The sequence below is a fragment of the Marinibacterium profundimaris genome, from assembly GCF_002210095.1.
Taxonomy (GTDB): domain Bacteria; phylum Pseudomonadota; class Alphaproteobacteria; order Rhodobacterales; family Rhodobacteraceae; genus Marinibacterium; species Marinibacterium profundimaris.
The window spans coordinates 286426-344096 of record NZ_AQQR01000003.1 but is presented as its reverse complement, the minus strand read 5'-3'; the positions used below and the strand labels follow the sequence as shown (position 1 = coordinate 344096).

The following is a 57671-nucleotide window of genomic DNA, read 5'->3' as shown; positions in this document are numbered from 1 at the left end:
TCGGTGCCGTCGCAACAGATGACCATGCCCGAATGCTGGGAGAAGCCCATGCCGACGCCGCCGCCATGATGCAGCGACACCCAGGTTGCGCCGGATGCGGTGTTCAGAAGAGCGTTCAGCAGCGGCCAGTCGGACACGGCGTCCGAACCGTCCTTCATCGCCTCCGTCTCGCGGTTGGGCGAAGCGACGGAACCGCTGTCCAGGTGGTCGCGGCCGATCACCACCGGCGCCTTCAGCTCGCCGTTGCGAACCATCTCGTTGAAGGCCAGGCCCAGCTTGTGGCGCACGCCAAGGCCAACCCAGCAGATCCGAGCGGGTAGACCCTGGAAGCTGATGCGGTCCCGCGCCATGTCGAGCCAGTTGTGCAGGTGCGGGTCATCCACCAGCTCCTTCACCTTGGCATCGGTGCGATAGATATCCTCGGGATCGCCCGACAGGGCCGCCCAGCGGAACGGGCCGATGCCCCGGCAGAACAGCGGCCGGATATAGGCGGGCACGAAGCCGGGAAAGGCAAAGGCGGTCTCCAGCCCCTCTTCCAGCGCCACCTGGCGGATGTTGTTGCCGTAATCGAGCGTCGGCAGACCCGCGTTCCAGAAGGCAACCATGGCCGCGACATGGGTTTTCATCGAGGCGCGCGCGGCCTTTTCCACGGCGTCGGGGTCGCTTTCCTGTTTCTCGCGCCATTCGGCAACGCTCCAGCCCTGAGGCAGGTAGCCGTGGATCGGGTCGTGGGCCGAGGTCTGGTCGGTCACGATGTCGGGGCGAACGCCGCGCTTGACCAGCTCGGGGAAGACATCCGCCGCATTGCCGATCAGCGCCACGGATTTCGCCTCGCCCGCCTTGGTCCAGCGGTCGATCATCTCCAGCGCCGTGTCGATCGAATCTGTCTTTTCGTCCACGTAGCGCGTGCGCAGCCGGAAATCGGCGCGGGTTTCGTCGCATTCCACAGCCAGGCAGCAGGCCCCGGCCATCACGGCGGCCAGCGGCTGCGCGCCGCCCATGCCACCGAGGCCGCCAGTGAGGATCCAGCGTCCCGTCAGGTCACCGCCATAGTGCTGGCGTCCGGCCTCGACGAATGTCTCGTAGGTGCCCTGAACGATGCCCTGGCTGCCGATGTAGATCCAGGACCCCGCGGTCATCTGGCCGTACATCGCCAGGCCCTTCTTGTCCAACTCGTTGAAATGCTTCCAGTTCGCCCAGTTCGGCACCAGGTTCGAATTCGCGATCAGAACGCGCGGCGCGTCCTTGTGGGTGCGGAACACGCCGACGGGCTTGCCTGACTGGACCAGCAGGGTCTGATCGTCTTCCAGCTCCTTGAGGCTTGCGACGATGGTGTCGAAATCGGCCCATGTGCGCGCGGCACGGCCGATGCCGCCGTAGACCACAAGCTCATGCGGGTTTTCGGCCACGTCAGGGTGCAGGTTGTTCATCAGCATCCGCATCGGCGCTTCGGTCAGCCAGCTCTTTGCTGTGATGTCCGTGCCGGTGGCGGGAAAGACGTCGCGGATGTTGTGACGGGGATTGGTCATCATTTGCCTCCAAGGGTCGGGGCCAGATCGGCCAGTTTGGACAGGATGTCGGAAAGGTGGACGCGAAGCCTGTCTGCTTTGGCCCGGTCCATATCCCAGGGCGCGGCTTCCGAGGTCAGGTAGGCCGGTTGCGCCAGTTCCATCTGAATGGCGTGATAGCCCTCGGCGGGTCGCCCGTAGTGGCGGGTGGTCCAGCCACCCTTGAAACGCCCGTTGAGGACGCTGGTGTATCCCTGGGCCTGTTCGCAGATTTCCCTGACCGCGGCCTCGATCGCCGGATCGCAGGTCGTGCCGCCATTGGTGCCGATGTTGAAGTCCGGCAGCGGGCCCTCGAAGAGAAAGGGGATGCGGCTGCGGATCGAATGGCAATCGTAGAGGATCGCCACGCCGTGTTCCGCATGCACGCGGTCCAGCTCGACCTGCAAGGCGGCATGATATGCCGCGTGATAGGTGAGGCGTCGCGCCTCGATTTCATCGGGCGTGGGCTCGCTGTCCCAGAGACCGTGACCGTCGAAATCGGTCAGCGGCACGAGGCCGGTGGTGTTCTGGCCGGGATAGAGGCTTTTCCCCGTCGGATCGCGGTTCGCATCGATGACGTAGCGGTGGAAGGTGGCGCGCACTGTCGTGGCGCCCGGAAGCAGCCCGTCGTACAGCGCATGGATGTGCCAGTCGGTATCGTCGAGCCCGCGCCCGCGATCGTTCAGCCGGGCCATGACCGCGTCGGGAACCCAGGTGCCGGTATGTGGCAGGCCAAGAACGACAGGGCCTTCACCGCGCGTGATTTCGACAGGGGTCATGCATTCAGCTCCGGCATGTCAATTCCCGTGACCCCCTGGAGGACGCCGCGTCTCACAAGCTCGGCGGCGCGCTGGAGGTCGGGGGCCATGTAACGGTCTTCGACCACCGACGGCACCGTCTCGCGCAACCGCGCCAGGGCGGCGGCGAGGGGCGCGCTGGTCCTGAGCGGGGCGCGAAACTCGATCCCCTGGGCGGCACAGAGCAGCTCGACCCCCAGGATGCGTTCGAGGTTTGCGACCATCCGGCCCAGCCGCACCGCTCCATGCGCGGCCATGCTGACGTGGTCCTCCTGGTTGGCCGAGGTGGGGGTCGAGTCCGTCACGCAGGGGTTGGCGAGGTGCTTGTTCTCGCTCATCAGCGCGGCGGTCGTCACCTCGGCGATCATCAGACCGGAATTCAGCCCCGGATTCGGGGTCAGGAATGGTGGCAGGTCGAAGCTCAGCGTCGGGTCGACGATCAGCGCGACGCGGCGCTGCGCGATGGCGCCGATCTCGGCCACGGCGAGCGCGATCATGTCGGCCGCAAAGCCCACGGGCTCGGCATGGAAGTTCCCGCCCGAAACGATCAGCCCGGCCTCGGTCAGGACAAGCGGATTGTCGGTGGCGGCGTTGGCCTCGATCTCCAGTGTGCGACCGGCCATGCGCAACATGTCCATCGCCGCTCCGGTCACCTGCGGCTGGCAGCGGATGCAATAGGGATCCTGCACGCGCGTGTCGCCCTCGCGGTGGCTTTCGCGGATGTCCGAGTCTTCCAGAAGCGCCCGCATGGTGGCCGCTGCCTCGATCTGGCCGGCATGGCCGCGCAGGGTATGGATTTCAGGCTGAAGCGGAGCGGTGGAGCCCATGATGGCATCGGTCGACATGGCCGAGGTCACAAGCGCCGCCTGCATCGCGGCCCAGGCATCGAACAGCCCCGCCAGCGCGAAGGCGGTCGAGAACTGCGTGCCGTTGATCAGGGCCAGGCCTTCCTTGGCGCCCAGCTCAACCGGCTCCAGGCCGGCCCGCGCCAACGCTTCCGCGCCGGGCAGGGTCTGCCCGTCGTAGACGGCTTCGGCATGGCCCATCATGACGGCGGCCATATGGGCGAGCGGCGCGAGGTCGCCCGATGCGCCGACGGACCCCTGGACCGGGATCACCGGGGTCACGCCGCGTGCCAGCATCTCTTCGATCAGCGTGATCAGCTTCAGCCGCACGCCCGAGGCGCCGCGTCCGAGAGACAACAGCTTGAGCGCCATCATCAGCCGGGCATGGCGGCGCGAGATCGGTTCACCCACACCGCAGCAATGCGACAGGATCAGGTTGCGTTGCAGGGTCGCCGTGTCGGCGGCGGCGATCTTGACGGAGGCAAGTTTGCCGAAGCCCGTGTTGACCCCGTAGACCGCCAATTCCCCATTGGCTGCCGCCTCGATCCTAGCTGCCGCGCGCGCGATGTCCTCGTGGCACGCCGGGTCGAGCCGTACGGCGGCCTCTTCGCCGTAGATCCGGGCCAGGTCGGACAGGGTTGTTGCGCCGGGTGTCAGGGTCAGGGACGTCATGCCGGATCTCCGAAAATGCGGGAATGCAGAGGGTTGAAGCCAATTCGGTAGGCCAGTTCCGCCGGGTGCTCGATATCCCAGACCGCGAGGTCTGCGCGCTGGCCCGGCGCGATGGTGCCGACCTCGGCCAGCCCTAGGGCACGGGCGGCATTGACGGTGACGCCGCGCAGGGCCTCTTCCGGCGTCAGTCGGAACAGGGTGCAGCCCATGTTCATGGTCAGAAGCAGCGAGGTGAGCGGCGAGGAGCCGGGATTGGCATCGGTGGCCAGTGCGATGGGCACGCCATGATCGCGCAGGGCCTGCACCGGCGGAGCCTGCGTTTCATGCAGCGTGTAGAAGGCCCCCGGCAGAAGTACCGCGACGGTGCCGGCCCTGGCCATCGCGGCCACACCGGGTACATCGAGATATTCGATATGATCGGCAGAGAGCGCGCCGTAGCCCGCCGCCATCGCTGCCCCCCCGAGATTCGACAGCTGTTCGGCATGCAGCTTGACCGGCAAGCCCAGCTCCTGCGCCACGTCGAAGACGCGGGCGATCTGGGCCGGAGAAAAGGCGATGCCTTCGCAGAAGCCGTCGACCGCATCCACCAGTCCCTCGGCCTGGGCCGCGCGCAGGGCCGGGATGCAGATCTCTTCGAGATAGGCGTCTTCGCGGCCCTTGTACTCCGCCGGCACAGCATGCGCGCCCAGGAACGAGGTCTTCACCCGCACCGGACGCCGGGCCGCCACCGCACGCGCGACGCGCAGCATCCGCAGCTCGGTTTCGAAATCCAGCCCGTAGCCGGACTTGATCTCAAGCGTGGTCACGCCTTCGGCGATCAGAGCATCAGCCCGGCGAAGGGCATCCAGCAGCAGGGCTTCCTCGTTTGCCGCCCGCGTCGCCGTGACGGTCGAAACGATACCTCCGCCAGCGCGCGCCACCTCCTCGTAGCTCGCCCCGTTCAGCCGCATCTCGAACTCGACCGCGCGGTTGCCGCCATGAACCAGATGCGTATGGCAATCGATCAGCCCTGGCGTAACAAGACGGCCGCCCATGTCGACCGGGTCGCTTTTTGCGATGTCCTGCGGAAGCTCTTCGCGGCGGCCGACCCAGATGATCCTGCCGCCCGCGACGCCGATCGCCGCATCCCGGATCAGCCCGTAGGGCGCCTCGTCCGTCAGTGTGACGGCGGTCAGGTTGGTCATTAGCTGGATCACGTCAGGCATGCAGGCTCCCTTCATATTCTGCTTTTCTCCTACCGTTCGCTGCTATATATGTCTAGACATAAAATCTATAAGAGTGGAGATATGGCCGTGATACATGCGAGGCAGGCCCGTCTGGCCGACGGCTGGGCCGTCAACGTCCGTCTGACCGTCAATGCCGGGACCATTTCGGGGCTCGAGACGGATGTCCCTCCCCAGGCGGGTGACACGCGCGTCGACACCCTGCTGCCCTCTCTGGGCAACTTGCACAGCCACGCCTTCCAGCGTGCCATGGCGGGCATGACAGAATTCCGGCAGGCTGGCCGGGACAGTTTCTGGACCTGGCGCGACCTGATGTACCGCTTCATGGATCGGATGACCCCAGATCAGATCGAGGCCATCGCCGCGCAGGTCTATGTCGAGATGCTGGAGGCGGGCTATGCCAGCGTCGGAGAGTTTCACTATGTCCACCATCAGCCGGGCGGCGCGCCCTACGACAATATCGCCGAACTCTCGGAACGGATCTTCGCCGCCGCCGCCCAGACGGGCATCGGGCTGACCCATTTGCCCGTCCTGTATACCTACGGCGGAGCCGGGCAGGCCGAGCTGACCGCCGGACAACGGCGGTTCGGAAATGACATCGACAGCTTCGCGCGCCTGACGGACAGTGCCGCCTCCGCCCTGCGCGACCTGCCGCCGGATGCGCGCATCGGCTTTGCGCCCCACTCCCTGCGCGCTACATGCCCCGAAGACCTGTCGCGCATGATGACGACGCACGGTCAGGGGCCGATCCATATCCATATCGCCGAACAACCGCAGGAAGTGCGCGACATAGAGGCCTGGCTTGGCGCGACGCCGGTCGCATGGCTTCTTGACAACCAACCGGTCGACGGACGCTGGTGCCTGATCCATGCCACGCACATGACGCAGGCGGAAACGCGGGCGATGGCCGGGGCGGGCGCCGTCGCCGGCCTGTGCCCGATCACCGAAGCCAACCTTGGCGATGGCCCTTTCAACGGCCCGGACTATGCGGCTGCCGGGGGGCGGTTCGGGATCGGCTCGGATTCCAACGTCAATGTTTCGCTGACCGAGGAGCTGCGGACCCTGGAATATTCTCAGCGCCTGCGCGACACGAGCCGCAACGTCATGACGTCCGGAGCGGGGTCCGTGGGAGATTTTCTCTACACGGCGGCCGCGCGCGGCGGCGCGCAGGCGCTCGACCGTGATGCCGGTGAGATCAGGACAGGCAAATTGGCCGACCTCGTGGCGATCGACAGCCAGATGCCGGCGCTATGCGCCTTGTCGCAAGACAATCTTCTCGACGGCCTGGCCTTCGCAGCCAAGGACAACGTGGTGACCGATGTCTGGTCGGCCGGCCGGCACGTGGTTTCGGGCGGCAGGCATGTGAACCGGAGCACGACGTTCTCCAACTACCGTTCTGCGATCCGGCACTTGCTCGACATCTGAGGGCCTCCACCTTGGCGGCCCTGCGCGGGTCGCGTGCTGCGGCACGGACGGGGCAGGCCGCGAAGGAACCTGTCCCGGAGCCATGCTGCTCCTTTGATCACGTGTCGTGTCGCAAGGCGGCATACAGATGGGCAGTGTCAAAGGACCTTGGCTAGCGGCAGGTCCCGGGGGGATAGCGTTCCCGGACTACGAAACGCGACCCGTTCAAATAGTGCCGGCCATTCCGGGACCGGTTCTCATCTGTCCCGTTCCCTCCGCCATACACCTGTATCTCTGCCCGGCGTCCCTTATTGCTCCGGATTTATGCCGCTTTCATCTAGGGCTGCGATGGTTGGGCGGGCAAGTCGCTGTGCCGCTCGTTGCCCGGGACATGTCGGAAAACCTGTCGCGGATCCGAAAATCGGCGTTAAATGTCGTTTAGCGACCGCTTCGACGACATGGCAGCCCGGTTCATTCGGGAACAGAGAAAGTATCGGACAGGTGAAGAAGCTCGGCCTTGATGCCACGGATATCCGGATCCTGAGTGCCGTTCAAAGTCACGGCCAGCTCAGCAAGACCAGGCTGTCCGAGATCGTCAATATCTCGGCCACGCCGTGCTGGGCGAGGCTGGATCGTCTGAAGGCGGCAGGTTTCATCAAGGGGTATCATGCCGACATCGCGCTGCACCGGGTCTGCGATTTCACGCAGGTCATGGTCACGGTCTCGCTGACCCATCACCGCAAGGCCGATTTCGACCGGTTCGAGGCCTGGGTCAACCGACGGGACGAGATCACGGAATGCATCGCCACCGGTGGCGGCATGGACTACGTGATGAAGACGGTCTGCCCGACCCTGTCGGCCTTCCAGGCGCTGATGCAGGACATGCTGGAGGCTGATCTCCCGGTCGACCGGTACATGACCTACATCGCGACTCGCCAGGTCAAGGCAACCCGGCCGAACATAGCCAGGCTGGCAGGATCGGTGCCCCGCGACCGAACAGTCTGAGCGCTGGCCGATTTTCAGCCCGAACAGACCATGATCCGCCTGATTTGCGGACCACGGATGGGGCCTGTCGTCGCGTAAACATGCGCCATCATCCACCGTCTCCCGGGCCGCGCGCCCGGTGATCTTCAAGGGCGAAAATCATGCACGCAGACGAGTTCGGTTTTGGCACGCAGATCCGGAAATCCCCCTATTTCGACGCCACTGTGCGTTGGGGCGCGAAGGGATTTTCCGTTTACAATCATATGTATATACCGCGCGATTTCGGCGATCCGGAACAGAACTTCTGGAGCCTCGTGAACGACGCGATCCTGTGTGACGTGGCCGTCGAGCGCCAGGTGGAGATCACCGGCCCCGATGCGGCGAAGTTCGTCCAGATGCTGACGCCGCGCGACCTGTCGGGGATGGCCGTTGGTCAGTGCAAATACGTGCTGATCACCAATGCCGAGGGCGGGATCCTCAATGACCCGATCCTTCTGCGGCTTGCCGAAAACCAATTCTGGATCTCGCTCGCCGACAGCGACATCCTGCTCTGGGCGCAGGGCGTGGCGGTGCATTCCGGCCTCGACGTCCGGATCGGCGAACCCGACGTATCGCCGCTGCAGCTGCAGGGGCCGAAGTCGGGCCTGATCATGCAGTCCCTGTTCGGCGACGATATCCTGAGCCTGAAATACTACTGGCTGCGCGAACTCGAGCTTGACGGCATCCCGCTCGTCGTGTCCCGCACCGGCTGGTCGAGCGAGCTGGGCTACGAGATCTACCTTCGCGACGGCACCAAGGGCGACGCGCTGTGGGAGCGGATCATGGCCGCTGGAATGGAGTTCGGTATCAAGCCGGGCCATACCTCGTCGATCCGGCGGATCGAGGGCGGGATGCTGTCCTACCACGCCGATGCCGACATCAACACCAACCCTTACGAACTGGGGCTCGACCGGTTGGTGGACCTCGACATGGAGGCCGAGTTCATCGGCAAGGCGGCGCTGCGCCGGATCCGGGACGCGGGCGTGACGCGCAGGCAGGTCGGGCTGATCATCGATGCCGATCCGCTGAAGGGGCCCAACACCACCTTCTGGCAGATCAACCGTGACGGGGCAGAGGTGGGCAAGGTGACCTCGGCGGTCTACTCGCCCCGGCTGGAACGCAATATCGCGCTGGCCATGGTTGCGGCAGAACATGCCCATGTCGGCCACCAGGTCGAGGTGGTGCTGCCCTCTGGCCCGACCACCGCGACGGTCGTCGAGCGCCCCTTCTTCGACCCGAAGAAGTCTCTGGCGGCGGCCTGATCCGACAGCCTTTGCCATCGATCTGCCGTGGCAGCCGGGCGGGTCCGGGCGGATGCCGGGCCGGTATTCCGCGGCGGCATCGCGTGATCTGAGGCATCCGGTATGACATCGACGTGGACGCCGCCCCCGACCGGGGCGGTGTTCCGGACCACACGCCCCGAACAGGCGGTGGTCTGCGGGTCTGTGTCCCGCCTGAATGCACCGCTGAAATTGCTGCTGCGCATCATGGCTTCCTTGCCTCGGAACCACCGAAAACGCCGTGCACGACAGGCGGGGCCATTCAGCTTCAGTCCGAATTGCTCTGGCGGCTGACCTCTGCCTAGTGTTCGCGCGCCTCTTCGGGCCAGGTGGATTTGATGAACGCAAGGATGCCGCGGATCTGGCTGTCGCTCAGGACATCGCCAAATCCCGGCATGTCGCTCTCGTATCCTCCGCCGACCACGGCCGCTGTCCCGTCCCGCGTGATGCGGAACAGGGTGTCGTCGTCGTGATGCCATGTGTGTCCGGTGGCATCATGCGGCGGCGCGGGCAGACGCCCGTTCTCTCCGGGGCTGCGCCAGTCGGGTTGCCCTTCGAGCTCGGCACCGTGGCAGACGGCACAATGCTCCTGGTACAGCACCGCGCCGCTTTCCTGCGCGGCGGCGGTCGAGGCCATGAGGAGCGCGGTTGCCCATGCAAATTGCCTCATGTCACCTCGATCCAGCTTGTCATGCCGGATGCCGCATGGCCCAGCATGTGACAGTGAAGCAGCCATTTGCCGGGGTTGTCCGCAACGAAGGCGATCTCGACCGTGTCACCGGGCATCACCAGCACCGTATCCCGCAATGGGCCGAACCCGCCATCGGGCGCAACGGTCCGGAAATGCATGCCGTGCAGGTGCATCGCATGAGGGAAGACGGTGTCGTTGGCCATGCGGATCCGCGCGGTTTCCCCCAGCGACAGGCTGGCAAAGGGAGCGTCGCCACGTCCGGCCTGACCGGCAAGCGTCCAGAACTGGCCGTTCTCGATCAGGCCCTGCCAGTCCATCTCTTGCCCCCGGAACCGCCCGCGCTCGATGCCGCGCATGGCACCGCCCTGAAGCGGCATGTCCAGGACCCGGACACCGGCTACGTCCGGCACCTCCGTCCCCGGGTTGCGGGGCAGCGGCGCGGGCGTGCCGCGGCTTGCCCGTGAGGCCTGCCCGGTGACGTTGATTTCCGCCAGCACCTGCCAGCTGTCGTCGCCCGGGGCGAAAAGAAGACCGGCGTTTTCGCCCTGCGCGGCGGTCACGTCGACGAACAGGTCGATCCGCTGGGCCGGGGCCAGCACCAGCGTCTCTGTTATCGGCTCCGCCGCTTCCAGCGGCATCCCGTCCAGGGCCAAGGTCCAGCCGGTCAGCCCCTCAAGCCGAAGCGCGAAGATCCGGGCGTTGGCCCCGTTGATGAGGCGCAGCCGAAGCCGTTCGTTCTGACGCGCCTCCAGCGTGACGTCATAGCGTCCGTTCACGCCCTGAAGATTGCCGATCCTGCCGGCGTGGCTGAGCGTCATGGCGTTTTGGAAACTGTCGACGAACTGCCCGGTTTCGGGGTCAAGCAGCCAGTCGTGGATCATCAGGACCTCGTCCCGGTCCACGGCCGGCGGTGTCTTTTCTTCGACGACAAGCGCGCCGGAAAGGCCGCGCGCCACCTGCTCCATCGAGTTGGTATGCGCATGATACCAGTAGGTGCCCGCATCCGGCAGGTCGAATGCATAGTCGAACGTTCCCTCGGGCGGCACCGGGTCCTGGGTCAGGCCGGGCACGCCGTCCATCGCATTGTCGATGCGGATCCCATGCCAGTGGATCGAGGTCGGCACCGGCAGCCTGTTCACCAGCCGCCGTTCAAGCCGGCCGCCCTGCGGCGCGCGCAGCACCGGACCGGGGATGGTGCCCTCGTAGCTCCAGACCCGCGTGGCGGGATAGCCGTCGGGCGCCAGTTGAACCGTGGCCTCTTGCGCGGTGAGCGTGGGGAAGCCCTGTGCGATGGCCGGCCGCGACAGGGGCAGGGCGGCCAGGCCAGCACAGAAACTGCGTCGTGTCATCTGCATGTCAGTCGATCCCATTCGCACGCTGCACTTCGCGAACATACGCGATGATGGAGGCCATGTCGGCGCGTGTCACCTGCGGCTGCGCAGGCATGTCGCCAAAGCTCCAGTGGTGCGCAAGCACGCCGTTGGCCGCCGCGCGCTGGAACGCCTCATCCGCGTGGTGCGACGGTTCGTAGATCTTGTGGATCAGCGGCGGTGCCACGCCCATCCTGCCGGCGGCGTTTTCTCCGTGGCAGTCGGCGCAGACCGCCTCGAACGCCCGCTGCCCCATGACGGCTTCGGGTGACAGCGTCTCTGGCAGGGTGACGGCAACCATGGCTGCGCCAGGCTCGGGGGCGGTTGCAACCGCCGTGGTGTCATCGGAGGGGCGTGTCACGGCATAGGCACCAAGTGCCGCGATGACGGCACCCCCCGCGATCAGAGTCATCTTGTTCATCTCTTGATCCTGTTCTGCGCCTCCCGAACGGGACGCGCGACATCGACACGGACGGACGGCAGCCCGTCCCGTAAACCATCGAAATCCGGATCAGAGGCGCGGTGGCGGCAGGTCCATCCGCACGGGCATGGTCGTGCCAGGCCAGGATACGGGCCGCGCATAGGACTGACGTCCCAGCCAGGCGACAGCGAAGGGTCGTGCGTCCGGCAGGACGGCAAGCACCACGCAGCCGGGCATGTCGCTGCACAGGCCACGGTTGTCCTGCACTGGCATATGCCCCTGCGGCTTGTCCGCCGACAGTTCGGCGCACCCCGCGCAATCATGCATGGCCAGCGCGGCAGAGGTCAGCTGCGGCAGGCTCACCAGCGCGAAAAGGCCAGTCAGGAAGCAGACAAGGAAGAGGCGCATTGATCGTCCCAAGCTGTGCAGGACAATCATGATGTCCGCAACAGGCAAGCGCAAGGGCGCGAAGGTCGCGGCTGTCGGCTGCCTGAGCTTTGCTGTCGCGGAGGGAGGTCAGTAGGGCAGGGTGGGCGGCTGGCCGCTGGTCATGGGCGACCCCTGTCCGCTGCGTCCGAACAAGGCCTGAGATCATCCGGACGGCCATGAGTCGTTATGTCAGGTTTCCGGTGTCGCTGCGGAATGTCGGGAGAGAAATGCACGAACGTGGCATTGTTCCGGTCCCTGATACCTTTCGGGTCCGGTGTCAGCGTTTCGGGTCGATCTTTGCATCCGGGACTGCATGATAAACCTGAATTTTTTCTGTCGACATGATGAATACATACTATACTCTGGATTGGAGCCAAAAGGTCCTCCAGTCTGGTCCAGCCAATCCCGCCAAGAGAGAGAGCATGCCCAAAGCAGCCCAGAATTCGAACGCCGCATCGACACCGGGGATCAAACGCGGAAGCGGGGTTTCCCACGTCTACGAGATCCTCCGCAACGAGATCATCGAACTGAAGATCGCCCCCGGCAGTCCGATCGACGAAACCCTTCTGTCCGAGCGGTTCTCGATGTCGCGGACGCCGATCCGGGAGGCCTTGGTGCGGTTGGCTGCGGACGGGTTGCTGACGACACTTACCAACCGCACGACCATCGTGTCGAACATCGATTTCATCCAGATGGGCGCCTTCTTCGATGCATTGACGCTGATGTACCGGGTCACCACGCGGCTGGCGGCCGAACACCACGCCGAAGATGAAATCGCCGGGATCCAGGAGCATCAGGCCCGGTTTGCCGCCTTCGTGGAGGAGCGCAACGTGTTGGGCATGATCGCCTCGAACCGGGATTTCCACGTGGCGATCGCGGAAGCCGGGCGCAATCCCTATTACACGGCCCTGTTCACCCGCCTTCTGGACGAGGGCCGGCGAATCCTGCGGCTGTATTACCATTCCTACGCGGACAACCTGCCGCGCCAGTATGTCAGCGAGCACGAGGACATCATCGCCGCGATCGTAAGCCGGGACGTGGAACGGGCCGACAGGCTGGCGATCGCTCATGCGGACCAGATCGTGCGGCAGATCCGGTCCTACATCTCGGCCGACACGCGCAGTGCGCCGAGCCTGGCGCTCTGAACAGCCTGAAAAGACCGGCGGATCGGGCATCGATCCGCCGGTGGCCTGCGCAGCTTCCGTTTCAGTATTTTACTTGTCGACAAGAAATCGGCAGAATGCTAGTCCAGCGGAATACAGACCGCACGCTGCCCTCGCCGGACCTTCACCCGCAGGCATGCCCCGGTCCGCCGACAGTTTTGAAAAGGACATCCGCATGAGCGACAGTATCTTCGCCGGCACCATTCCGGCCCTGATGACACCCTGCACCGCAGACAGGACCCCCGATTTCGAGGCGCTCGCGCGGAAGGGCCGGGAGCTGGTGGACGCCGGAATGTCGGCAGTCGTCTATTGCGGCTCGATGGGCGACTGGCCGCTGCTGACCGAAGAGGCGCGCATGGAAGGGGTCGAGGCTCTGGTCAAGGCCGGCGTGCCGACCATCGTCGGCACCGGCGCGATCAATACCGCATCGGCCGTGCGTATCGCGGCCCATGCGGCCAGGGTCGGTGCGCAGGGGCTCATGGTGATCCCCCGCGTGCTGTCCCGTGGCACCTCGATGGCGGCGCAGAAGGCGCATTTCTCGGCCGTTCTCGGTGCCGCGGATCTGCCGGCGGTCATCTACAACAGCCCGTATTACGGTTTCGCGACCCGGGCCGACCTGTTCTTCGAGCTGCGCGAGACCTATCCGAACCTCGTCGGCTTCAAGGAATTCGGCGGCGCCGAGGATCTGTCCTATGCCGCGGCCAACATCACCTCGGGCAATGACGATCTCACGCTGATGGTCGGGGTCGATACGCAGGTCTTCCACGGCTTCGTCAAATGCGGGGCCACCGGCGCGATCACCGGCATCGGCAACGCGCTCCCCCGGGAGGTCCTGCACCTCGTGGCGCTGGCCAAGGCGGCAGCGGACGGCGATGTCGAGGCCCGCGTCAAGGCGCAGGAGCTGGACGAGGCGCTGATGGTGCTGTCGACCTTCGACGAGGGCGTCGACCTGGTGCTCTATTACAAGCATCTCATGGTCCTGAACGGCGAGACGGAATACACGCTGCACTTCAACGAGACCGACGCGCTGACACCGGCACAGGCAGCCTTTGCCGAGACCCAGTACAGGCAGTTCAAGGCCTGGTATGCCGAGTGGGCCAAATAGGGTCGGCACCAAGGGGGACCAGCGTATGCATGTCATCGACAGCCATACCGGCGGAGAGCCGACGCGTGTCATCATCGACGGCTTTCCAGATCTCGGGTCCGGGCCGCTGAGCGAGCGCGCGGCGCTGCTGGCCGGGCGCTATCGCGACACCTATCGCGCGGTCATGCTCGAGCCGCGCGGTCAGGTTGCCATGGTGGGGGCATTGCTGGTGCCGCCCACCGATCCATCCTGCGTGACTGGGGTGATCTACTTCGATCTCGCGGCGGTGCTGGGCATGTGCGGGCACGGGACGATCGGCCTTGCCGTCACGCTGTATCACCTGGGGCGCATCGGAACCGGTCGGCATCGGATCGAGACGCCGGCCGGTGTTGTCACGGTCGAGCTGCATGACGCGAACACCGTGACCGTGACCAATGTCGAGGCGCGGCGTGTCGCAACCGGGGTGACCGTGGACGTGCCCGGGGTGGGGCCCGTGACCGGCGATATCGCCTATGGCGGCAACTGGTTCTTCCTGGCGGATCCCGGCCCGGTGCCGGTGACGCCGGACAACATGCGCCAGCTGACCGATGTGGCCGTCGCCACGCGGGAGGCTCTTGACGCCCGGGGGCTTGGCGGTGACACCGGTGCGCCTGTCGATCACGTCATCTTCTACGGCCCGTCCGACGTTCCCGGCGTGCAGTCGCGCAACTTCGTGCTCTGTCCCGATGACGCCTATGACCGCTCGCCCTGCGGAACCGGCTGTTCGGCCCGGCTCGCGTGCCTGGCTGCCTCGGGAAAACTGGCGGAGGGGGAGGAGATCCTGCAGGAAAGCGTGATCGGCTCCACCTACCGGCTGTCCTACACAAGAGGCGCGGCGGGTGGCGTGATCCCCTCGATCACGGGGCAGGCGCATCTCATGGCGGAGTCCCGGCTGATCTTCCAGGAGGGGGACCCGTTCCGGGACGGTATCCGTCTCTGACCACCGCGACGCTGGCCCGGCGGGGGTGTCACCCCGCCGGGCCGTCCGACTGCCCGCCCGCAACAGCCCATCACGTCAGGAGCCAGGATGAACCAGAATCTGTCGCAGCACGGCGCGGTCGCCGAGGCGGGATCCATCATTGTGATCGGGGCTGGGATCATCGGGGTCACGGCCGCGTTGCGGCTGCTGGCAGACGGGCACAGCGTGACCCTGCTGGACCGTGGCGACGTGGCGGGGGAAACCTCCGGCGGCAATGCGGGGGCCTTCGCCTTCAGCGATATCGAACCGCTTGCGGCGCCGGGGATCCTGCGCAAGGCGCCGGGATGGCTGCTGGATCCGCTGGGGCCGCTGTCGCTGCGCCCGGCCTATGCGGTGCGGATGATGCCCTGGCTGCTGCATTTCTGGCGGTCGAGCCAGCCGAAGCGGCACCTGGCGTCGATCGCGGCCCAGGCCCGGATGATGGACCTGTCGCGCCGGGCGACGGAAACGCTGATCGACAGTGTCGACGGCCAGGCGCTGATCCGGCGCGAGGGCCAGCTGCAGGTCTACGAAGGCGCCGGCGAATACCGCGAGAGCCTTTCCGCCTGGGACCTGCGCCGGCAGCACGGCGTCGCGTTCCGGCTTCTTGAAAGCGCCGGAGACATCGCCGAGATCCAGCCCGGCCTGTCGCCGCGCTTCACCCATGCGGGGTTCACGCCCGACTGGATGAACGTCACCGATCCGAAGGTCTGGACCGAGCACCTGGCACGGTGCTTCGTCAATGCCGGCGGCCAAATCCGCCAGGCCGAGGTGCGCGAGATGGTGCAGGGCGATGCCGGCGTCTCGCTGATGACCGACGGCGAGACGCTGACAGCCGGGCAGGTCGTTCTGGCCGCGGGCGCCTGGTCGCACCGGCTGGCCCGGACGCTGGGCGAGCGCATCCCGCTGGAGACCGAGCGCGGCTACAACACGACCTTCCCGGTCTGCGATTTCGATCTCAGGACCCATGTGACCTTCCCGGGTCATGGCTTCGTCGTGTCGCGGGTCGGGCAGGGGGTGCGGATCGGCGGCGCGGTGGAGCTTGGCGGCCTGAATCTGGCGCCGAATTTCGACCGGTCGGACGTGCTGGTCCGCAAGGCCCGGGCCTTTCTTCCGGGGTTCGACCCGCAGGATGGTACCCGGTGGATGGGGTTTCGTCCCTCGATGCCCGACAGCCTTCCCGCCATCGGCCGCTCTGGCCGGGCCGACCGGGTGATCCATGCCTTCGGGCATGGACACCTGGGGCTGACCCAATCCGCCGGAACGGCCGAGATCGTCGCCGCGATCGCGGCGCGCCGGGCGCCCGACATCGATATCTCGGCCTTCGACCCGCTTCGGTTCAGCCGCCGCTAGGCCCCTTGGCGGGTCCTGGTCCGAAGGTGGGCGGTCGCCTGTGTTCTTTCGTTTTGCCGCCGGAGGACCAGTCTGACGGCAGCGAAAATTTCAGAACCACTGTCTTTTAAATTTTCTCTGTCTACAAACAGTGGACAGGAGGAATTTTGGCTCATAAAGTATGATTATACGGGTCCCCGATCAAAAACCCCGGGCCCATCAACAGGAAAGGTCCATCCGCATGAAGGCAGTAAGTTTGATTTCCCTGGCCGCTCTTTCGGTTGCCACAACGGCGGCGAGCGCCGAAGAAGTCAGCATCTGGGTGCGTACCAGCACGGCGCCCATCCTCGAAGAACTGGCGTCCCGCTACAACGAAAGCCATGACGACACGATCGACGTGGTCCCGGTCGTGGCAGAGCAGATGGTTCCCAAGCTCGGCGCGGCACTGGCCGGGGGCGCGGCCCCGGCGGCGGTCGCGATGGACCTGATCTACATGCCGACCTTCGCGGCCGCGGGCATGCTGGAAGACATGACCGGGTTCATTGACAGCCTGCCGTATGCCGACGCCCTGTCGCCCTCGCACATCCGGCTGGGCACCTACGAGGGCAAGAAATACGGCGTGCCGCTGACGCCGGATGCCTCGGTCATCGTCTACAACACCGACATGCTGGCCGAGGCCGGCGTGGATCCCGCGTCGCTGGAAACGCTTGAAGGCATCAAGGATGCCGCGATCGAGATCAGCGCCCTGGGCGACGATACCTATGGCTTCATGTATGTCGGCAATTCCGGGTCGTGGATGGTCTACGATTTCATGCCGCATATCTGGGCCGCAGGCGACGACATCCTGTCCGAGGACGGGCGCACGCAAACCGTCGACACGCCGGCCATGCGCGAGACGCTGCAGCTCTATGCGGACATGTGGGCCGCCGGCGCGACGCATCCGACCACGCGGTCGGGCAACGGCAATGCCGCGGTCGAGGCCTTTGCGTCCGGCCAGGTCGGCATCCTGATGTCCGGCTCCTACATCGTGAACCTCCTGACGGCCAACTACCCGGACGTGGCCTTCAACATCGCGCCGATCCCCGGGCCGGACGGTGGCCGGGCGACCTTTGCCGGCGGCGACGACGTCACGATGGTCAAGGGGATTTCGGACGAGAAGAAAGCGCTGGTGGAAGATTTCATCACCTTCTACCTCCAGCCCGAGCAGCAGGTGCTGATCACCGAAATGTCCGGCATGCCGTCGCGGACCGACATTGCCGACGTGGCCTATGCCGATTTCGACGAACGCAACCTGATCGCCTATGACGTGCTGAAGTCCGGTCGCACCCCCTATACTTACGCCAATGACGAACTCTTCGTCTCGCTGACCGGGCCCTGGCTCGAGATGCTGGAAACCGGGATCTTCGACGGGGATGTCGATGGCGCGATCGAGACCGCGTCGGACCGCTTCGAGCAGATCCTGAAGCGCACCAACCCGTAACGCACCCTCACGTCGATACGTCATGCCGGCAGCCTCGAGTTGCCGGCATCCTTTCCTGGACCGGCCCGCACGGCCACAGCATCAACGGCCCCAGATCATGAGTGAAACCGCCGAAGCAGGACCTTCCCCCGAAGAGCCGCCCGTCGTGACCCGAGAGCCGCATCAATGGCTCGGGGCGGCGCTGATCACGCCCAGTCTTCTTTTCATCGGGCTACTGTTCCTGCTGCCGATGGGAATGACCGTCTGGATGAGCTTCCATAACTGGCCATTGCTGGGGGAACCCCGGTTCATCGGGCTGGAGAATTTCTCGGAGCTCATGGGCGACCGGAGGTTCTGGAGTTCGATCCGGTTCACGGCGCTTTACACGGTGCTCGTGACCTCGGCCATCTTCCTCGTGGCCTTTCCGCTGGCGCTGCTGGTCGACCGTCCGCTGCGCATCGCAGGCTTTTTCCGGACCATCTACTTCATGCCCGTGGTCATCGGCTTCGGCGCGGCGGCGACGCTCTGGACCTGGCTGCTGAACCCCGACAACGGTGTCTTTGCCGAGCTGCTGTTGCGGTCCGGCCTGGTGGACGCGGCGCCGCGCCCGACCGAAAGCTTCTGGCCCGCGCTGATCGTCGTGATCCTGATGGTGGTCTGGAAGCAGGCGGGCTTTACGATGGTCATCCTGCTGACCGGGCTGCAATCGGTCCCGGACGACGTCACCGAGGCGGCTAAGATCGACGGCGCAGGTCCGCTGGCGCGCTTTGTCAGGGTGACGCTGCCGCTGATGCGCAATTCGATCATCCTGGCGCTGGTGCTGAACGTGACCTGGTCAATGCTGGCCTTCGACCAGTTCTTCATCATCACCCAGGGCGGCCCGCGCAATTCGACCGTGACCGCGGTCTTCTCGATCTATCTGCAGAGCTTCTCGTCCTATCGGCTTGGATATGGCTCGGCGATGTCGCTGGTCCTGCTGGTCATCCTCGTCGCGATCAGCGCCATGCAGATGGCGATCGTCAACTTCCGCAAGGCCCCGGAGTAATCACATGAGCGACGCGACTTTCAGCGAGAGCCACGCGGACGACATCCCGCTCGAGGCCACCCCGGCCATCGATCACGTCAAACGGGCGCTCTACATCATCCTGGGCTTCGCCATAGCGGCCATCTTCATCATGCCGATCGTGTGGTCCGTGGCGAATTCGTTCAAGCTTCCGGCCGAGACCCTGTCGGACCCGGTCCGGCTGATCCCCCGCAATGTCTCGCTGGACAATTACCGCAACCTCGACACCGTCGGCGACGGGCTGTGGAGCTTCGTGCGCAACTCGCTTTTCCTTGCGGTGGGCACGGTGGTCGTGACCCTTCTGATCGCGGTGCCGGCAGGCTACGGGTTCTCCAAGTTCCGGTTCCCGGGCCAGAACGTGATTTTCGTCGTCATCCTTGCCACGATGATGATCCCGTTCCAGTCGATCCTGACGCCGCTGTTCCTGATCCTCGTGAAGCTGCGTTTGGCCAACAGCCTGACGGGCCTCGTGCTGATCTACGTGACCTTCCAGCTGCCCTTTTCGATCTTCATGATGCGCAATGCCTTCGACGCGGTGCCCAAGGCCCTGATCGAAAGCGCGCGGATCGACGGGGCCAGCCAGTGGGCGCTGATGCGGCGCATCACCCTGCCGCTCGCTCTGCCGGGCGTGGCCACGGTCGCGATGTTCGCCTTCCTGAACTCGTGGAACGAATTTCTCGCCGCCCTGATCTTCCTGAGCCAGGAGGAGAAGTTCTCCCTTCCTGTCATGCTGGTCAACGTGACCACCGGCATTCGCGGGATGATCGACTGGGGCGCGCTGCAGGCCGGGATCACCATCACCATGGTGCCCTGCATCCTGCTCTTCCTGACACTCCAACGCTACTACGTGCGCGGTCTTGTGGCCGGCGCGGTGAAATAAGGTGACCCGATGAACCCGCACACCAAAGGCCTTGCCGCCTCCCGTTTCGTTCCGGTGGACCATGCATCGGTCCGCTTCCCTCGTGGTTTCTGGAAACACTGGCACGACACCGTCCGCGACGTCACGGTGCCCACCCAGTACATGCGGCTGGAAGAAGAGAAGTTTCTGGAGGTTCTCGATTTCAAGTCGCCTCCCGGCCCGCTTGCCCGCCCGATCCAGCCCTCCGGCCTGTCGATGCAGCACTTCTTCGACAGCGACTTCGGGAAATGGATCGAAGCGGCCTCCTATATGCTGAAATACCAGCGCAATGCCGATATCGAGGCCAAGATCGACGATATCGTCGACCGCCTGGAAGAGGGCCAGATGCCAGACGGCTACCTGAACTCGTGGTTCATCCGCCGCGAGCCCGAGAAGCGCTGGACCAACCTGCGCGACCTGCACGAGATGTATTCTATGGGTCATCTGCTGGAGGGCGCGGTGGCCTATTACGAGGCGACCGGCAAGCGCAAGTTCCTTGATATCATGTCGAAATGCGTGGACCACATCATCGACACCTTCGGCACCGAAGAGGGCAAGCTGCGCGGCTACGATGCCCACGAAGAGATCGAGATCGCGCTGATCAAGCTCTACAAGATCACCGGCGATCCGCGGCACCTCCGGCAGGCCTCGTTCTTCGTGGACGAACGCGGGCAGATGCCGTCCTATTACGACGACGAGGCCCGCCGCCGCGGCGAAGAGCCGGACGACTACATCTTCGAGACCTACGCCTACAGCCAGGCCCACAAGCCGGTCCGCGAGCAGACCGAGGTGGAAGGCCACGCGGTGCGGGCCACCTACCTCTTTTCGGCGATGGCGGATCTTGCGTTCGAGACCGGCGACGACAGCCTGCGCGCGGCGCTTGAAACGCTCTTCGGGCATCTCACGTCGAAGCTTCTCTATGTCACCGGCGGCATCGGCTCGTCGAAGGACAACGAGGGCTTCACCCGCGAATATGACCTTCCCAACGAAACCGCCTATGCCGAGACCTGCGCCTCCATCGCGCTTGGGTTCTGGACCCACCGCATGGCGCAGACGGTGCTTGACGCTCGTTACACCGACATTCTCGAACTGGTGGCCTTCAACGGGGCGCTGTCGGGGATCGGCCTCGACGGACATTCGTATTTCTACGAGAACCCGCTTGAAAGCCACGGTCAGCATCGCCGGTGGCAATGGCATTACTGCCCTTGCTGCCCGACCAACATCGCCCGGTTCATCGCCTCGATCGGATCCTACCATTACACGGCCAAGGAAAACGCGCTGGCCGTCCATCTCTATTCCGACAACAGCGTGACCCTGGCGCTTGGCGGGACCGAGGTGGCCGTCACCCAGTCGACCGACTATCCCTGGGATACCGACGTCAGCTTTGCGATCGACCCGGCGACGCCCGCAGATTTCGACCTGTCGCTGCGCATTCCGGGCTGGTGCAAGGGCGCGCGGCTGTCGGTGAACGGCGAGGACATCGACCTCTCCGCCGTTACCGAGCGCGGCTATGCCACGATCAGCCGGACCTGGTCGGCGGGGGACACGGTGACGTTGCATCTGCCCATGCCGGTGGAGCGGCTCTATGCCCATCCCGATGCCACCGAGAACGCGGGGCGTGTCGCGCTGAAACGCGGCCCGGTAGTCTATTGCGTCGAGCAGGCCGATGTCGGCGTGCCTCCTCAACACCTGATCCTGAGCGCGGACGACACGTTCGAGGCGGAATTCCGGCCCGACCTGCTGGGCGGGGCCACCGTGCTGACGGGCCCGGCCCTGAAGATGAACGCCAGCGAATGGCAGGGCGCGCTCTATCAGGGCAGCAAACCGACGACCGAACCGGTGACGGTCACGGCGATCCCCTATCATCTCTGGGCCAACCGCGACGCCGGCGGCATGCTGGTCTGGATGATGGAGCGCTGACGGATGGCTGGACTGGTCCTGCAAAACCTCATCAAGCAATATGGCACGACGCGCGTCGTTCACGGCATCAACCTCGAGATCGAGAACGAGGAATTCGTCGTCTTCGTCGGTCCCTCCGGCTGCGGCAAGTCCACCACGCTCAGGATGATTGCCGGGCTCGAACATATCTCGGGCGGGCGCATCTACATCGGCGACCGGGTGGTCAACCGGGTCTCGCCGGGCAAGCGCGACATCGCGATGGTGTTCCAGAACTACGCGCTTTACCCGCACATGTCCGTGGGCGAGAACCTGGCCTTCTGCCTGCAGCAACGCGGCACGCCCAGAGCCGAGATCGCCACCAAGGTCGCGCAGGCGGCCGAGACGCTGGACATCACCAGCCTTCTCGACCGGCGCCCCAGCCAGTTGTCGGGGGGGCAGCGGCAGAGGGTCGCGATGGGGCGCGCCATCGTGCGCAACCCCGAGGTGTTCCTGTTCGACGAACCGCTGTCGAACCTTGATGCCAAGCTGCGGGTCCAGATGCGGGGCGAAATCAAGCGCTTGCACCGGCTGATCCCGACGACGACCGTCTATGTCACCCATGACCAGACCGAGGCCATGACAATGGCCGATCGTGTCGTGGTCATGAACCATGGCCATATCGAACAGGTCGGGCGTCCCCTTGAGCTTTACGAGAAGCCCGCGACCACATTCGTTGCCGGCTTCATCGGATCGCCGCCGATGAACCTGCTGCCCGGCACCCTGTCCGGCGCGGGCGATGACCTCGGCCTCACGCTGGAGAACGGGACGACGGTTGCCCTGCGCGGCAAGGTGCGGGCGGGGGTCGAACAGGCGCGTTCGGCCAATGTCGTTCTGGGCGTCCGGCCCGAGGCTGTGGGGATCGCCGCGCAAGGGCCGCAGGGCGTGCCGGTGCCGGTCACGCTGGACGAGGTGGAACCCCTGGGCATCGAGACCCTGGCCTATGGATCGATCGGCCGGACCACCCTTTGTGCGCGGCTTGCGCCCGACGTGGCCTTGCAGGCCGGAGCCCCGGCGGATCTGTTCATCGACACCGACCGCGCGATGCTGTTCGACGCCGAGACGACGCGGGCCCTGACATGACCGTCCGGCATGGTCCGACCTACCGGGGCCCCGCAGGCGTCCTGAAAGAGGTCAGCGTCGACGTTCCGCTGGACTGGTCATCCGAGGACGGCCCGACGATCTCGGTCTTCTTCCGCGAAGTCGTCGATCCGGAACGCGTCCATGAGGATCTGCCCCTGCTGCTGTTCCTGCAGGGCGGTCCCGGCGGGAAATCCCCGCGACCGGGCGCCGGCGATCCGCCATGGCTCGCCGAGGCGCTGAAACGGTTTCGGGTCATCCTCCTGGATCAGCGCGGAACCGGGCGCTCGACGCCGGTGACCGGCAACCGCATGGCCGCGCTCTCCGCCGCGGAAGGGGCCGATTACCTCTCGTGCTTCGGGACGGATGCGATCATCCGGGATTGCGAGTTCATCCGCGCCGCGGTCTATGGCGGCGTGACCTGGACCACGCTGGGCCAAAGCTACGGCGGCTTCCTGACCCTGCATTACCTGTCCACTTTCCCTCAGGCGCTCGACAGCTGTCTGGTCACCGGGGGGCTCGCCGGGCTGAGCGCCACGGCCGAAGAGGTCTACCGCCGGACCTACCCGCGCGTGGCCGGAAAGAACCGTCGCTTCGCCCGGAGGTACCCCCACGCGGTAGAGATGACCGCGCGCATCGCCGACCTGATCGAGACCCGCGCGCCGGTGCTCCCGGACGGGGATGTCCTGACGGTGCGGCGGTTCCAGACCCTGGGCCTGGATTTCGGCATGGCGCCCGGGTTCGAGAACGTCCTGTGGACACTGGACGAAGCCTTCGATCCCGACGCCGCCAGCGGGCTGTCGGACGTCTTCCTGCACCAGGTCATGGCCGCCACCTCGTTTGCCGGAAATCCCCTGTTCGTGGCACTGCAGGAGAGCATCTACGGCCAGCACGGCGGGGTCACGGGCTGGGCCGCCGAACGGGTCCGCGCCGAGCATCCGGCCTTTGACCCATCCGCCCGCCCGCTGCTGTTCACGGGCGAAATGATGTTTCCTTGGATGTTCGACGACATTCGTGGCCTGCGCAGTTTCCGGGGGGCGGTGAACCTGCTGGCCGAACGTCCGTTCGAACGCAGCCTTTACGACCCCAAGGTGCTTGCCGACAACGAGGTTCCCGTGGCCGCGATCGTATATCACGACGACTTGTACGTGGATGCCGATCTCTCGCTGGAAACCGCCGCCGCCATCGGGAACTGCGCTTGCTGGGTCACCAACGAATACGAGCATGACGGCGTGCGGAAGACACCCGCGGTCTTCCGGCGGCTTGTCGAAATGGTGCATCGCTTGCCGCTCTGAGCGCTGGCCGGACCGTCCCGCCCGGCGCGGACATGGGCGATCTGGCCTGATATACTCTTGTCCGGCCCGAGACGGGCCCTGATGCTCTGTTGGCGCTGCCGGCAGAGCTGTCCCGACATCGTCGTCGCAGTGATCTTCCTTGTCCGGGCGAAGCGTGAGTGGATCGGTATCAGGATCTCCGACAGGCGAGGGGACGCGCCGAGGCGCATGAAGCGGCAGCTCGACGGTCTGCACGCCCAAGCACAAACCTGCGTGGGAATCGAATGCTGGTCCGTCACGACGTCGCACGTCAGCCAGTACGGGGTGCGACTTCCCAAGGGAAACGCGGGCTGGGTCGGGCGATCGAATCCGGGGCCTCCGTCAGGAGGCTCCATTCTCACGCCGCAGACTGGTAAGCATACCTATAAAATTGGTTTATCTGAAGAATTCTTCCGGTGAAATGTGTCGAGGTGGCGTTTTGAGGGGGAACTCCTTGACGCGATCGCCTGGGCCGCCCGACGTCCTTGTGCATGGTCGGCACGCGCGCGGTATCAGAGGCGCCGGGTTCTGACGTGTTACAGTACCCAGTATGGAGCCGTTGTTTCATGGCCACGACAATCGTCATCTCGATAGATGACCTTGCCCAATGGATCGCGCCGGGCGGCGATCTCTTCGGACAGGTCCGAACCCCCAACATCGACAGGATCATGGGAAGCGGCGTGACCTTCGCCAATGCCTTTGCCGCCGAGGCGCTCTGCAACCCGTCCCGGACAGCGACGATGAGCGGCATGATGCCCGACACCACCGGCGTGCACAGCAACGGGCAGGCCTGGTATCAGCATGTGGAGCCCGGGCAAACCTGGATGGCCCAGTTCCTCGATGCCGGGGCAACCGTCGGAGTCTTCGGGAAGGTGTTCCACGGGAACATGCCGGCCTCGGTCGCGAATGCGATCACGTCCGAAAACCTGCCGCTCTCGGGGTATTATTCCGGTGCGCCGGCCACGGCATATGTGCAACCCCTGCCGCCCGGCCTGACCGAAGACGACCTCGCCGACGAGATCGCCATGGATGCGGCGCTCGATTTCCTGGCTGCCCGGGCGCCGGGCGAGGACGTCATGCTGAATGTGGGTCTGGTCAAGCCCCATACCAGCTGGGTGGTGCCGCAGGCCTATTTCGATCTCTATCCGCTGGACGAGGTCGTCGTGCCCGGCCTGGTCGGCGAGGACATGAGCGATGTGCCCGCCTTCATCCGTGAGCAGTTGCCGCATGGTCCGCTCCCGGCCACCGCCGACGACGCGCGTCTGTGGATGCAGGGCTACATGGCCAGTGTTTCATACGCCGATGTGCAGGTCGGCCGCCTGCTGGACCGGCTCGACGCGACCGGCAACTTCGACGACAGCAATATCATCCTGTGGAGCGACCACGGCTATCACCTGGGCGATCACGACGGAAACTGGCACAAGTTCACGCTGTGGGAGGAGGCGACGCGTGCGCCGCTTGTGATCAAGCCCGCCGGCAACGCCAATGCCGGCACGTTTGTCGACGACATCGTCAGCCTGATCGACATCTATCCCACGCTGACCGACCTTGCCGGACTGCCCCGGCCGGCGCATCTGGAGGGGGACAGCCTGATGCCGCTGGTCCTTGGAACCGGCCCGGCGGAGGGCGACGGGCGGGCGGTGACCTGGATGTACGGCTCGGCCATGCTGCGCAGCCCGAAGCACGCCTACATTCTCTACGAGGACGGCTCGGAAGAGCTTTACGACATGATCGCCGACCCCCGGCAGCTGAACAACCTGGCCGGCGATCCGGCCCATGCAAGGGTGCAGGCCAACATGCGGGAACGCCTGCTGGAAAAGGCCGGGCTCTACGATGTCGACGGACGATGGACCCATGGCACCGACGCGAACGAGAGCTTTCTGCTGTCGCATGCCGGCGATGGCGCCGCGGGCGGGGCGGGGGACGACCTCTATTTCGTGAACGCCACCAATGTGCGGATCGCCGAGGGGCCCCGCGGCGGGGTGGACACGGTCTTTACCGATGTCGATTTCACGATGCCCGACAACGTGGAAAACCTTCTGACTAAGATCTTCACGGCCGGCGCCATAACCGTGCGTGGCAATGGCGGCGCCAACCACATCTCGCTCGACGGCCCAAATCAGACCGCCTGGCTGGGCGGCGGCGACGACAGGGGAAGTACCATACGCTCGGACAACGCCATTTACGGGCAAAATGGCAACGACGATATTTCGGGCGGCCCCTGGTCTGACCGGCTCGACGGCGGCGCGGGCGACGACAAGATAAACGGGGGCGGTGGTGGCGCGGATCTGCTGACCGGCGGCGCTGGAGACGATCTGATCCAGGGCGGCGGCGAGGGGACCAGGATGATCGGCGGCAGCGGCAATGACAAGCTGCTGGGCGGTCGTGGCAGCCAGATGCTGAGCGGTGGAGACGGCGCGGACGTCCATCGGGGCGGGGCCGGAAAGGACTGGGCCGTGTTCAACGCGGCGAGGTCGGCCGTCACGGCGGATCTGGGCAACGAACTTCGCAACCGCGGCGAGGCATCGGGTGACAGACATGTCGGGATCGAGGGGGTGATAGGGTCGCGCTGGAACGACACCTTCATTGGAACCTCTGTCGCGAACGACTTTCGCGGCAACGACGGCAATGACCGGCTCTATGGCAAGGGCGGCGCGGATGCGCTGATCGGCGGGGCGGGCAAGGACATGCTGATCGGCGGCGCCGGAGCGGATGACCTGCACGGCGGAACCGGCAACGATACCGCCGGCTACATGGACGCCATGGCCGGCGTGGTCGCCGACCTGCAGGGCGGGGCGCGGCAATCCGGCGATGCGAAGGGCGACCGCTTCTCCGACGTGGAAAACCTTGCCGGCAGTCGCTTTTCAGACCTGCTGTACGGCGACGGGAACGCCAACCGGATCGTCGGCGGCGACGGCGCCGACCGGCTTACCGGGCGCGGCGGCAATGATCGGCTGACCGGCGGGGCGGGCACCGACCTGTTCGTGTTCCACACCGGTTCGGGACGGGACGTTGTCACGGATTTCGAGGTGGGCGTGGACCATCTGGTCATCAAGGGATGGGGGTTTGGCACCGAGGACGAGGTGCTGAACGGCTTCTTCCAGAACGGCAGGCATGCGGTTCTCGAATCCGGTGAAGGGCGCCTGACCCTGCTGGACGTCCAGGTGGACGACCTGTCGGTGGGCGACATCATCGTGTGACGGCGTGGGGCGGTCCTCTGCGACGAGGCGCACAAAGAACGGCTGGCTCGCCCCCGCCGGCCCGGGGACCGGGCTGCGGGGCCTGATCTTAGGGGCGATGCCGGCAGCTGTGATGGGGCGCGGTCGAGGCCTCGGTCAGGCCCCGTCGATCATCCCTTGCGGCTGCCTGTCGGCCGCCCAGCTGGCGATGGCCCGGTCACGGACCGCAGCGATCACGTCCTCGGGGATGTCCTGCCCGTAGCTGCTGCGCAGGGGCTCGTCGTGAAACAGGTAGACGCGCGAGAGAAAGGCGTCGAACTCGAGAGAGCCTTCCCCCTGCCGTTCCCCGTGGCCCGATGTCGAGACCACGACGCCATTGCCCCAATCCTGACCGCTGTCGTTGTTGGGATTGTAGAAATACACGCGCATCCGCCCGGTCTGGTCCTCGGTCACCCTGAGGATGGCGATCGCGTGCCAGCCGACGAACCGCTGCTGCGCATCCGTCACGGCGATCCCTGCCGGTTGCGGATGGCCAAGCGGGCGGCCGCCGTTGTAATCGGGATGATAGGTCGCGAAGAAGCGGCGCAGGAACCCGTCGTAGGCGTCAAGCTGTCCGGTGGTCACGTCGACGGCCACCGCGCAATCCCGCGAGACCCACCAGCCGTGGAACTGCGGGTTGATCCACTTGTGCGGATCGCCGGGACGGCCGGCGCAATGGCGGCCCATCTCGGCATAGATCCGGTCCAGATGCGCAACCAGCAGGACCGAAACCGGATCGGCGTCGATCGGGCCGGACCCTGCAAGACCGACCGGCAGGTCGGCGGAGTTGATCTGGACCCCTTCGAACTGCATCTGCAACGTGTCGAACTCGGCCACCTGGGTGATGAGGTGCAGCAGGTAGTCGGGATCGTTCAGCGCCCAGAGGGCGATGGCCCGGGCCGACTGGCATGTGGGGTTGGCGCCCTGGCCGACGCCCAGCGGCTGCCCCAGGACCCGGAGCACACCGGACAACAGTTGCGTTTCCGGCGGCACCGCGGGACCGAAGCCAAGCGCGATGCGGTCGCGTGCCGCGCCGCCAAGCCGCAGGGACAGCTGTCGTTCCAGCGCGGGAACCATTGGCGCGTGATGCAGGATGCCGCGTTCCAGAAGCATGGCAAGGCCATAGGCGGCCTGCGGCGTGGCCGGGGTCACGGCGCTGCGAACTAGTTTCTCGATGAGGCCGCGGTAATGTCGCCAGCAGTCCAGCCCGGTGGTGCCGAGGCCAAGCGCCTCGGGGATCAGCGGGCGCTGGTCGAAATCCAGCGCCCAGATCAGGAAGGCCGCGTGGTAATCCGAGACGAGCCCGGTGTCATGCATCGCCCGGGCAAAGCCCATCGCCTCGCGCGACAGGCCGGTTTCGTCGGCGATCGAGATACGTTCCAGGTAAACCGACAGTCCGGGATCGTCGCGCGAGGCCGCGGTGGGCCCGAACAAGGCGCTGACAAGCCGCTCGGCCCCCAGGCGGGTGCTGCCGGGCTCGGTGCCCTTCTCGTTCAGGGCCACGGCAATCTGCGCGATCATGTCCTTGACCACGCCGACCTGTACCGACCGCTGTTCCAGCAGGCGCCAGATCTCCGACACCAGCACGCTGAGCACATCGTTCAGCCCGATGTGATCGGCGATGTGGCGCAGCACGCGGCGCTTGACGTCCTGGCGCGCGCCAAGCCCGCGGGTGGCCTCGTCCGAGACGCCGAACAGGTCCTTGAGGTTCAGCGCCAGCACCTGCGTGAGGAAATGCCGGGCACCTTCCTCGTGAAGGTTGTCGTGCCGTGCCTCGCCATCCGCCACCGCAAGGAACCGGGCCAGGCTGGCGGCCTCGAGCGCCTGGAAGGCCGGATCCTCGGACACCAGCGTACCGCCCACGAGCTGCGGCAGCAGCGCTTCGGGACGATCCCAGTCGGACCCGGCGAAAAGGCCGGCCGCATCCATGCGGGCCGCGCGCTGACGCACCACGCCCAGCCCGCCGGGCTGGGCAATGATGCGGCCGAGCACGTCCAGCACCGGCCCCTGGTAGCGGGACTTGGCGAACGGCCGGGCACGCTCCAGCCGGTCGACCGCTGCATCGAGCGTCACGGCCAGGCGCATCACAACGGACTTGTCACCCCCGGACTGCCCGTCGTCGGGGGAGGCGTCTTGCGAAGTCATCAGACGTAGTAATCCAGCTCTTCCTGTTTCTTCAGAAGGTCCCGCAAGTCGTGCGGGTTGTTACCGAAGAAATACGCCAAGCCCCAATGCGTGCCGAAAGCTGACCGTTTCGCCACTTTCTGTTCGCGCGGATCCGCGAGTTCGTGGAACTCGAAATACGGATGGTTGGCGGTCTCTTCCGGTATCTCCAGGCGACTTACGACCCGGCGGCGCGGGTAGACGCCGAAACAGCCGGCATGTCCCTTGGCATCCACGATCTCTTTCGGAAAGAAGGCGTCCAGTTCGTCCTGCGTGGTCTTCGGATCGAAGGCCAGGACAAGGCCCTGGTAGCCGTTGAAGCCATAGGCGCGCTCGATCAGTTCCAGCGCGTTGAAGCCGGGCGGACGATAGGCAACCTCGCCGAAGTAGAGCTTGTTGTCGTTGGTCAGGAAGTATTCCGGGTGGATGAAGCCGAATTCGATGTCGAACACATCGATCAGCTTCTCGATCTCTTCCGTGATCCGTTCGCGGTGCGCCTCGAGCTCGGGCGTGGCGGGGACGAAGACCGAATAGCCCAGCGTCACGTATTCCGAGATGTTAAGGAATTCGATCTTGCCGTTCTTGATCCAGGCCTCGACCGCGAATTCCCAGCCGTCCAGGTGGCTTTCCAGCAGGGCGGGGAATTCCTCGTCGGGGATGTTGTCAACATCCTCGGGCGTGCGGATCACGCGGTGGCCGGCGGTGCCGGACTTGTCGAAGGCCTTGAAGTGGATCGGGTCGTTCGGGTCGCCGTCCAGCTTCAGCAGGGTCTGGTTCACGCGCTTGAGAAAGCGGATCACGTCGCCCTTGTCATGCGCTTCCTCGAACACGCCCACGCGGATGCCGCCCAGCTGCGCGCGCCGCTTCATCAGCGACTTGTCGCGGAACAGCATGGCCTGGCCCAGCAGGCGCGGGTTCTTCAGCAGAACGGCGTTCACGGCGCCGGCCCATTCCACCGTCTCTTCAAAGATCGGGATGGCGACGTCGACGCCCATGTCGTCCAGCTGGTGCGCAAGCTCGTGCGAGCGTTCGTTGAGCCGGTCGAAATCCCACGGAACGAAGGGAATGTCGTTCTGTTTGCAATAATCTTCGGCCCAGGGCGGTGCCACGACGACATAGCGCCGATCGAACCGATCGACGGCGTCGATGGCGTTCAGGCTCCAGCCGAGCAGGGCAACATACCCCTTGTCCGGGTTCTTGTCTGTCATGTCTTGTCCTTTCATCGGGCAGGCCGTCGGGGGCGCGTGGGCGCCCTGTCCGCTCGCAGACTTGGAAGGGTCACAGTGCAAGGATTGCGATCCCGGCGAGCTGGCTCTGCATCGGTTTCGGTTAGTAAGGGTAATGCGCATCCGCGCGGTATCAACCGGCGAGCGCACCAAAGGGGGAAGGATGGGGGCTGACTTAGGGTCAGCCTGGCTTCAGAGCAGGTACCTGACCGGGCCGTCGGGACTGATCGTCTTCGCGCCGTCGGCGTCTTCGCAGACGTCGATCCAGGCCTTCTCGTCGTCGATTTCGACGAAGAACCGCCATTCATCAAGCTCCATCAGGGCGACGGCTTCGCTTGTGGTAAGCTGCCATTGCGACTTGCCCAGAAACCATTTGCGAACGCCACCGATCGCAACGATTTCGGATCCGTCCTTTGCAGCCTTGGCCCACGTTACCTGAGCGGGTGCTCCCATGAAAATCACCACCTTTCGTTGATTATGGTAACGCGAAATTACGATTGGTAAACGAAATGGGCCCTATCGTATTGTTCTTAAAACGGAACAAGTGGTTGAGCACCTGTCTGGATCGGGCCCGGCAGGCGGGCCGCGCACCCGAATCATTCAGGGCTGCCGTCGCGCGGTCTGACCCTTTCGCGGGCTGCATGCGGATCCCTGGCGAGCGCACGAAGCAGCAGGGGGCGCGGCCATCCACGCGATCCGGCTGCGGGGCAGGGACTGCGTGCTGCCTGCCGGTGAAACGAACCCGCTCCTTTCCTGTGCGCCACGTCCGGCCCCGGGCCATCTTTGCGGAACACGCTTCGCAATCTGGGCTCCACAGGGCATGGTCGCCCGAAGAACAGGGTCGGACAGTCTTCGGTCCATCCGGAAACAGGGAATGCACGCCATGGATATCTTCAAACTGTCAGCCTGCGAGATCGCCGGGAAGGTCAGCTCGGGCGTGCTGTCCGCGACCGAGGTGACCACGGCTCACCTGGCGCGGATCGAGGCGGTGAACCCGGCGGTGAATGCCGTGGTCCAGGATGTCAGCGCCGAGGCGCTGGCCGCCGCGGCCGAGATCGACCGCCGGATCGCCGCCGGAGAGGATTGCGGCCCGATGGCCGGCGTGCCGGTGACCATCAAGGTGAATGTCGACCAGACCGGCTTTGCCACCACCAACGGGCTGAAGCTCATGCAAAACGTGGTCGCGACCCAGGACAGCCCCGTGGTCGCCAACCTCAGGGCCGCGGGGGCGATCTTGGTCGGCCGCACCAACACCCCCGCCATGTCCCTGCGCTGGTTCACCAAGAATGACCTCCACGGCCAGACGCTCAATCCGCGCAACCGCGATATCACGCCCGGCGGCTCCTCCGGCGGCGCGGCGGCGTCGGTCGCCTCCGGCATGGTGCCTCTGGCGCATGGCACGGATATCGCCGGGTCGATCCGTTACCCGGCCTATGCCTGCGGGCTGCATGGCCTGCGCCCCACGGTCGGTCGGGTTCCGGCGTGGAATTCCTCCGGCCCCGACCGCTTCATCGGCGCCCAGCTGATGGCCGTCTCGGGCCCGATCGCGCGGACGATGGCCGATCTCGACCTTGGGTTCCGGGTCATGGCCCGGCCCGACATCCGCGATCCCTGGCACGTGCCCATGCCCTACGACAGCGGGGCGTTCGAGAAACGCGCCGCGCTGACGCTGGCGCCCGATGGCATGCCTGTGGCCGAACCGGTGCGCGAGGCCCTGATCGCCACGGCCCGCAGGCTGGAGGCCGAAGGCTGGGTGGTCGAGGAGGTCGACTGCCCGCCCATGCGCGCCGCGGCCGAGGTGAACGCGACGCTCTGGATGGCCGAGACCGGCTTTGCGGCGGCCAGCGTCCTGTCGGAAGAAGGGGAGGCGGATTCGCTCTTTGTCTTCGACCAGATGTCGAAGGATGCGGGCTCGGCCGACCTGCCGTCGGTGATGGAGGCCCTGCGCCGCCGGGTCGGGCTGATGCGCGAGTGGGACGCCTTTCTTGACCGATACCCGCTGCTGATCTGCCCGGTCTCCGGCGAACTGCCCTTCGACCAGCAATCCGACGTGGCCTCGCCCGAAAGCTTCGCGGGGGTCTACGAGGCGCAGCTGACACAGCGCGGATTGCCGGCGCTGGGGATGCCGGCGCTGAGCCTGGCCACCGGCGCGGCCGACAACCGCCCGCTGGGCGTGCAGCTTGTCGCGCGGCGCTGGCGCGAGGATCTGCTGCTCCGGGTCGGCGCGCTGCTGGAGGCCTCGGGCCATGTGCCTGACGTGTCCGATCCGTTCGGCATCTGACCGGGATCTTGGGTGCGGTGACCCGTGAAAGTGGCCCTATGCCGATGGCGGGGGGCAAGCGTCGCCTGGAATGATAGGGGACAAGCTGCAGCGTGTTGAAGGCACGGCAGGACCGGGCCGAACTCGACACGACGGCCGCAGTGTGTCCCAACTGATCCCCGTCCCGGTTCGGCAGGCCTGTCAGGGTCTTTCGTTTACGTGCCAATCGCTCCGGGCCGCGGCATCAAAACCATGCCGGAGAACACAATGCAGGCAGCGGGCCAATAACGTACATGTATTTTCAAGTGTTTATGTTAGGCCTCCGAAAGGAATGGATTCGCATTAAGCTTGGTTGGGCATGTTTGACAGCTGGAATGACCCTAAGTCGGAGCGGCCTTTTGGCGCCGCGGCCACAGTGACGGAAACCCCTTGGTCGCGGCTGCCGGGCCGGCGCCGATACGGCCTGAGGGCGGCGGGCATGGGGCTGGGCGCACTGCTTCTGGCCGGTGCGCCGGCCCTGGCGCAGGATCAGCAGGCCGCGCAGGCGCCTCGGGTCGGCACCGTCGCGGTTGAAAGCCGCGATGTGGCTCAGACCGCGCAGTTCACCGGCCGCGTCCGGGCCGTGGACCGGGTCGACGTCCTGCCGCGCGTCTCGGGTTTCCTGCTGTCGATCGGCTTCGACGAGGGCAGCGCAGTCACCGAAGGCCAGACCCTGTTTGAAATCCAGCCTGACGCCTACCAAGCCGCGATCACCCAGATCCAGGGCCAGATCAAGGCCGCAGAGGCCGCCAAAAAGCTGGCCGACATCCAGGTCGACCGTCAGCAGCAGCTGGTCACCGACAATGTCGCGGCCGAGAACGTGCTGCAGGAAGCCCAAGCCAAGCAGGGCCAGGCCCAGGGTGAGCTTGAGCAGCTGCAGGGCGAACTGCAGAATGCTCAGCTGAACCTCTCCTATACCACCATGGCCGCCCCCTTCGACGGACGCGTCGGGCTGACAGAAATGTCCGTGGGCACCTATGTGTCCGAGGCGACCGGCGCCATGGTGACCGTCAGCAGCATCGATCCGATCTACGTGGATTTCCCCGTGGCCGAGGCGCGGCTTCTGAATTTCCTGGGGCACGGAGAGGCGGATGCGGGCGACGCCGCGGGGCAGGGCGCATCGGGGTCCGGATCCGCGTCGGGTGACACCAGCTCCGGTACCGCTGCGACCGGCGACGACAGCGCAGCGACGGACGCTGCGGCGTCCTCCGACAGCGGTTCGGATACGACGGCGGGCGGTACGGCAGACGGGGCGGCGGCCGCATCCGCGGCGGCCGATGCATCGATGGCGGCACCGGTCAGCACCGCCCCCCTGGCGGTGTCGATCACGCTGGCCAACGGACGCGGCTACGGGCAGGACGGCACGGTCAAGGTCGTCGATACCCAGGTCCAGCCGGGCACCGACACGATCCTCGTGCGGGCGAGCTTTCCAAACCCGGACGGCGTGCTGCGCGATGGCCAGCTGGTGCAGGTCACGCTGACCCAGGACACCGGCGCGGATTCGCTCGTGATCCCCGCCTCGGCGCTGCAGCGCGATCAGGGCGGGTACTTCGTGCTTCTGGTCGGTGACAAGGACGTGGTCGAGAAACGATCAATCAGCGTCGGCCGCATGGCCGGCACCGAGGTCGTCGTGGCCGACGGGCTGAAGGTGGGCGAACAGGTGATCACGGAAGGCGTTCAGCGCGCGCGGCCCGGGCAGCCCGTCACGCCGCAGGCGGCCGGCGCGCAGCCCACGACACCGCAAGGCACCACCACATCCGGCGGGTCCACCGCGGCACCGTCGGAGTAAAGCGATGATTTCGAAGGTCTTCATTCACCGGCCAAGGATGGCGCTGGTCATCTCCATCGTCATCACCCTGGCCGGGGTCATCTCGCTTCTGCAGCTGCCCGTCGCGCAGTTCCCCGACATCGTTCCGCCGCAGGTGCAGGTCACCGCCAATTACCCCGGCGCGGGCGCCGACGTGGTCGAGGCCACGGTCGCCCAGCCGATCGAGGCGCAGGTCGTCGGCGTGTCCGACATGCTCTACATGAGCTCGACCAGCGGCTCGAACGGCAGCTACACGCTGAACGTGACCTTCGCGCCCGGCACCGATCCGGACATCAATACGGTCAACCTGCAGAACCGGGTCGCGCTGGCGGAATCCTCGCTGCCCGATCAGGTCACGCGGATCGGCGTCAGCACCAAGAAGAAATCCTCGGCGCTGCTGCAGGTGATCAACATCAGCTCGTCCGATCCGACGCAGGACGATCTCTACCTGTCGAACTTCGCCACGATCAACGTCATGGACCGGGTCAAGCGGGTCGACGGGGTGGGCGATGCCATCCTCTTCGGCGCGCAGGATTATTCCATGCGGGCCTGGCTGAACATCGACGCGATGACCAACCTGAACCTGACGCCGGACGACGTCATCAACGCGATCAACGCCCAGAACACCCAGGCCGCCATCGGCCGGATCGGCGCGCAGCCGATGACCTCGGACCCGGTGTTCCAGCTGAACATCCAGACCCAGGGCCGGCTGTCGACGGTCGAGGAGTTCGAACAGATCATCGTCCGGGCCGAGGCAGACGGCTCTTACGTGCGGCTGGGTGACATCGCCCGGGTCGAGCTGGGGGCGAAATCGCTCGACAGCGAGGCGAAGTTCAACGGACAGCCCACGGCGATGATCGGCGTCTATCTCGCGCCCGGCGCCAATGCGCTCAGCACGTCCGAGCAGATCCACGACACCCTGACCCAGGCCCAGCAGGCGTTTCCCGACGATATCACCTGGTCAGTGCCCTACAATTCGGTCAGCTTCGTGCGCGCCAGTATCGAGGAGGTGCTGAAGACCCTGGGCGAGGCCTTCATCCTCGTCGTCATCGTGGTCTTCCTGTTTCTCGGCAGCCTGCGGATGACGATCATCCCGCTGATCGCCGTGCCGGTCTCGCTGGTGGGCGCGATGTCGTTCCTGCTGATCCTGGGCTTTTCGCTCAACACGATTTCGCTGCTGGCGCTGGTGCTGGCGATCGGGATCGTGGTCGACGACGCCATCGTGGTGATCGAGAACGTCGAAAAGGTGATGTCGGACCGGCCCGAGCTGACCGTGCCCGAGGCGACCGAGGTGGCGATGGAGCAGATCACCGCCCCGATCCTGGCGATCACGCTGGTGCTGCTGTCGGTCTTCGTGCCGGTGGCCTTCATTCCCGGCATCAGCGGCACGATCTTCCAGCAATTCGCCGTGGCGGTGTCCTTTTCGATGCTGATCTCGGCGCTCAACGCCCTGACGCTTAGCCCGGCACTGTGTTCGCTGCTGCTGAAGCGTCATTCCGGCCCGCCCAAGGGACCGCTGGCCTGGCTCTCGAAACAGATCGACCGCGCGGGACTGGGCTATGCCTCGGTCGCGGGGGTGCTGGCGCGGCGCGCGGTGCTGTCGCTGGTGTTCCTCGCCGTGGCGATCGGCGGCGCGGCCTTCCTGTTCAAGACGACGCCCTCGGGCTTCCTGCCGACCGAGGACCAGGGCGCCTTTTTCGTCGAGATGGCGTTGCCCGACGGGGCCTCGATCAACCGCACGCGCGAGACGATGGCCCAGGTCTACGACACGCTGAAGGACGGCCCCGGCGTGGAGAGCATCGAGACGGTGAGCGGCTACAGCTTCGTCGACGGCCTTGCCAAGTCGAACAGCGGGTTTGCCATCGTCATCATGAAGCCCTTCGACGAGCGCACCGCGCCGGACGAGACGGTGGATGCCGCCATCGCCCGCGCGCGCGGCCAGCTGGCGCAGCTGACCACGGCGATCGGGGTGCCCTTCAACCTGCCGCCGATCATCGGGCTGGGCACCGGGGCGGGCTTTCAGTACGAGCTGCTGTCGCTGCAGGGCGCCGACCCGACCGAGCTGGGCGCAACGGCGCGGGGGCTGGTGACGGCCACCCATTCGGACGACAGGCTGGCGGGGGTTTACACGACCTACTCGGCGAACTCGCCGGTGCTGAACCTCGATCTCGACCGCGACCGGCTGCAGACGCTGGGCGTCGACGTGAACACCCTGTTTCGGACGATGCAGGCCACGCTGGGTGGCTATTACGTCAACGACATGAACCTCTTCGGTCGCACCTGGCAGGTCAATGTCGAGGCCGAGGAACGCTATCGCCAGAGCGTGTCGGACATCGGGCGCATCCATGTGCGCAACGACCAGGGAGAGATGGTGCCGCTGGATTCGGTGGCGCGGGTCAGCCTGGAGGCCGGGCCGCAGGCGCTGACGCGCTACAACAACTATCGCAGCGTGACGATCAACGGCGGGCCGGCGCCCGGCGTGTCCTCGGGCACCGCGCTGGAGGCGATGGAAGAGATCTCGGCCACGTCCCTGCCGGCGGGCTACGATTTCGAATGGACGGGCACCGCCCAGCAGGAGATCGACGCCGCCGGCAAGACGCCCATCGTGCTGGGGCTGGCGGTGCTGTTTGCCTACCTGTTCCTGGTGGCGCTCTATGAAAGCTGGACGATCCCGGTTGGCGTGCTGCTGTCGGTGTCCTTCGCCAGTTGCGGGGCGCTGATCGCGCTGCGGCTGTCGGGGCTGGCCAACAACGTCTATGCGCAGATCGGGCTGGTGGTGCTGATCGCGCTGGCGGCGAAGAACGCGATCCTGATCGTGGAATTCGCCATGGACCGGCGCAACCAGGGCGAAAGCATCGTCGACGCCGCCGTGGATGGCGCGCGGGCCCGGTTCCGGGCGGTGATGATGACCAGCTTCGCCTTCATCGCCGGTCTTTTCCCGCTGGTGGTCGCCGAGGGGGCCTCGATGCTGGCGCGGCGCGGGGTCGGCGTGCCGGTCTTCGGCGGCATGATCGCGGCGGCGGTGGTGGGAATCTTCATCATCCCCGCGCTTTACGTGCTGGCGCAGCGGTTCCGCGAGAAGGTGCACGGATCGCCGGACGAGCCGGGCGCCGGACCCGGACAGACCGGCTGAGCCGGACCACGCACAGAAACACGCGACAGGGCCTGCCTCCGCATCCGGGGGCAGGCCCTTTGCTTTTGTCCCGGCCGGTTCCGCCGCGTCCGGCCGCTCAGCCCGGTCCTCCCAGCCGCTGGAACGTGGCCCGCATCCGCTCGGCATCGGCCGGCCGGCCGGTGAACAGTCTGAACGCATGCACCGCCTGGAAGACCGCCATGCCTTCGCCGCCGGTCGTGCGGCAGCCAATGGCCCGGGCTGCGCGCAAAAAGGCGGTTTCCAGCGGGAAATAGATGATGTCGGCGACCCAGTGGCGGGGCTCGAGCAGGGCGGGGTCGATGGGGCATCCGGGCAACTTGGCCATGCCGACGGGCGTGGCATTGATGATCCCGCTCGCGGCGGCCGCGGCCTGCGCGATGTCTTCGGTCGCCTCGGCGACGGGGCCCACATGGGCGGCAAGGGCTTGCGCGGCCTCGGGCCGGGTATCCGCGATGCGGATCCGTCCGGCGCCCACGTCGGCCAGCGCATGGGCCAGCGCCGCGCCCGCGCCGCCTGCGCCGATCAGCAGCACATCTTCCATCGGCGCGCCGGGCAGGCCGGTGCGCAGGCTGTCGGCGAAGCCGGAGAAATCGGTGTTGTGCCCCAGTCGCCGTCCGTCGCGGAAAACCACCGTGTTCACCGCGCCCACCCGGCGCGCCGCATCGGACAGCTGGTGCAGATGCGCGATCACGGCCTGCTTGTAGGGAAAGGTGACGTTGAGCCCGGCAAAGCCCTGGGCCTCGGCCCGGTCGAGGATGTCCGGCAGGGCGTCCGCGCTCCATCCCCCGATGCCCGCGTCGGTATCGAACAGCTCATAGCGGCAGGACAGGCCCTGCGCCGCGGCTTCGGCCTCGTGCATGGCGGGTGTACGCGACAGCTGGATGCCCTGTCCGACAAGACCCAGACGGTAAGATCCCGACCGCATCCCCTGCGGTCCCGAAGACCGAGCCGTCTCCATCGCTTTCCCCTCTTCCGCGCGGCCCCCCGCGATGTCACCGATCCAGAATGTTCGGGCGGGTACGACGCGTCAAGGCAAGAGGAGCAGACCGCCTGAGAGGGCGGGATTTCCGGACATCGGCAAGGTTGGAGGACGGCGTCTGTCGCGGGGCAGGGCGCCTTTTTTCGTCCTCGGCGCGGGGCCCTCGTCCGCCCTGACAGGCGGCCTCGGTGAGGCGGGCCGGTGGCGAGCCCAGTCGCTATGCAGGGCATGGGGTGGATCTGCGGATTTCAGTCTCGTCTCTTGGAAATGTCAGAAAGACTCCATTGACATGTTCACGCCGTCTTCGCCACAATCCAGGCGAAAGGTGTCTGCCGATGTATGATCCCAGCTCTCCCCTCCTGCGCTCCAGCGCCGCCGCGTCGGGTGTGCCGCAGCCCGATGCCAAGGCGCGCTTCGCCGAAGACCGGTTGCTGGATGCCGTGGTCTGGTGCGAGATCGAGCCTGGCGAGACCATCACCGAGGCCGACGTGATGGAGCGGTTCGGGCTCAGCCGGGCCGCCGCGCGGGCGGCGCTGACACGGCTGGGCTATGACGGCTGGGCGCAGCCGATCGCCCGGCTGGGCTGGCAGGTCGCCCCCGTGACCGGTTCGCTGATCGGAGAGATCCTGACCGCCCGGCGCATCGTCGAGCCGGCGCTGGCCCAGGCCCGCCTGAGCCCGGCGCAGATCGACGAGGTCCGCCGCATCGGGGCCATGCTGCGGGCCGTCTCGCAGCAGCCGGCGCATGGCGCGGTCGTCACCTTCCGGATCTACGTGGACGAGATCGACGGCACGCTGCTGGGCGGGATCGACCGTTTCACCGCGCGCCACCTGCGCAAGCTTTGGCACCATTCCGCGCGCATGACGCGCCACCTGGAAAATGCCGATGCGGGCCACATATTCCGGCGCGACGAGGTCTTTGACCTGGTCCGCGCGGTGACCGAGCAGGATCGCGACGGCATCGTCGCCGCCCGCCATGCGCTGATCGACGCGCAGGAACGGTTCCTGATGCGCCAGCTGCTGACCAACGACACGCCGATCGCCCCCGGCAGCGGGGCCCTCCGGCGCACCACCGACAATGCTGCCACCAACGGGAGACCATCATGACCATCCTGACCAAGGGCCTGCTGTCGGGCGTCGCCCTGGCGGTGCTTGCACTGCCCGCCTTCGCCCGCGACCTGACCATCGACCTGACCGGCGAGCCGTCCTCGCTCGATCCGCACATGCAGTGGAACCCGGACAGCTACTACGTCTATCGCAACATCTTCGACAACCTCGTCACCCGCGACAACGACGGCCAGATCGTCCCGCAGATTGCGACCGAGTGGGACTATGCCTCGGACACCGAGCTGGTGCTGACGATCCGCGACGACGTCACCTTCCATGACGGCGAGCCGCTGACTCCCGAGGATGTGGTCTATTCGGTGCAGCGGATCACCGATCCCGAATTCGGCTCGCCCCAGCTGGGCCAGTTCAACCAGATCGCCGGCGCCGAGGTGATGGAGGGCAACAAGGTCAAGCTGACCACCAAAAGCCGCTATCCCGCGCTGCTGGCGCAGCTTGTGAAGCTGTCGATCGTGCCGCAGCATGTGGTGGAAGAGGTGGGCAAGGATGCCTTCAACACCGCGCCTGTGGGCTCCGGTCCTTATGTCTTCGGCGACTGGGATCGCGGCGTGTCGGTCACGCTGACGAAGAACGAGGATTACTGGGGCGACATGGGGCCCTTCAATAATGCGATCTTCCGCGCCGTGCCGGATGCGGCCACGCGGATTGCCGACCTTCAGGCCGGGGCCGCTGATCTGGTCGTGGGCCTTGACAGCGATGGCGCCATGCAGCTGGCCGGCAACCCCGAGGTCAAGGCGCTCTCCGCCCCGACCGAGCGTGTCGCCTACCTGGGCATGAACCTCGACAAGCCGCCGTTCAGCGACCCGGACCTGCGGCGCGCGGCCTCCCTGGCCATCGATGCACAAGGCATCGCCGAAGGGCTGCTGGGCGCCGGTGAAGTGCCGGTCGCGCAATTGTCGAGCCCGGCGCATTTCGGCTATGCCGAGGGCATCGCGCCTTTCGAATACGACCCTGAGGAAGCGGCCGAGATCGTCTCGACCAAGGCGGATCTGGCCGCGACGCCCGCCACCTTCGCCACCGCGCCGGTCTTCGACCAGCGGGTCGTGCAGGCGCTGCAGCAGATGCTGAACGACGTGGGTTTCAACGTCTCGATCTCGATGACCGACATGCCCACCTACCTGGCCGCCGCCCGGGCCGAGGATCGGGCCGAACGGCCCGACCTGAACTTTGGCCGCTGGTCCTGCGCCTGTCAGGATGCCGACGGCATCGCCTATCCGCTGCTCTATTCCACCAGTTCCTGGAGCCGAGTGAACATGCCCGAGCTTGACGCGCTGCTGGACGAAGCGAGGACCTCGCTGGATCCGGAGGTGCGTCAGAAAGCCTATGAGCAGGTCCACCAGATCGTGCGCGACGACTACCTGCTGCGCCCGATCTACCAGGCCGCGGCGCTGTATGGGGCGGTCGATGCGCTCGAGTTCACGCCGACGGCGAACGAAAGCCTGTTCCTCAACCGCATGAGCTGGTCCGAGTAAATGCTGCGCTTCCTCCTGCAACGGGGCGGCCAGGCGCTGGTGGCGGTGTTCGGTGTCGTGACGCTGGTCTTCTTCATCCAGCGTCTGACCGGCGATCCCGTGCTGCTGCTGGTGCCCGAAACCGCCACGCAGGAGGATATCGAGGCCATGCGGCGTACGCTTGGCCTCGATCGCGCCCTCTGGGTGCAATATGTTGATTTCCTTGGTGACATGCTGCGGCTCGACCTCGGCCGCAGCTATGTCCAGAACGCGCCGGTCTGGGACATCCTGCTCAGCCGCATCCCCAAGACGCTGCAACTGGCCGGCGGGGCGCTGAGCGTCGCGCTGCTGATCGGGCTGCCTTTGGGGCTGACCATGGCGCTGACCCGGGGCCGCGCGGTGTCGCGCTGGATCATGGGCGTGGTGCTGGCGTTTCAGTCGCTGCCGACCTTCTGGAGCGGGATCATGATGATCCTCGTCTTCGGCGTCTGGCTGCGCTGGCTGCCGCCTTCGGGCACCGGGTCTTTCGCCCATCTCATCATGCCCTCCATCGCGCTTGGCCTGCTGTCGCTGGCGACCTATGCCCGGATCACCCGCAGCGCGGTGATCGACGAGCTGGGCAAGGATTACGTCCGCTCGGCCCGTGCGCGGGGCGTTGGTACACGCCGGCTGGTGCGCAAGCACCTGATGCGCAATTCGCTGATCCCCGTGATCTCGATCACCGCGCTGGAGCTGTCTCAGCTGCTGGCCGGTGCCGTGATTGTCGAGACGGTCTTTGCCTGGCCCGGTCTTGGCCTGCTGACGGTGCAAAGCATCCAGGCCCGCGATTTCATGGTGGTGCAGGCGGTCGTCCTGCTGGGCGCCTTCGTCACCATCGCCGCGAACCTCGCGGCCGATATCCTTTATACCGTGGTCGATCCGCGCGTCCGCCTGACGGTCAAGGCATGAGAGCCGTGGCCGCATCTCCCTCGCGCCTGGGTAATGCGCTCAGCTGGTGGCCCGCCGTGCTGCTGGGCGCGCTGGTTCTGATCGCGATCTTCGCGCCCTGGCTGGCGCCGATGGATCCCGACCGGCAGAACCTGCTGGCCCGCCTCAAGGCGCCCGGGTTCGAGGCACGCGGCGCGACCTATGTCCTGGGCTCCGACGAGCTGGGCCGCGATGTGCTGAGCCGCGTGATCTATGGCACGCGCATCTCGATTTCGGTTGCGGTGCTGTCGGTTCTGCTGTCGGGCGTTGTCGGCACCGCCGTCGGCATGGCCGCCGCCTATCTGCGCGGCTGGGTCGAGACGGTGCTGATGCGGCTGGTCGACATCTTCCTGTCGATCCCGGCGATCCTGCTGGCGATCATCACCGTCGCCGTGCTGGGCCCCGGCTTCATCAACATCATCCTCGTGCTGGCGCTGACCCGCTGGCCGCGTTACGCCCGCGTCGCTTATGGCCAGACGCTGTCGATCGCCGACCGGCCCTTTGTGACGCTGGCCCGCGCCATGGGCGCCACGACGCCGCGCGTGCTGGCGCTGCATATCCTGCCCAATATCGTGGGGCCGCTGCTGGTGGTCGCCACGCTGGAATTCGGCCTCATGGTCCTTTTCGAGGCGGGGCTAAGCTTCCTTGGCCTTGGCGTTCAGCCGCCCACGGCAAGCTGGGGCGCGATGCTGTCGACGGGGCGCAATTACATCGCCACGGCCTGGTGGATCGCCACCTTCCCGGGGCTCGCACTCTTTCTCCTGGTGCTGTCGGCCAACATGATCGGCGACCGGCTGGGGGATCTGATCGGAAAGGGACGTTGAATGAACTTCGGGGATGAATTCGCCGGCAAGCGCGTGGTTGTCACGGGTGCCGCCGGCATCATGGGCCGTGCGCTGGTCGACACCTACGCGCAGGCGGGGGCCGAGGTCTGCTCGGCCGATATGTCGGACGAGGGGCTGAGCGGGTTCGCCGTTGCCGCCGACCTGACGACGGACGAGGGCCTGAAGACCCTGTTGGACGCGGTAAAAGACCGCTGGGGCGCGCCGGACATCGTGGTGAACAACGCCGCGATCTACCCCTCGGCCTTCCTGCTGGACATGAGCATGGACGACTGGGACCGGATCATGGACCTCAACGTGCGCGCACCCGTGGCGCTGATGCGGGGCTTTGCACTGATGATGATCGAGGCGAAGATCCCCGGCTGCTTCGTCAACATCTCCTCGGGTGCGGCCCGCAAGATGCGGCGGACGGCGGTGACCTATTCGGCGTCCAAGACCGCGCTCGACCGGTTCACCAAGGGCTTCGCGCTGGAGCTGGCGGAATTCGGCATCCGGGTGAATTGCCTTGAACCCGGCTTCGCCGCCGGCAGCGCCGTCTCGGCGCTGAGCCAGGAGCATATCCAACGGGTCACGAACAACATCCCGCTGCGCCGCCAGACCGAGGCCGAGGATATCGGCAACGCCGCGCTCTACCTGTCGTCGCAGGCGGCGCGCAATGTCACCGGCACGTCGCTGGCGGTGGATGGGGGCAATTCCGCCGGCACGATGGATGTCTTCCAGGACAAGAAGTCCCCGCTATGATCTGGGATTCGCCCACATATCACTGGCCGCATGGCTACAAGGCCGCCGCCTGTTTCAGCGTCGATGTCGATGCGCTGTCGCCCTACCTGTGGCAGATGCGCGAGGGGGTGCCGGGCACACTGGCCATCACCGAGCACCGCCAATACGGCATGCGCACCGGTTTCCGCCGCATGGTCTCCATGCTCGACCGGCTCGGCATCCGGGGCAGTTTCTTCGTCCCCGGCGTGGTGGCCGAGGACAACCCCGAGCTGCTGCAGGGCCTTCTGGAACGCGGCCACGAGATCGGGCTGCACGGGTATTTCCACGAACTGGCCGGCGATGTGTCGGACGCGCAGTTCACCGAGGCGCTGGAAGCGTCACTGGCGCTCTTCAAGGCGCAAACCGGGCGGGCGCCCGCCGGCTTCCGTTCGCCCGCGTGGGAGATGACGCCGCACATGCTGGCCGAGCTCAAGCGGCTGGGCCTCTGGGACAGCTCGCTTATGGGTCACGATCTGCCCTACCGGATCGACGGGGTGACCGAGCTGCCGGTGCGCTGGGACATCGACGACGCGATCTTCTTCAAGTTTCTCGGCGGCGCCGACCGCGCGCCGCGCTCGCAGCTGGAGATCGGCCAGAACTGGGCGGACGAGGCGCGGGCCCAGATCCGCGACGGCGGGCTGTTCATGATGACGGTGCATGACTGGCTGTCCGGCCGGGCCGCGCGGGTCGACATGCTGGAGGACCTCTGGCAGCCGCTGGTCGACAACCCGGATGTCTGGATCGCCACCTGCGGAGAGATCGCCCGCCACCACGAGAGCCAGGCCGGATACGAGACGACGACCGGCCCGATCACGCCGGTGAACGACCGGGTCAAGACGAAGGAACAGCCATGACACAGGCTCCCACCCAAGCTCCGAAACAGGCGCGCCAGACCTGGGCCGTGACCAAGCCGCAGGTGACATCCTCGGGCGGGATCGTCGTGGCCCAGCACCACGAGGCCGCCCGCGCGGGCGCCGAGGTGCTGGCGCGTGGCGGCACCGCGATGGATGCGGCCGTGGTGACCGCCTGCATGCTGTCGGTGGTGGAGCCGTGGCTGTCGGGCTTTGGCGGCGGGGGCTACCTGCTGCATGGCGCGGCGGATGGCACGGTGGAGACGCTGGATTTCAACGTGGTCGCGGGCTCGGCCGTGGATCCGGTCGATTATCCGCTGGTGGGCGACCGCGACGGCGACTGGTTCGACTGGCCGGCGGTGGAAGGCAACCGCAACCTGATCGGCCCGTCCTCGATCTGTGTGCCCGGCGCGGTGGCCGGCCTGTCCGAGGCGCTGGCGCGGCACGGCACGCTGTCGTGGGAAGAGGCGCTGCAACCGGCCATCTTGGCGGCAGAGCGGGGGATGCGGGTGGATTGGTTCGCCGATCTGGCCTTTGCCATCGACACGCCGGGGCTGCGGGGCGATGCGGCGGCCTCCGCGCTGTTCCTCGATCGCGATGCGCGGCGCTGCGAGGCGGGCGATCCCTCGGCCAGCTACCTGCCGATGCCGGTGAAGGCCAGGATGTTGCGCCGGCTGGCCAAGGCGGGGCCGCGCGATTTCTACGAAGGCGGGATCGCGGCGGATCTGGCCGGGGATCTCGCCGCCATGGGCGCGCCGGTGACGGCGGCCGACCTTGCCGCCTGCGCGCCGGTCTGGAACGCCCCCACGACGATGACCTACCGCGACCGGGTCGTGCACACGATGGGCGATCTCTCGGGCGGGCCAAGCCTGCTGCGGGCGCTGGGGATGCTGCCCGACGACGTTGCCAGGCTGGACGAGGCGCAGCGGGCGGCGGCCTATGCGGACGTGATCCGCGACACCTACGAGGACCGTCTGAAGACCATGGGCCATGCGGCGGCGGGGGGCGATTGCACCAGCCACCTGTCGGTGGTGGATCGGCACGGCAACATGGTGGCGCTGACCAATACGCTGCTGTCGCGCTTTGGCTCCAAGGTCGTGGCGCCCTCGCTGGGCTGCCTGTTGAACAACGGCATGATGTGGTTCGATCCGCGCCCGGGCCAGCCGAATTCCATCGCGCCCTCGGCCCGGCCACTGGCCAACATGGCGCCGATCATCACCACCCGCGACGGCGCGCCGGAACATGCGCTTGGCGCCGCCGGCGGGCGGCAGATCTTTCCGACGGTGCTGCAGATCCTGTCCTATCTCGTTGATCTCCGGATGACACCCGAGGCCGCGCTGCACGCGCCCCGGATCGATGCCAGCACGCCGACGATCTTCGTCAACCGCGCCGCCACGCCCGACACGGCGACGGCGATCTCGGCCCGCCACCCGGTGCAGATCACCGAAGACGCGGTCTGGCCCGTGCAATTCGCGATCCCCTCGCTGGCTGTTTCGGGCCGGGGCAGGGGGCCGAACACCGGCGCCGCCCATCCCGTCAGCCCCTGGGCCGGGGCGGTGGCGGAGCCTGCATGAGCCTGCTCGAGATCTCAGATCTGGCGATTCAGGCCGGGCCGCTGTCGCTTGTCGATGGCGTGACGCTGGACATCCGCCCCGGCGAGGTCGTGGCGCTGGTCGGAGAAAGCGGCTCGGGCAAGTCGCTGACCGCGCTGTCGGCCATGGGTCTGCTGGGCGAGGGGCTGGGGGTGACGGGCGGGCAGATCCTGTTCGACGGCACCGACCTGCTGGATATGGCGCCGGATGCGCTGCGCCGCCTGCGCGGTCAGGATCTGGCGATGATCTTCCAGGAACCGGTCTCGTCGCTGAACCCGCTGGTGCCGGTGGGCGAACAGGTGGCCGAAAGCCTTGTCGTCCATGGCAAGGCCGCCCCGGCCGAGGCCCGCCGGCAGGCGGTTGAGATGCTGCGCCGCGTCGGCATCCCCGAACCCGAGCGCCGCGCGCGCCAGCTGCCGGCGGAGCTTTCGGGCGGCATGTGCCAGCGCGTGATGATCGCCGCCGCGCTGATCTCGCGGCCGCGCCTGCTGATCGCGGACGAGCCGACCACGGCGCTTGATGTGACGATCCAGGCGCAGATCCTGGCGCTGATGGCCGAGCTTGCGGCAGAGGCGGGGACCTCCGTGCTGCTGATCACCCATGACATGGGCGTGGTGGCGGAACTGGCCGACCGGGTCTGCGTGATGTACGGCGGCCGCGTGGTGGAACAGGGCGCGGTCGGGGATCTCTTCGCTACACCGCGCCATCCCTACACGGCGATGCTGCTGCGCACGATCCCGCGGCTGGACGACGCGCCGGGGCAGGAACTCTTCGCGATCCGCGGCAGCGTGCCCAGCCCGCGCGACTGGCCCGAGGGCTGCCGGTTCCGCACCCGCTGCCCGCGCGCCACCGACGCCTGCACGGCGCGGCCCGTGCTGGAGGGCGGGGCGCACAAGGTCGCCTGTTTCCACCCCGTCAAGGGCGCATGGGAGGCGCAGGCATGAGCGCGCTGCTGGAGATCCGCGACCTCAAGGTGCATTTCCCCGTGCGCACCGGGCGCTTCGGCGGCGGTAAGGGGCTGGTGCGGGCGGTGGACGGCGTGTCGCTGGACATCGGCGCGCATGAGACGCTGGCCGTGGTGGGCGAATCCGGCTGCGGCAAGTCCACGACCGGCAACGCGATCCTCGGCCTCGCGCCGGTGACCGAAGGCCAGATCCGCTTTGGCGGGCGCGACCTGGGCAACCTCACGGCAGAGGGGCGCAAGGCGGTGTGGCGCGACATGCAGGTGGTCTTCCAGGACCCGGTCTCGGCCCTGAACCCGCGGCGTACGGTGGCGCAATCCATCGCCGAGCCGATGGTGATCCAGGGCTGGTCGCGCAAACGCATCGCCGCGCGCGTGGACGAGCTGATGGAGCAGGTGGGCCTGAACCCCGATCAGCGCGACAGGCGGCCGGTGGCCCTGTCGGGGGGACAGCGGCAGCGGGTGGTGATCGCCCGGGCGCTGGCCCTGAACCCGAAGCTGGTGATCTGCGACGAGCCGGTCAGCGCGCTTGACGTGTCGATCCAGAGCCAGATCCTGAACCTGCTGATGCGGCTGCAGCGCGAGGCGAAGCTGAGCTATCTCTTCATCTCGCACGACCTGTCGGTGGTGCGCCATATCGCGGACCGGGTGGCGGTGATGTACCTTGGTGTCATCGTCGAGGAAGGACCGGCGGCCGAGGTCTTTGCCAGCCCCGTGCATCCCTATACCGAGGCGCTGCTGTCGGCGATCCCGCTGCCCGATCCCAGGGGCCGGGCGGAGCGCCGGCGCATCCTGCTGGAGGGCGACCTGCCCAGCCCGCTGAACCCGCCCGAGGGCTGCCCCTTTGTCACGCGCTGCCCGCTGGCCGAGGCGCGCTGCCACGAGGCGCGGCCGCCACTGGAAGACCACGGGGCGGGCCGCCGGGTGCGGTGCGTGGTGCGGCGGCCCGGCTAGGCCGCCGCCGGTTCAGGACTGCTCTGCCCGGACGATGGCCGCACCGTCGGCCATGGCCTTCATCTTGCCGAAGGCCGCGTCGCGCGGCGGAGCCGGTCGGCGACGATCTCCGGCGTTTGCACGGTCTTTGCCATCTTGGCGATACCGGGCATGATCACCCGATACCCCGGATCGCCACGTGGCTGGCACATCTCTGAACGGAAGACGCTTCAATGCCCGAACTCCTCTTCATCATCGGAAGCCTGCGCGAGGCCTCTGCCTCGCGCGCCACCGCCCGTGCGATCGCTGCGCGGCTGGACGGCAAGGCGACCTGCACCATGGCCGACATCGGCCAGCTGCCGCATTACGACGCGGATATCTCGGACAATGCCGCGGTCGACGCGTTCGTCGCGCAGGTGGGGGCGGCCGACGGGGTGGTCTTTCTTGCGCCCGAATACAATTACTCGATCCCCGGCGTGCTGAAGAACGCGATCGACTGGGCCTCGCGCCCGGCCTTCGAGTCGGTGTTCAGGCACAAGCCTTGTTTTGTCATCTCGATCTCCGGCGGGGCGCTGGGGGGCGTGCGGGCGCAGGCGCATCTGAAATACATCCTCAACGGCATGCTGGCCCTGGTCCACCCCGGGCGCGAGATCGTCGTGACCCGGGCCAGTGCAAAGGTCCGCGACGGGATGCTGGAGGACGAGACCATTCTCGGCTTCATCGACGACGAAATCGCGGGGTTCCTCGGCTCGCTCGGCTGAGCTGCCCTTTGGCGGCAACGGAAAGGAGGATCATCCATGCGCCTTGTCCCATTCGAACGTCCCGGCAGGGCGGGCTCGTTCGGCATCGTGGACGGCGACGACATCCTCGTCCGCCTCGGGATCCTGCCCAAGACCCCGCGCGGCGCAAGGGCGCGGGCCGGAGCGCTTGATGCCGGTCTTACCCCACGTTAGCCTGCCAGGCGGGGCGGTGGCCAAGGCCGCGAAAAGACGAAGGATTCCCGATTTGCACAGACACTGGACCACGGCCGGCGCCGCGCTGGCTCTTTCCGTCGCGCTGGTCACACAGGCAGGCGCGCAGGCGACGCTTCCGGCGCTTGCGCTGCCCGACCCGATGACCCCGCCCTCCGACACGATGCTGGTGCCGGTTCCGGCCGACAGGATCGAGGCCGCCATCGCCACGCTGGACGACCTGGGCGCCGAGATGCTGGAGCGCACCGGTATTCCCGGCCTTGCCATCGCCGTGGTTCACGAGGGTGAGACGGTCTACCTGCGCGGCTTCGGCCAGCGCTCGGTCGACGGGTCCGAACCGGTGGATGCGGATACGGTCTTCCTGCTGGCTTCGCTGTCGAAATCCGTGGGATCGACGGTCGTGGCGCACCAGGTTGGCGCGGGCGTCGTGGCCTGGGACACGCCCGTGCGCGACCACCTGCCGTGGTTCGGGCTGGACGCCGAATGGGTCAGCGATCACGTCACCATCGGTGATCTCTATGCGCACCGGTCCGGCTTGCCGGACCACGCGGGCGATGACCTCGAAGACATCGGCTATGGTCGCCGGGCGATCCTGGAGCGGCTCGGGATGCTGCCGCAGGCGCCGTTCCGCGCCCATTACGCCTATACCAACTTCGGCCTGACCGCGGCGGCCGAGGCGGTGGCGCAGGCCAGTGGCACGACCTGGGCCGACCTCTCGGAGGAGGCGATCTTTGCCCCGCTGGGCATGAGCGTCACCAGCGCGCGCCACGCCGATTATCTGGCGCGCGAGAACCGCGCGGCGCCCCATGTGCGCGACGGCGACGGATTTGCCGTGTCGTATCAGCGGGACCCCGATGCCCAGAGCCCCGCCGGTGGCGTCAGCTCAAGCGCGCGCGATATGGGGCGCTGGCTGGCGATGGTGCTGGGCATGGGGCAGGCGGGCGAGACGCAGCTGATCCCCGGGCCGGCGCTGCAACCGGCCATCTCTCCTCAGACGATCACCGGCCTTCCGGCGACGCCCGCCTCGCGCGTCGGCACCTACGGTTACGGCTTCGGGGTCGGCGTGCGGCCCAGCGGACGGGTGGAGCTGAGCCATTCCGGCGCCTTCGCGCTGGGGGCGGCGACGAATTACGTGATGATCCCGGATCTCGACCTTGGGATCGTGGTGCTGACCAACGCGCTGCCCATCGGCGCCGCCGAGGCGATCACCGCCAGCTTCATGGACCGCGCCGAGCTGGGCATGGACACGCGCGACTGGCTGGCCGGCTACGGGCCACGCATGGCGCCGCTGAGCGCGCCCTTCGGCGAACTGGTAGGGGCCGAGCCGCCCGCCGATCCCACCCCGCAACGAGAGGCCGAGGCCTATGCCGGCACCTATGCCAATGCCTATTTCGGCCCGGCCGAGGTGGTCGCGGACGAAGACCGGCTGGAGCTTCTGCTGGGCCCCGATCTGCGCGCGCTGCCGCTGACCCACTGGGACGGCGACACCTTCGTTGCCTACCCGGTGACCGAGAACCAGCCGGCCGGCTCGGTCTCGCGGGTCGATTTCGTGATCGACGACGCCTCCGGGGCGGCCAGCGTGACGGTGGAGCATCTGAACGAGATGGGCATGGGCACCTTCGACCGCGCCGAGTGATCCCGCAGCGCCGGCCGGCCCCGGGGCGGGCCGGCCGGCAGGGGCCAAGGCAGGGGCGGCCACCGCGGGGCGACATCGTGGCAATTTCCCCGCGCCCGCCGATCGGGTAGATCTGGGGCGGGGCGGCACGGGACTCGGAGGGAGACAGGGGCATGAGCTGGTCTTTCAGCATCGGGCATCTCTTCGGATCGGATGTCCGCATTCACGTCACCTTCCTGATCCTGCTCGCCTGGGTGGGCCTTGCGGCCTACGACAGCGGCGGGGCCCCGGCGGCGGCCTGGCAGCTGGCCTTCATCCTGACGCTCTTCGCCTGCGTGCTGGCCCATGAATTCGGCCATGCGCTGATGGCCCGCCGTTTCGGCATTGCCACGCCCTCGGTCACGCTGCTGCCCTTCGGCGGCCTCGCCCGGCTTGACCGGATGCCCGAACGGCCGGCCGACGAGATCGCCGTGGCCCTGGCCGGTCCCGCGGTCAACATCGTCATCTGGGCGGTGCTCAGCCTGGTCTTCGGGGCGCGGGCCGACATGTCCTTCCTTTCGGACCCCTCCGCCACCGTGGACCTGCCCGGTTTCCTCGGCGCCATCGCGGTCATCAACCTGACGCTGGCGCTGTTCAACATGGTGCCGGCCTTCCCGATGGACGGGGGCCGGGTGCTGCGCGCGGTCCTGACCATGAAGATGGGCCGTGCCCGGGGCACCGAGATGGCCGCGATGATCGGCCGCGTGCTGGCGATCGGCCTCGGGCTGCTGGGCATCTACGCCGGCAACCCGATCCTGATCCTGATCGCGGGGTTCGTCTTTCTCGCCGCCTCGTCCGAAAGCGCCGACGTGGCCATGCGCACCGTCGCGGGACGCTACACCGCGCGGGACGCGATGATCACCGAGTACCATGCGCTCCACCCCGACGACACGCTTGCGGCCGCGACCCAGGCGGTGCTGCGGACCACCCAGCACGAATTCCCCGTGACCGATCCGCAGGGCCGCGCGGTGGGGTTCGTCTCTCGCCAGGCGATCTTCAGGGCGCTGTCCGGCGAGGACCGCGACCAGCGCGCTGGCGACCTGATGCAGACCGGGCTCGCGCAGATCTCTGCCGCCACGCCGCTGGCCAAGGTGATGGAGCGGATGGCCGCCGCCCCGAACGATCCGGTCCTGGTGACCGGGCCGGGCGGCAAGCTGCTGGGCTATATCACGCAGGAGAACCTGGGTGAACTGATGGTCATCGCCCACGCGCACCAGGGCTAGAGGATCGAGGCAGCGCCCGCTTGGGCACAGGGTTTCAGGCGGCGGTTGTTTCGGGGATGGCCCATGCCCGAGACTTCCCCTCCGAGCTGCGGTTCACCTACGGTCCCCAGTCGCTCCGGAACTACCACCGTGATGGCCGTGCGGTCCATGTCCTTCGCAAAAGGGCGGGCCTGTGCCAGTCCGCCGTGAGCACCAGGATCCTGCCGCGACCATGACACGGATCAATGTGCGCAGGAGCACGTTCCGGTAGACTCGCCTGACGGATCGGGAGGATCCGACGCAGGCGGGCACGGACCGCAGCACAAGGGGGGACGCCGGATGATATCCATCGAAGACATCAAGGACATGTCGGACCTGACGCGCGACGAGATCGACGCGCTGGCCCTGCACGAACACGTGGGCGAATACGACGCGGCGCTGATGGGCAGCTATCTGATGCAGATCGGCAAGGGGCCCCAGCAGGTTCAGCAGATGATCTGCGAAGACATCCGCACGGCACTGCACGCGGGTGACCGGACACTGGCGCGCAACCTCTTTGCCACGCTGCGCCAGTTCATGGCCGACCATCCCGGTGCCGCCCGCGGCGCCAGCGCCTGACGCGGACCCGGGTCCGACGGCGCACCGCGAGGCGCCCGGGGCCGGATCAAAGGCTGTCGAGGAACGCCGCCACCCCGGCCTTGGCGACCTCTAGGTCCTGTCCGGGTGTGCCCGAGCTGATCCCGATGCCGCCCACGACCTCTCCGTCGACCGCGACGGGCAGACCGCCGGCGACCACCATCAGCCGGCCGCCGATGGCCGAGGCGATGCCATAGGCCGGTGCACCTGGCTGGCTGGCCTCGCCGTATTCATGCGTCGCCTTCTTGGCGCCCGAGGCGGTGAAACTCTTGTCGATGGCGATCGTGATCGAGGTCACCTTGCCGCCATCCATCCGTTCAAAGGCGACCAGGTTGCCGCCCTCGTCGGTGATGGCGATGCACATCGGCACGCCGATCTCGGTGGCCTTCTCGCGCGCACCGGCAATGATAACGGCGGCATCGGCGGCATCCAGTCTCCTGGCAGTCATCATGGGGAGTGTCCTTTCGCTGTCTGCGTCTTCGGGCCGGTCCCGTGCGGGCCGTCCGGTGTCCGGACCAATAGGGCCGGGGCAGGCGGGCGTGTCCAGCCCCGACCGCAGGGTCGCCCCCGCGCCTCTGCCGCGCCGCGCCGTCTTGCGCCGGAACGGCCCAAACCGCACATGCGCCATGGCCCGGCCATGCGCGGCCCTGCAGGATACCGGCTTCGCGCGCCTTGTCTTTGCGCCCCGCCCCCGGCAAGATCGCCTGCGCGACCACAATTGACCCAAGTTATCCTTCACCGGCGGTCCGTTCTTCCGGTCCCGCCCTGACAGATCGAAAGAAAGCACTGATTTCATGCCGTCTTACGACAGGCCCTTGAGCTTTATCGCAAGTGAACTTCCGCACCGTCCCTTTCTGAGCAAGCAGGGCCTCGTCGCCCGCTGGATCACCCGCAAGTTGCTGGATTTCGAGGATCGGGAGGGCCGGACGGCGCTGCTGCCGATGTACCAGCAATGGCAGGCCGACCTGGCGGCGGGCGAGCCGAACGCCTTTCAGCGGTTCCTGGACCTGACCAAAGTCGAGGTCGAGATCAACGACCCCCACGGCTCGCTTGAAAAGGAAACATCCGGCCCGATGGTGGTCTATGCCAACCACATCTTCGGCATCCATGACGGGCTGATCCTGGGCGCCATGTGCGAACGCATGGGGCGCAAGCCGAATTTCATTGCCGCGCTGAACGCCATGAACGCGCTGCCCGAACTGAAGCCCTATTGCTTCGAGGTGGATTCGCGCCAGCCGCCGAAATACGTCGAGATGAACAACCAGGCCAAGGCCGCGGCCTTCCAGTGTCTCGAGGATGGCGGTGTCATGGTGATCTGTCCCTCGGGCCGGGTGGCCAGCGCCAAGAAGAAGGGCGAGATCCCGGTGGAATTCCCCTGGAAGACCTTCGCCGCGCGGATGGTCATGGCCAGCAAGGCCGACATCCTGCCGATCTTCGTGCATGGCAACCCGGGCGCGCTGGCCAACCCGGCGGCGCGGCGCGGGCGAACCATGGGCAACCTGTCGCTGCTGCGGATGTTCTTCCGCTTCCCCAACAGGAAGTTCCGGATCAGCGTCGGCCCGATCCGCCGCTACGACGAGCTTCAGAGCACCGACGACCGCTATGCGCTGACCCGCGAGATGCGCAAGTACCTGTTCGAACTGTCCGACGGAGTCGCGGCCGGGGATTCCGCCGAAGGCGAACAGCCCTGACCAATCGCCCCGAAGGGGCGCGACCGATTCCACGCCCCGAAGGGGCGCCCCCAAGTCCCGCGCCCCGAAAGGGGCGCGCTATGCCGTCGTGCGCGGCGCGACCAGTGCGTGCAAGGCAGGCGCGTCCAACTCGCCGCGCAAACCGATGCAGATGATGCCGACCCGCCGCTCGCCGGAGACTGCCTCCACAGCACCACGCTGGCCCACCACATGGATCAGCGCAAGCCCGTCGCCCGTCTGCACGAAGCCCTTGGCGCGAGTGACAGAGGGCTCCGCGGCCAGCGCCCGGGCCAGCGCCTCGGCGTCCACCGGGCCGGAAGGCTCCAGCAGCACGCTGTCAAAGCGCGCGTGTCCCGTCGCGGGCGAGGGGCCGCCGCGTTGCGGGAAGGGCACCGCGCCGACCACGGCCCGCACGGGGAGTTCGCCGCGGCTCACCGGCAGCACGCGGGTCGCGGGCGCCTTGGCGGAGAGCCAGGCGGTGACCTCCTCCAGCGCCTTGTCCGGGACCAGGTCCGCCTTGGTCAGCAGCAGCAGGTCGGCCTGTTCGATCTGGCGGTCCACCGTGTCCGCAAGGTAGCTGTTGGCCGCCGTCTTCCGGATCTGTTCGGCATCGGCCAGCACGATCACCCCGTCGCTGCGGAACCCCTGCATCATCCCCACCGTCACCGCGATGGAGGCGGGCAGCGCCACGCCCGAGGCTTCCAGCAGCACGTGATCGGGGCGCGGCTCCATCGCCGCGATGTCCTCCAGCACGCCGATCATGTCGCTGCCGTAGGCGCAGCAGACACAGCCGCCCGAGATCGACATCAGCCCGCCGTCCTCGGCCTCGATCAGGTCGGCGTCGATGGGCAGTTCGCCGAATTCGTTGACCAGGATGGCCAGCCTCAGCCCCTCGTTATGGCGCAGCAGGTGGTTGATCAGCGTGGTCTTCCCGGCGCCGAGATAGCCGCCGATGATGGTGACGGGCAGGTCCATCACAGATCGGAGGCCGGGAAGATCCGGCCGCCCTGCACGGTGCCCCAGACGGGGATGTCCTTCAGCTTCAGCGGATCGACCTCCGTCGGATCCTCCTCCAGCACCGCGAAATCGGCCCGCTTGCCGACCTCGATGGAGCCCACGAGGTGATCCATTTTCATCGTCACCGCCGCGCCCATGGTGATCGCGTGCAGGGCCTGCGCGACCGTGATCTTCTCGCCTTCGCCCTGGGTGCGCCCTGAGGCCGTCAGCCGGTTCACCGCCGACCACGCGGTGAAAAGCGGCCCCAGCGGCGTGACCGGCGCATCGGAATGGATCGTCATCGGCACACCCGCGTCCAGCGCCGTCCGGCAGGCGTTCATGCGATCGGCGCGCTCCGGGCCCACGGTCAGGGCGTAATGCTCGTCGCCCCAGTAGAAATGGTGGTTCGCGAAGAGGTTCACGCACATGCCCAGCCGCGCCATCCTGCGGAACTGCGCCGCATTGGCCAGCTGGCAATGCTGCAGCGTGAAGCGGTGGTCGAAGTCCGGGGTCTTGCGCAGGGCGGTCTCCAGCGTTTCGATCACCAGCTGGGTCGCCTCGTCGCCATTGGTGTGGGTGTGCACCTGCACCCCGGCCTTCAGCGCGCGGTCGAAGATCTCGGCCAGCTGGTCGGGCGCCACGTACCACATACCGTTCGGCGCGCCGTTGTAATAGCCGGGCCAGAGCAGCCGGGCCGAAAACCCCTGGATCGAGCCATCGGCCACCACCTTGATCCGTCCCAGCTCCAGCCGGTCGGTGGAGCGGTCCTTCAGCGCGGCGGTATAGTCCACCAGCTCGGCGGGCGAGACGCCCATGTTGATGCGGAAGGCCACGAGGCAGGCGGGGAACCTGTCGTTGCCGGTCACCTCCTCGAACATCGCGACGAGGTCGTCGTTCAGCTGCTGGCCCAGGTCGGACGAGGTGGTCACGCCCGCCCGCACGCAGAGTTTGCCGTAGTTCCAAAGCCCCTGCGCGTCCGAGGCGAGAAACGCGCGGTCCATGCCCACGTGCTTGCCGGCGGGCATCATGATCTCGGGGCTTTTCAACTCTCCGGTCGGCAGACCGTCGGCGCCCAGCGGGATGCCCGGGTGGTTGTTGCCTTGATGCAAAAGGCCCGCCAGTTCGAGCCCCTTGGTGTTCACGTTCAGGATATGGCCCGAGGCATGCATGATCCCCACCGGCCGCGTGGCGCTGACGCGGTCGAGATCGGCGCGGGTGACGCGCACGTTGTCCATGTAGATCGGGTCCAGCCCCCAGCCCAGCAGCGGCGCGTCGGGGTCTTCCATCCGCGCCTCGGCCTCGGCCATGCGGGCGACGAGGGCATCGACGGTCTTCACCCCGTCCCAGACGCGGCCGTCCGGATCCATCCGGTCGAACCAGCCGACATAAGTGAAATTCCACATCGCCCCTTCCATCGTGTGGGCGTGGCCCTCGATCAGGCCGGGCATCAGGACCTTGTCGGCGAACCGCTCGTCCAGCGTGTAGTCGCCCCAGCCCTCCAGATCCGCAAGCGTCCCGGCGCCAAGGATCCGGCCGTCGCGCACCGCGACATGGGTGACCTCGGGCTGGTTCGGGTTCATCGTCAGGATCTTGCGGGCGGGGTAGATGGTCGTGGACATGTGGGCTCCTTGGTGGGCGGCGGGCCGGTCGGGGCCGCCGCTGGCAGAGCCTAGGCCCGTTTCGGCGGGCGGGACAACCGAAGAGCTGTGTCAGCCGTCGCATGCGCATCCATGACGCCGGGACGCGCGCGCGGCGCGCGGCAAAACGCGGCAAAGCCGGCGCGTTGGACAGGGCAGAGGCGGCGGAGTGCAACCTGCGGGGGAGGGCGCCATTGCTCTGTTACCGTGCAGTGGCGCGCTGCTCATTCGCGATGCAGCATGGGGCGGCGCCTTGCGGCCTGGCGCCTGCGCTGTTCTTTTGCGCCGGGGGCGAGAGAAATGCGGGGGCGGACCGTCAAGACACTGAAATGTATTGCATAACGGGTCACTCGCACCCCGGCTGCCCACCCTCTGCCACCGGCATGTCGCAGCCCCTGACCGAATTTACAGGTTTTTTGCCCGGGGGAATCCCGGCTAGGCTGCGGCACACGCCTGCGCAAAATGCAGGCGATACAGACAGGGAGTTCGAACAGGTGAACCACGCCATGAAACATACTTTCGCCGCGGTCGTG

At 66.7% G+C, this 57671-nt stretch carries 48 protein-coding genes (2 of these 48 only partly in view); 33 read left to right on the top strand and 15 right to left on the bottom strand.

Annotation, left to right across the window (positions count from 1 at the left end; translation table 11 throughout):
- The 4 genes in view from hutU to hutI are tightly spaced (each overlapping or abutting the next) and all read right to left on the bottom strand, a layout consistent with a single transcriptional unit that may run on beyond the window.
- Positions 1-1529, bottom strand: the 5' portion of a protein-coding gene (hutU, locus tag ATO3_RS09760) for a urocanate hydratase (protein WP_088649659.1). Its footprint begins 136 nt before the window's first position; 1529 of the gene's 1665 nt are visible here — the first part of the coding sequence; the start codon lies at positions 1527-1529; its stop codon lies off the left edge, out of view.
- Positions 1529-2326, bottom strand: a complete 798-nt coding sequence (gene hutG / locus ATO3_RS09755) for an N-formylglutamate deformylase (RefSeq protein WP_088649658.1) — start codon at positions 2324-2326, stop codon at positions 1529-1531. The genes hutU and hutG overlap by 1 nt, the downstream gene beginning before the upstream one ends.
- Complete coding sequence (gene hutH / locus ATO3_RS09750; protein ID WP_088649657.1) at positions 2323-3861, bottom strand: histidine ammonia-lyase; 1539 nt, start codon at positions 3859-3861, stop codon at positions 2323-2325. The genes hutG and hutH overlap by 4 nt, the downstream gene beginning before the upstream one ends.
- The gene (hutI, locus tag ATO3_RS09745; protein WP_088649656.1) at positions 3858-5066 is read right to left on the bottom strand and encodes an imidazolonepropionase; all 1209 of its coding nucleotides are present in this window, start codon (positions 5064-5066) and stop codon (positions 3858-3860) included. Before hutI ends, hutH begins: the two co-directional genes overlap by 4 nt.
- A gap of 81 nt (positions 5067-5147) precedes the next feature.
- On the opposite strand from hutI, the gene ATO3_RS09740 reads away from it, so the two are divergent.
- The 3 genes from ATO3_RS09740 (at position 5148) to ATO3_RS09730 (ending at position 8773) form a co-directional block, all read left to right on the top strand.
- Entirely contained in the window at positions 5148-6509 is a 1362-nt protein-coding gene (locus tag ATO3_RS09740; RefSeq protein ID WP_088649655.1) for a formimidoylglutamate deiminase, read from the top strand.
- A 480-nt stretch (positions 6510-6989) separates the two neighbouring features.
- Entirely contained in the window at positions 6990-7493 is a 504-nt protein-coding gene (locus ATO3_RS09735; RefSeq protein ID WP_088649654.1) for an Lrp/AsnC family transcriptional regulator, read from the top strand.
- 137 nt (positions 7494-7630) lie between these two features.
- Positions 7631-8773, top strand: a complete 1143-nt coding sequence (locus ATO3_RS09730) for a glycine cleavage T C-terminal barrel domain-containing protein (RefSeq protein ID WP_088649653.1) — start codon at positions 7631-7633, stop codon at positions 8771-8773.
- Between the two features lie 319 nt (positions 8774-9092).
- Here the strand turns inward: ATO3_RS09730 and ATO3_RS09725 are convergent, their stop codons facing one another.
- The 4 genes from ATO3_RS09725 to ATO3_RS09710 all read right to left on the bottom strand — a co-directional run bounded on the left by ATO3_RS09725 (position 9093) and on the right by ATO3_RS09710 (position 11681).
- Positions 9093-9428, bottom strand: coding sequence for a c-type cytochrome (locus ATO3_RS09725; protein WP_233152108.1), 336 nt, complete (start codon positions 9426-9428; stop codon positions 9093-9095).
- A gap of 29 nt (positions 9429-9457) precedes the next feature.
- Complete coding sequence (locus ATO3_RS09720) at positions 9458-10837, bottom strand: multicopper oxidase family protein (protein ID WP_088649651.1); 1380 nt, start codon at positions 10835-10837, stop codon at positions 9458-9460.
- Between the two features lies 1 nt (position 10838).
- A complete protein-coding gene (locus tag ATO3_RS09715; RefSeq protein ID WP_088649650.1) occupies positions 10839-11273 on the bottom strand; it encodes a c-type cytochrome in 435 nt (144 codons plus the stop codon).
- A gap of 90 nt (positions 11274-11363) precedes the next feature.
- The gene (locus ATO3_RS09710) at positions 11364-11681 is read right to left on the bottom strand and encodes a hypothetical protein (RefSeq protein ID WP_088649649.1); all 318 of its coding nucleotides are present in this window, start codon (positions 11679-11681) and stop codon (positions 11364-11366) included.
- Positions 11682-12124: 443 nt separating this feature from the next.
- On the opposite strand from ATO3_RS09710, the gene ATO3_RS09705 reads away from it, so the two are divergent.
- From ATO3_RS09705 to ATO3_RS09655, 11 genes are all read left to right on the top strand, one after another.
- Positions 12125-12847, top strand: coding sequence for a GntR family transcriptional regulator (locus ATO3_RS09705; RefSeq protein WP_088649648.1), 723 nt, complete (start codon positions 12125-12127; stop codon positions 12845-12847).
- Between the two features lie 193 nt (positions 12848-13040).
- Positions 13041-13970 (top strand): dihydrodipicolinate synthase family protein, encoded by a 930-nt coding sequence (locus tag ATO3_RS09700; RefSeq protein ID WP_088649647.1) that lies wholly within the window; start codon positions 13041-13043, stop codon positions 13968-13970.
- A gap of 25 nt (positions 13971-13995) precedes the next feature.
- Positions 13996-14928 carry a 4-hydroxyproline epimerase gene (locus ATO3_RS09695; RefSeq protein ID WP_088649646.1) on the top strand — a complete coding sequence of 311 codons (933 nt, stop codon included), beginning with the start codon at positions 13996-13998 and terminating at the stop codon, positions 14926-14928.
- Between the two features lie 87 nt (positions 14929-15015).
- Positions 15016-16299 (top strand): NAD(P)/FAD-dependent oxidoreductase, encoded by a 1284-nt coding sequence (locus ATO3_RS09690; protein WP_088649645.1) that lies wholly within the window; start codon positions 15016-15018, stop codon positions 16297-16299.
- A gap of 220 nt (positions 16300-16519) precedes the next feature.
- Complete coding sequence (locus ATO3_RS09685) at positions 16520-17758, top strand: ABC transporter substrate-binding protein (RefSeq protein ID WP_198963237.1); 1239 nt, start codon at positions 16520-16522, stop codon at positions 17756-17758.
- 97 nt (positions 17759-17855) lie between these two features.
- On the top strand, positions 17856-18782 hold the full coding sequence (locus ATO3_RS09680; protein ID WP_088649643.1) for a carbohydrate ABC transporter permease: 927 nt from the start codon (positions 17856-17858) through the stop codon (positions 18780-18782).
- Positions 18783-18786: 4 nt separating this feature from the next.
- Entirely contained in the window at positions 18787-19680 is an 894-nt protein-coding gene (locus ATO3_RS09675) for a carbohydrate ABC transporter permease (protein WP_088649642.1), read from the top strand.
- 9 nt (positions 19681-19689) lie between these two features.
- Positions 19690-21618 (top strand): glycoside hydrolase family 127 protein, encoded by a 1929-nt coding sequence (locus ATO3_RS09670; protein ID WP_088649641.1) that lies wholly within the window; start codon positions 19690-19692, stop codon positions 21616-21618.
- Between the two features lie 3 nt (positions 21619-21621).
- A complete protein-coding gene (locus ATO3_RS09665) occupies positions 21622-22716 on the top strand; it encodes an ABC transporter ATP-binding protein (RefSeq protein WP_088649640.1) in 1095 nt (364 codons plus the stop codon).
- A complete protein-coding gene (locus tag ATO3_RS09660) occupies positions 22713-24008 on the top strand; it encodes an alpha/beta fold hydrolase (protein ID WP_088649639.1) in 1296 nt (431 codons plus the stop codon). Before ATO3_RS09665 ends, ATO3_RS09660 begins: the two co-directional genes overlap by 4 nt.
- A 584-nt stretch (positions 24009-24592) precedes the next feature.
- Positions 24593-27226 carry a sulfatase-like hydrolase/transferase gene (locus tag ATO3_RS09655; protein WP_158217932.1) on the top strand — a complete coding sequence of 878 codons (2634 nt, stop codon included), beginning with the start codon at positions 24593-24595 and terminating at the stop codon, positions 27224-27226.
- A gap of 135 nt (positions 27227-27361) precedes the next feature.
- Here the strand turns inward: ATO3_RS09655 and ATO3_RS09650 are convergent, their stop codons facing one another.
- The 3 genes from ATO3_RS09650 to ATO3_RS09640 all read right to left on the bottom strand — a co-directional run bounded on the left by ATO3_RS09650 (position 27362) and on the right by ATO3_RS09640 (position 31086).
- Positions 27362-29389: a hypothetical protein gene (locus ATO3_RS09650; protein WP_088649637.1), complete on the bottom strand. Its 2028-nt coding sequence runs from the start codon at positions 29387-29389 to the stop codon at positions 27362-27364.
- Positions 29389-30615 carry an ATP-grasp domain-containing protein gene (locus ATO3_RS09645; RefSeq protein ID WP_088649636.1) on the bottom strand — a complete coding sequence of 409 codons (1227 nt, stop codon included), beginning with the start codon at positions 30613-30615 and terminating at the stop codon, positions 29389-29391. Before ATO3_RS09645 ends, ATO3_RS09650 begins: the two co-directional genes overlap by 1 nt.
- Positions 30616-30825: 210 nt before the next feature.
- Positions 30826-31086 (bottom strand): hypothetical protein, encoded by a 261-nt coding sequence (locus tag ATO3_RS09640; RefSeq protein WP_088649635.1) that lies wholly within the window; start codon positions 31084-31086, stop codon positions 30826-30828.
- A 430-nt stretch (positions 31087-31516) separates the two neighbouring features.
- On the opposite strand from ATO3_RS09640, the gene ATO3_RS09635 reads away from it, so the two are divergent.
- The 3 genes from ATO3_RS09635 to ATO3_RS09625 all read left to right on the top strand — a co-directional run bounded on the left by ATO3_RS09635 (position 31517) and on the right by ATO3_RS09625 (position 37872).
- Positions 31517-32914, top strand: a complete 1398-nt coding sequence (locus tag ATO3_RS09635; protein WP_088649903.1) for an amidase family protein — start codon at positions 31517-31519, stop codon at positions 32912-32914.
- 457 nt (positions 32915-33371) lie between these two features.
- Positions 33372-34721 (top strand): efflux RND transporter periplasmic adaptor subunit, encoded by a 1350-nt coding sequence (locus ATO3_RS09630; protein ID WP_158217931.1) that lies wholly within the window; start codon positions 33372-33374, stop codon positions 34719-34721.
- A 4-nt stretch (positions 34722-34725) separates the two neighbouring features.
- Positions 34726-37872: an efflux RND transporter permease subunit gene (locus ATO3_RS09625; protein ID WP_088649633.1), complete on the top strand. Its 3147-nt coding sequence runs from the start codon at positions 34726-34728 to the stop codon at positions 37870-37872.
- Between the two features lie 97 nt (positions 37873-37969).
- On the opposite strand, the gene ATO3_RS09620 is transcribed toward ATO3_RS09625, so the two are convergent.
- Positions 37970-38818, bottom strand: a complete 849-nt coding sequence (locus ATO3_RS09620) for a shikimate dehydrogenase (protein ID WP_088649632.1) — start codon at positions 38816-38818, stop codon at positions 37970-37972.
- 389 nt (positions 38819-39207) lie between these two features.
- On the opposite strand from ATO3_RS09620, the gene ATO3_RS09615 reads away from it, so the two are divergent.
- The 14 genes from ATO3_RS09615 to ATO3_RS09555 all read left to right on the top strand — a co-directional run bounded on the left by ATO3_RS09615 (position 39208) and on the right by ATO3_RS09555 (position 52796).
- Positions 39208-39978 carry a GntR family transcriptional regulator gene (locus ATO3_RS09615; RefSeq protein WP_088649631.1) on the top strand — a complete coding sequence of 257 codons (771 nt, stop codon included), beginning with the start codon at positions 39208-39210 and terminating at the stop codon, positions 39976-39978.
- Positions 39975-41468, top strand: coding sequence for an ABC transporter substrate-binding protein (locus ATO3_RS09610; protein ID WP_088649630.1), 1494 nt, complete (start codon positions 39975-39977; stop codon positions 41466-41468). Before ATO3_RS09615 ends, ATO3_RS09610 begins: the two co-directional genes overlap by 4 nt.
- Entirely contained in the window at positions 41469-42395 is a 927-nt protein-coding gene (locus tag ATO3_RS09605; RefSeq protein ID WP_088649629.1) for an ABC transporter permease, read from the top strand. It abuts the gene before it with no gap.
- Positions 42396-42400: 5 nt separating this feature from the next.
- On the top strand, positions 42401-43237 hold the full coding sequence (locus ATO3_RS09600; RefSeq protein ID WP_233152093.1) for an ABC transporter permease: 837 nt from the start codon (positions 42401-42403) through the stop codon (positions 43235-43237).
- Positions 43238-43996 carry an SDR family NAD(P)-dependent oxidoreductase gene (locus tag ATO3_RS09595; protein ID WP_088649627.1) on the top strand — a complete coding sequence of 253 codons (759 nt, stop codon included), beginning with the start codon at positions 43238-43240 and terminating at the stop codon, positions 43994-43996.
- A complete protein-coding gene (locus tag ATO3_RS09590) occupies positions 43993-44868 on the top strand; it encodes a polysaccharide deacetylase family protein (RefSeq protein ID WP_088649626.1) in 876 nt (291 codons plus the stop codon). Before ATO3_RS09595 ends, ATO3_RS09590 begins: the two co-directional genes overlap by 4 nt.
- A complete protein-coding gene (locus ATO3_RS09585) occupies positions 44865-46439 on the top strand; it encodes a gamma-glutamyltransferase (RefSeq protein WP_088649625.1) in 1575 nt (524 codons plus the stop codon). Before ATO3_RS09590 ends, ATO3_RS09585 begins: the two co-directional genes overlap by 4 nt.
- Positions 46436-47401 carry an ABC transporter ATP-binding protein gene (locus ATO3_RS09580; protein WP_088649624.1) on the top strand — a complete coding sequence of 322 codons (966 nt, stop codon included), beginning with the start codon at positions 46436-46438 and terminating at the stop codon, positions 47399-47401. Before ATO3_RS09585 ends, ATO3_RS09580 begins: the two co-directional genes overlap by 4 nt.
- On the top strand, positions 47398-48372 hold the full coding sequence (locus ATO3_RS09575; protein ID WP_088649623.1) for an ABC transporter ATP-binding protein: 975 nt from the start codon (positions 47398-47400) through the stop codon (positions 48370-48372). The genes ATO3_RS09580 and ATO3_RS09575 overlap by 4 nt, the downstream gene beginning before the upstream one ends.
- 212 nt (positions 48373-48584) lie before the next feature.
- Positions 48585-49112, top strand: a complete 528-nt coding sequence (locus ATO3_RS09570; RefSeq protein WP_088649622.1) for an NADPH-dependent FMN reductase — start codon at positions 48585-48587, stop codon at positions 49110-49112.
- 36 nt (positions 49113-49148) lie between these two features.
- Entirely contained in the window at positions 49149-49304 is a 156-nt protein-coding gene (locus ATO3_RS28795; RefSeq protein WP_158217930.1) for a hypothetical protein, read from the top strand.
- Between the two features lie 52 nt (positions 49305-49356).
- Positions 49357-50958 carry a serine hydrolase gene (locus ATO3_RS09565; protein ID WP_198963235.1) on the top strand — a complete coding sequence of 534 codons (1602 nt, stop codon included), beginning with the start codon at positions 49357-49359 and terminating at the stop codon, positions 50956-50958.
- Positions 50959-51110: 152 nt separating this feature from the next.
- On the top strand, positions 51111-52199 hold the full coding sequence (locus ATO3_RS09560) for a site-2 protease family protein (RefSeq protein ID WP_088649620.1): 1089 nt from the start codon (positions 51111-51113) through the stop codon (positions 52197-52199).
- Between the two features lie 318 nt (positions 52200-52517).
- The gene (locus ATO3_RS09555; protein WP_088649619.1) at positions 52518-52796 is read left to right on the top strand and encodes a hypothetical protein; all 279 of its coding nucleotides are present in this window, start codon (positions 52518-52520) and stop codon (positions 52794-52796) included.
- A gap of 46 nt (positions 52797-52842) precedes the next feature.
- Here ATO3_RS09555 and ATO3_RS09550 read toward each other — a convergent pair whose 3' ends face one another.
- The gene (locus ATO3_RS09550; RefSeq protein ID WP_088649618.1) at positions 52843-53265 is read right to left on the bottom strand and encodes a GlcG/HbpS family heme-binding protein; all 423 of its coding nucleotides are present in this window, start codon (positions 53263-53265) and stop codon (positions 52843-52845) included.
- Between the two features lie 364 nt (positions 53266-53629).
- Here ATO3_RS09550 and ATO3_RS09545 point away from each other — a divergent pair, with 364 nt between their 5' ends.
- On the top strand, positions 53630-54505 hold the full coding sequence (locus tag ATO3_RS09545) for a lysophospholipid acyltransferase family protein (RefSeq protein ID WP_088649617.1): 876 nt from the start codon (positions 53630-53632) through the stop codon (positions 54503-54505).
- Between the two features lie 78 nt (positions 54506-54583).
- Here the strand turns inward: ATO3_RS09545 and ATO3_RS09540 are convergent, their stop codons facing one another.
- On the bottom strand, positions 54584-55480 hold the full coding sequence (locus ATO3_RS09540; protein ID WP_088649616.1) for a CobW family GTP-binding protein: 897 nt from the start codon (positions 55478-55480) through the stop codon (positions 54584-54586).
- Complete coding sequence (locus ATO3_RS09535; protein WP_088649615.1) at positions 55480-57120, bottom strand: amidohydrolase; 1641 nt, start codon at positions 57118-57120, stop codon at positions 55480-55482. Before ATO3_RS09535 ends, ATO3_RS09540 begins: the two co-directional genes overlap by 1 nt.
- A 524-nt stretch (positions 57121-57644) precedes the next feature.
- Here ATO3_RS09535 and ATO3_RS09530 point away from each other — a divergent pair.
- Positions 57645-57671 carry the beginning of an ABC transporter substrate-binding protein gene (locus tag ATO3_RS09530; RefSeq protein ID WP_088649614.1) on the top strand. It continues 1542 nt past the right edge of the window, so only the first 27 of its 1569 coding nucleotides appear in the window; it begins with the start codon at positions 57645-57647; the stop codon falls past the right edge of the window.

Bases quoted from the DNA above. Each gene is read 5' to 3' on its own strand.
- hutG (WP_088649658.1), bottom strand. From the start codon at position 2,326: ATGACCCCTGTCGAAATCACGCGCGGTGAAGGCCCTGTCGTTCTTGGC.
- hutH (WP_088649657.1), bottom strand. From the start codon at position 3,861: ATGACGTCCCTGACCCTGACACCCGGCGCAACAACCCTGTCCGACCTG.
- hutI (WP_088649656.1), bottom strand. From the start codon at position 5,066: ATGCCTGACGTGATCCAGCTAATGACCAACCTGACCGCCGTCACACTG.
- ATO3_RS09740 (WP_088649655.1), top strand. From the start codon at position 5,148: ATGGCCGTGATACATGCGAGGCAGGCCCGTCTGGCCGACGGCTGGGCC.
- ATO3_RS09725 (WP_233152108.1), bottom strand. From the start codon at position 9,428: ATGGCCTCGACCGCCGCCGCGCAGGAAAGCGGCGCGGTGCTGTACCAG.
- ATO3_RS09720 (WP_088649651.1), bottom strand. From the start codon at position 10,837: ATGCAGATGACACGACGCAGTTTCTGTGCTGGCCTGGCCGCCCTGCCC.
- ATO3_RS09715 (WP_088649650.1), bottom strand. From the start codon at position 11,273: ATGAACAAGATGACTCTGATCGCGGGGGGTGCCGTCATCGCGGCACTT.
- ATO3_RS09710 (WP_088649649.1), bottom strand. From the start codon at position 11,681: ATGCGCCTCTTCCTTGTCTGCTTCCTGACTGGCCTTTTCGCGCTGGTG.
- ATO3_RS09705 (WP_088649648.1), top strand. From the start codon at position 12,125: ATGCCCAAAGCAGCCCAGAATTCGAACGCCGCATCGACACCGGGGATC.
- ATO3_RS09700 (WP_088649647.1), top strand. From the start codon at position 13,041: ATGAGCGACAGTATCTTCGCCGGCACCATTCCGGCCCTGATGACACCC.
- ATO3_RS09695 (WP_088649646.1), top strand. From the start codon at position 13,996: ATGCATGTCATCGACAGCCATACCGGCGGAGAGCCGACGCGTGTCATC.
- ATO3_RS09690 (WP_088649645.1), top strand. From the start codon at position 15,016: ATGAACCAGAATCTGTCGCAGCACGGCGCGGTCGCCGAGGCGGGATCC.
- ATO3_RS09685 (WP_198963237.1), top strand. From the start codon at position 16,520: ATGAAGGCAGTAAGTTTGATTTCCCTGGCCGCTCTTTCGGTTGCCACA.
- ATO3_RS09680 (WP_088649643.1), top strand. From the start codon at position 17,856: ATGAGTGAAACCGCCGAAGCAGGACCTTCCCCCGAAGAGCCGCCCGTC.
- ATO3_RS09675 (WP_088649642.1), top strand. From the start codon at position 18,787: ATGAGCGACGCGACTTTCAGCGAGAGCCACGCGGACGACATCCCGCTC.
- ATO3_RS09670 (WP_088649641.1), top strand. From the start codon at position 19,690: ATGAACCCGCACACCAAAGGCCTTGCCGCCTCCCGTTTCGTTCCGGTG.
- ATO3_RS09665 (WP_088649640.1), top strand. From the start codon at position 21,622: ATGGCTGGACTGGTCCTGCAAAACCTCATCAAGCAATATGGCACGACG.
- ATO3_RS09660 (WP_088649639.1), top strand. From the start codon at position 22,713: ATGACCGTCCGGCATGGTCCGACCTACCGGGGCCCCGCAGGCGTCCTG.
- ATO3_RS09655 (WP_158217932.1), top strand. From the start codon at position 24,593: ATGGCCACGACAATCGTCATCTCGATAGATGACCTTGCCCAATGGATC.
- ATO3_RS09650 (WP_088649637.1), bottom strand. From the start codon at position 29,389: ATGACTTCGCAAGACGCCTCCCCCGACGACGGGCAGTCCGGGGGTGAC.
- ATO3_RS09645 (WP_088649636.1), bottom strand. From the start codon at position 30,615: ATGACAGACAAGAACCCGGACAAGGGGTATGTTGCCCTGCTCGGCTGG.
- ATO3_RS09640 (WP_088649635.1), bottom strand. From the start codon at position 31,086: ATGGGAGCACCCGCTCAGGTAACGTGGGCCAAGGCTGCAAAGGACGGA.
- ATO3_RS09635 (WP_088649903.1), top strand. From the start codon at position 31,517: ATGGATATCTTCAAACTGTCAGCCTGCGAGATCGCCGGGAAGGTCAGC.
- ATO3_RS09630 (WP_158217931.1), top strand. From the start codon at position 33,372: ATGGGGCTGGGCGCACTGCTTCTGGCCGGTGCGCCGGCCCTGGCGCAG.
- ATO3_RS09625 (WP_088649633.1), top strand. From the start codon at position 34,726: ATGATTTCGAAGGTCTTCATTCACCGGCCAAGGATGGCGCTGGTCATC.
- ATO3_RS09620 (WP_088649632.1), bottom strand. From the start codon at position 38,818: ATGCGGTCGGGATCTTACCGTCTGGGTCTTGTCGGACAGGGCATCCAG.
- ATO3_RS09615 (WP_088649631.1), top strand. From the start codon at position 39,208: ATGTATGATCCCAGCTCTCCCCTCCTGCGCTCCAGCGCCGCCGCGTCG.
- ATO3_RS09610 (WP_088649630.1), top strand. From the start codon at position 39,975: ATGACCATCCTGACCAAGGGCCTGCTGTCGGGCGTCGCCCTGGCGGTG.
- ATO3_RS09605 (WP_088649629.1), top strand. From the start codon at position 41,469: ATGCTGCGCTTCCTCCTGCAACGGGGCGGCCAGGCGCTGGTGGCGGTG.
- ATO3_RS09595 (WP_088649627.1), top strand. From the start codon at position 43,238: ATGAACTTCGGGGATGAATTCGCCGGCAAGCGCGTGGTTGTCACGGGT.
- ATO3_RS09590 (WP_088649626.1), top strand. From the start codon at position 43,993: ATGATCTGGGATTCGCCCACATATCACTGGCCGCATGGCTACAAGGCC.
- ATO3_RS09585 (WP_088649625.1), top strand. From the start codon at position 44,865: ATGACACAGGCTCCCACCCAAGCTCCGAAACAGGCGCGCCAGACCTGG.
- ATO3_RS09580 (WP_088649624.1), top strand. From the start codon at position 46,436: ATGAGCCTGCTCGAGATCTCAGATCTGGCGATTCAGGCCGGGCCGCTG.
- ATO3_RS09575 (WP_088649623.1), top strand. From the start codon at position 47,398: ATGAGCGCGCTGCTGGAGATCCGCGACCTCAAGGTGCATTTCCCCGTG.
- ATO3_RS09570 (WP_088649622.1), top strand. From the start codon at position 48,585: ATGCCCGAACTCCTCTTCATCATCGGAAGCCTGCGCGAGGCCTCTGCC.
- ATO3_RS28795 (WP_158217930.1), top strand. From the start codon at position 49,149: ATGCGCCTTGTCCCATTCGAACGTCCCGGCAGGGCGGGCTCGTTCGGC.
- ATO3_RS09560 (WP_088649620.1), top strand. From the start codon at position 51,111: ATGAGCTGGTCTTTCAGCATCGGGCATCTCTTCGGATCGGATGTCCGC.
- ATO3_RS09555 (WP_088649619.1), top strand. From the start codon at position 52,518: ATGATATCCATCGAAGACATCAAGGACATGTCGGACCTGACGCGCGAC.
- ATO3_RS09550 (WP_088649618.1), bottom strand. From the start codon at position 53,265: ATGATGACTGCCAGGAGACTGGATGCCGCCGATGCCGCCGTTATCATT.
- ATO3_RS09540 (WP_088649616.1), bottom strand. From the start codon at position 55,480: ATGGACCTGCCCGTCACCATCATCGGCGGCTATCTCGGCGCCGGGAAG.
- ATO3_RS09535 (WP_088649615.1), bottom strand. From the start codon at position 57,120: ATGTCCACGACCATCTACCCCGCCCGCAAGATCCTGACGATGAACCCG.